52 protein-coding genes and 1 pseudogene (2 of these 53 cut by a window edge) are annotated in these 57671 nt (G+C 36.7%); 22 read left to right on the top strand and 31 right to left on the bottom strand.

Annotated features, from left to right (window positions below):
- Positions 1-908, bottom strand: a pseudogene (locus CPT03_RS22520) (APC family permease) (it extends 465 nt beyond the left edge of the window).
- A 526-nt stretch (positions 909-1434) separates the two neighbouring features.
- Here CPT03_RS22520 and CPT03_RS22515 point away from each other — a divergent pair.
- From CPT03_RS22515 to CPT03_RS22505, 3 genes are all read left to right on the top strand, one after another.
- The gene (locus CPT03_RS22515) at positions 1435-3813 is read left to right on the top strand and encodes a sodium-translocating pyrophosphatase (protein WP_172954210.1); all 2379 of its coding nucleotides are present in this window, start codon (positions 1435-1437) and stop codon (positions 3811-3813) included.
- 132 nt (positions 3814-3945) lie between these two features.
- On the top strand, positions 3946-5643 hold the full coding sequence (locus CPT03_RS22510) for an amino acid permease (RefSeq protein ID WP_099440915.1): 1698 nt from the start codon (positions 3946-3948) through the stop codon (positions 5641-5643).
- An 88-nt stretch (positions 5644-5731) separates the two neighbouring features.
- The gene (locus tag CPT03_RS22505; protein WP_099440914.1) at positions 5732-6301 is read left to right on the top strand and encodes a MarC family protein; all 570 of its coding nucleotides are present in this window, start codon (positions 5732-5734) and stop codon (positions 6299-6301) included.
- A 159-nt stretch (positions 6302-6460) separates the two neighbouring features.
- Here the strand turns inward: CPT03_RS22505 and CPT03_RS22500 are convergent, their stop codons facing one another.
- The 5 genes from CPT03_RS22500 to CPT03_RS22480 form a co-directional block, all read right to left on the bottom strand.
- Complete coding sequence (locus tag CPT03_RS22500; protein ID WP_099440913.1) at positions 6461-7624, bottom strand: RNA methyltransferase; 1164 nt, start codon at positions 7622-7624, stop codon at positions 6461-6463.
- Positions 7621-8853 (bottom strand): ABC transporter substrate-binding protein, encoded by a 1233-nt coding sequence (locus CPT03_RS22495; protein WP_099440912.1) that lies wholly within the window; start codon positions 8851-8853, stop codon positions 7621-7623. The genes CPT03_RS22500 and CPT03_RS22495 overlap by 4 nt, the downstream gene beginning before the upstream one ends.
- Positions 8810-10339, bottom strand: coding sequence for a glutamine-hydrolyzing GMP synthase (guaA, locus tag CPT03_RS22490; RefSeq protein WP_099440911.1), 1530 nt, complete (start codon positions 10337-10339; stop codon positions 8810-8812). The genes CPT03_RS22495 and guaA overlap by 44 nt, the downstream gene beginning before the upstream one ends.
- An 8-nt stretch (positions 10340-10347) precedes the next feature.
- Positions 10348-10797: a deoxycytidylate deaminase gene (locus tag CPT03_RS22485; protein WP_245869923.1), complete on the bottom strand. Its 450-nt coding sequence runs from the start codon at positions 10795-10797 to the stop codon at positions 10348-10350.
- A 98-nt stretch (positions 10798-10895) separates the two neighbouring features.
- Entirely contained in the window at positions 10896-12329 is a 1434-nt protein-coding gene (locus tag CPT03_RS22480; protein ID WP_099440910.1) for an MFS transporter, read from the bottom strand.
- A gap of 169 nt (positions 12330-12498) precedes the next feature.
- On the opposite strand from CPT03_RS22480, the gene CPT03_RS22475 reads away from it, so the two are divergent.
- The gene (locus CPT03_RS22475) at positions 12499-13125 is read left to right on the top strand and encodes a LysE family translocator (RefSeq protein WP_099440909.1); all 627 of its coding nucleotides are present in this window, start codon (positions 12499-12501) and stop codon (positions 13123-13125) included.
- A gap of 73 nt (positions 13126-13198) precedes the next feature.
- On the opposite strand, the gene CPT03_RS22470 is transcribed toward CPT03_RS22475, so the two are convergent.
- The 14 genes from CPT03_RS22470 to ubiE all read right to left on the bottom strand — a co-directional run bounded on the left by CPT03_RS22470 (position 13199) and on the right by ubiE (position 26647).
- Positions 13199-15100, bottom strand: a complete 1902-nt coding sequence (locus CPT03_RS22470) for a class II glutamine amidotransferase (protein ID WP_099440908.1) — start codon at positions 15098-15100, stop codon at positions 13199-13201.
- An 84-nt stretch (positions 15101-15184) separates the two neighbouring features.
- Positions 15185-16015, bottom strand: coding sequence for a glutamate racemase (murI, locus tag CPT03_RS22465; protein WP_099440907.1), 831 nt, complete (start codon positions 16013-16015; stop codon positions 15185-15187).
- Between the two features lie 106 nt (positions 16016-16121).
- Entirely contained in the window at positions 16122-16685 is a 564-nt protein-coding gene (locus CPT03_RS22460) for an OmpH family outer membrane protein (RefSeq protein WP_099440906.1), read from the bottom strand.
- Positions 16686-16730: 45 nt separating this feature from the next.
- Entirely contained in the window at positions 16731-17261 is a 531-nt protein-coding gene (locus CPT03_RS22455) for an OmpH family outer membrane protein (protein WP_099441225.1), read from the bottom strand.
- Between the two features lie 15 nt (positions 17262-17276).
- Complete coding sequence (gene bamA / locus CPT03_RS22450) at positions 17277-19817, bottom strand: outer membrane protein assembly factor BamA (RefSeq protein WP_410522618.1); 2541 nt, start codon at positions 19815-19817, stop codon at positions 17277-17279.
- 62 nt (positions 19818-19879) lie between these two features.
- Positions 19880-20620, bottom strand: a complete 741-nt coding sequence (locus CPT03_RS22445; protein ID WP_099440904.1) for an isoprenyl transferase — start codon at positions 20618-20620, stop codon at positions 19880-19882.
- Positions 20621-20639: 19 nt separating this feature from the next.
- Positions 20640-21455: a DUF6089 family protein gene (locus tag CPT03_RS22440; RefSeq protein ID WP_099440903.1), complete on the bottom strand. Its 816-nt coding sequence runs from the start codon at positions 21453-21455 to the stop codon at positions 20640-20642.
- Position 21456: 1 nt separating this feature from the next.
- Positions 21457-22338 (bottom strand): NAD kinase, encoded by an 882-nt coding sequence (locus CPT03_RS22435; RefSeq protein ID WP_099440902.1) that lies wholly within the window; start codon positions 22336-22338, stop codon positions 21457-21459.
- Positions 22339-22382: 44 nt separating this feature from the next.
- Positions 22383-23045: a CBS domain-containing protein gene (locus CPT03_RS22430; protein WP_099440901.1), complete on the bottom strand. Its 663-nt coding sequence runs from the start codon at positions 23043-23045 to the stop codon at positions 22383-22385.
- The gene (locus CPT03_RS22425; RefSeq protein WP_099440900.1) at positions 23045-23809 is read right to left on the bottom strand and encodes an alpha/beta fold hydrolase; all 765 of its coding nucleotides are present in this window, start codon (positions 23807-23809) and stop codon (positions 23045-23047) included. Before CPT03_RS22425 ends, CPT03_RS22430 begins: the two co-directional genes overlap by 1 nt.
- Positions 23810-23918: 109 nt before the next feature.
- Positions 23919-24365: a GatB/YqeY domain-containing protein gene (locus CPT03_RS22420; protein ID WP_099440899.1), complete on the bottom strand. Its 447-nt coding sequence runs from the start codon at positions 24363-24365 to the stop codon at positions 23919-23921.
- A gap of 18 nt (positions 24366-24383) precedes the next feature.
- Complete coding sequence (locus CPT03_RS22415) at positions 24384-25142, bottom strand: SDR family NAD(P)-dependent oxidoreductase (protein WP_099440898.1); 759 nt, start codon at positions 25140-25142, stop codon at positions 24384-24386.
- A 51-nt stretch (positions 25143-25193) separates the two neighbouring features.
- Positions 25194-25919 carry an outer membrane beta-barrel protein gene (locus CPT03_RS22410; protein ID WP_245869922.1) on the bottom strand — a complete coding sequence of 242 codons (726 nt, stop codon included), beginning with the start codon at positions 25917-25919 and terminating at the stop codon, positions 25194-25196.
- A complete protein-coding gene (gene ubiE, locus CPT03_RS22405) occupies positions 25916-26647 on the bottom strand; it encodes a bifunctional demethylmenaquinone methyltransferase/2-methoxy-6-polyprenyl-1,4-benzoquinol methylase UbiE (RefSeq protein ID WP_099440897.1) in 732 nt (243 codons plus the stop codon). The genes CPT03_RS22410 and ubiE overlap by 4 nt, the downstream gene beginning before the upstream one ends.
- Before the next feature lie 52 nt (positions 26648-26699).
- On the opposite strand from ubiE, the gene yihA reads away from it, so the two are divergent.
- The 4 genes from yihA to CPT03_RS22385 are packed head-to-tail and all read left to right on the top strand — an operon-like array spanning position 26700 to position 31934.
- Positions 26700-27329, top strand: coding sequence for a ribosome biogenesis GTP-binding protein YihA/YsxC (yihA, locus tag CPT03_RS22400; RefSeq protein WP_099440896.1), 630 nt, complete (start codon positions 26700-26702; stop codon positions 27327-27329).
- 9 nt (positions 27330-27338) lie between these two features.
- Complete coding sequence (locus tag CPT03_RS22395) at positions 27339-28205, top strand: UbiA-like polyprenyltransferase (RefSeq protein ID WP_099440895.1); 867 nt, start codon at positions 27339-27341, stop codon at positions 28203-28205.
- Between the two features lie 2 nt (positions 28206-28207).
- Positions 28208-29923, top strand: coding sequence for a M3 family oligoendopeptidase (locus CPT03_RS22390; RefSeq protein WP_099440894.1), 1716 nt, complete (start codon positions 28208-28210; stop codon positions 29921-29923).
- 55 nt (positions 29924-29978) lie between these two features.
- Positions 29979-31934, top strand: a complete 1956-nt coding sequence (locus tag CPT03_RS22385; RefSeq protein ID WP_099440893.1) for an amino acid permease — start codon at positions 29979-29981, stop codon at positions 31932-31934.
- 274 nt (positions 31935-32208) lie between these two features.
- On the opposite strand, the gene CPT03_RS22380 is transcribed toward CPT03_RS22385, so the two are convergent.
- Positions 32209-34161: a KUP/HAK/KT family potassium transporter gene (locus tag CPT03_RS22380; RefSeq protein ID WP_099440892.1), complete on the bottom strand. Its 1953-nt coding sequence runs from the start codon at positions 34159-34161 to the stop codon at positions 32209-32211.
- A gap of 201 nt (positions 34162-34362) precedes the next feature.
- Between CPT03_RS22380 and CPT03_RS22375 the strand changes: the two genes are divergently transcribed.
- The 6 genes from CPT03_RS22375 to bcp all read left to right on the top strand — a co-directional run bounded on the left by CPT03_RS22375 (position 34363) and on the right by bcp (position 37771).
- On the top strand, positions 34363-34884 hold the full coding sequence (locus tag CPT03_RS22375; RefSeq protein ID WP_245869921.1) for a T9SS type A sorting domain-containing protein: 522 nt from the start codon (positions 34363-34365) through the stop codon (positions 34882-34884).
- Between the two features lie 87 nt (positions 34885-34971).
- A complete protein-coding gene (locus CPT03_RS22370; protein ID WP_099440890.1) occupies positions 34972-35583 on the top strand; it encodes a fumarylacetoacetate hydrolase family protein in 612 nt (203 codons plus the stop codon).
- A gap of 5 nt (positions 35584-35588) precedes the next feature.
- Entirely contained in the window at positions 35589-35744 is a 156-nt protein-coding gene (locus tag CPT03_RS23205; RefSeq protein ID WP_245869920.1) for a hypothetical protein, read from the top strand.
- A 23-nt stretch (positions 35745-35767) separates the two neighbouring features.
- Entirely contained in the window at positions 35768-36985 is a 1218-nt protein-coding gene (locus CPT03_RS22365; RefSeq protein ID WP_245869919.1) for a M23 family metallopeptidase, read from the top strand.
- A gap of 92 nt (positions 36986-37077) precedes the next feature.
- Positions 37078-37308, top strand: coding sequence for a hypothetical protein (locus tag CPT03_RS23200; RefSeq protein ID WP_245869918.1), 231 nt, complete (start codon positions 37078-37080; stop codon positions 37306-37308).
- 4 nt (positions 37309-37312) lie between these two features.
- The gene (gene bcp / locus CPT03_RS22360) at positions 37313-37771 is read left to right on the top strand and encodes a thioredoxin-dependent thiol peroxidase (protein ID WP_099440889.1); all 459 of its coding nucleotides are present in this window, start codon (positions 37313-37315) and stop codon (positions 37769-37771) included.
- Here bcp and CPT03_RS22355 read toward each other — a convergent pair.
- The 6 genes from CPT03_RS22355 to CPT03_RS22330 all read right to left on the bottom strand — a co-directional run bounded on the left by CPT03_RS22355 (position 37768) and on the right by CPT03_RS22330 (position 46078).
- A complete protein-coding gene (locus tag CPT03_RS22355; protein WP_099440888.1) occupies positions 37768-39837 on the bottom strand; it encodes a response regulator in 2070 nt (689 codons plus the stop codon). The two genes, bcp and CPT03_RS22355, sit on opposite strands and share 4 nt — an antisense overlap.
- A 193-nt stretch (positions 39838-40030) precedes the next feature.
- Positions 40031-41308, bottom strand: a complete 1278-nt coding sequence (locus CPT03_RS22350) for a sugar MFS transporter (protein ID WP_099440887.1) — start codon at positions 41306-41308, stop codon at positions 40031-40033.
- A gap of 226 nt (positions 41309-41534) precedes the next feature.
- A complete protein-coding gene (locus tag CPT03_RS22345) occupies positions 41535-42293 on the bottom strand; it encodes a DUF4974 domain-containing protein (protein WP_099440886.1) in 759 nt (252 codons plus the stop codon).
- 61 nt (positions 42294-42354) lie between these two features.
- Positions 42355-44196, bottom strand: coding sequence for an ABC transporter ATP-binding protein (locus CPT03_RS22340; RefSeq protein ID WP_099440885.1), 1842 nt, complete (start codon positions 44194-44196; stop codon positions 42355-42357).
- A 12-nt stretch (positions 44197-44208) separates the two neighbouring features.
- Positions 44209-44916: a LytR/AlgR family response regulator transcription factor gene (locus tag CPT03_RS22335; protein ID WP_099440884.1), complete on the bottom strand. Its 708-nt coding sequence runs from the start codon at positions 44914-44916 to the stop codon at positions 44209-44211.
- A gap of 34 nt (positions 44917-44950) precedes the next feature.
- Positions 44951-46078, bottom strand: coding sequence for a sensor histidine kinase (locus CPT03_RS22330; protein WP_099440883.1), 1128 nt, complete (start codon positions 46076-46078; stop codon positions 44951-44953).
- 151 nt (positions 46079-46229) lie between these two features.
- Between CPT03_RS22330 and CPT03_RS22325 the strand changes: the two genes are divergently transcribed.
- Both CPT03_RS22325 and CPT03_RS22320 read left to right on the top strand, forming a co-directional pair.
- Positions 46230-46955 carry an intradiol ring-cleavage dioxygenase gene (locus CPT03_RS22325; RefSeq protein WP_099440882.1) on the top strand — a complete coding sequence of 242 codons (726 nt, stop codon included), beginning with the start codon at positions 46230-46232 and terminating at the stop codon, positions 46953-46955.
- Positions 46956-46957: 2 nt separating this feature from the next.
- A complete protein-coding gene (locus CPT03_RS22320; protein WP_099440881.1) occupies positions 46958-47662 on the top strand; it encodes a hypothetical protein in 705 nt (234 codons plus the stop codon).
- 13 nt (positions 47663-47675) lie between these two features.
- On the opposite strand, the gene CPT03_RS22315 is transcribed toward CPT03_RS22320, so the two are convergent.
- Positions 47676-48221, bottom strand: a complete 546-nt coding sequence (locus CPT03_RS22315; protein WP_099440880.1) for an RNA polymerase sigma factor — start codon at positions 48219-48221, stop codon at positions 47676-47678.
- A gap of 285 nt (positions 48222-48506) precedes the next feature.
- On the opposite strand from CPT03_RS22315, the gene CPT03_RS22310 reads away from it, so the two are divergent.
- The 6 genes from CPT03_RS22310 to CPT03_RS22285 all read left to right on the top strand — a co-directional run bounded on the left by CPT03_RS22310 (position 48507) and on the right by CPT03_RS22285 (position 53178).
- Positions 48507-49352, top strand: coding sequence for a transketolase (locus CPT03_RS22310; RefSeq protein ID WP_099440879.1), 846 nt, complete (start codon positions 48507-48509; stop codon positions 49350-49352).
- A gap of 106 nt (positions 49353-49458) precedes the next feature.
- Positions 49459-50418 carry a transketolase family protein gene (locus tag CPT03_RS22305; protein WP_099440878.1) on the top strand — a complete coding sequence of 320 codons (960 nt, stop codon included), beginning with the start codon at positions 49459-49461 and terminating at the stop codon, positions 50416-50418.
- 24 nt (positions 50419-50442) lie between these two features.
- Positions 50443-51003, top strand: coding sequence for an RNA polymerase sigma factor (locus CPT03_RS22300; RefSeq protein ID WP_099440877.1), 561 nt, complete (start codon positions 50443-50445; stop codon positions 51001-51003).
- Between the two features lie 34 nt (positions 51004-51037).
- Entirely contained in the window at positions 51038-51565 is a 528-nt protein-coding gene (locus CPT03_RS22295; RefSeq protein ID WP_099440876.1) for a hypothetical protein, read from the top strand.
- Between the two features lie 9 nt (positions 51566-51574).
- Positions 51575-52018: a hypothetical protein gene (locus tag CPT03_RS22290; protein ID WP_099440875.1), complete on the top strand. Its 444-nt coding sequence runs from the start codon at positions 51575-51577 to the stop codon at positions 52016-52018.
- Positions 52019-52053: 35 nt separating this feature from the next.
- A complete protein-coding gene (locus CPT03_RS22285) occupies positions 52054-53178 on the top strand; it encodes an aspartate aminotransferase family protein (RefSeq protein ID WP_317044321.1) in 1125 nt (374 codons plus the stop codon).
- A gap of 64 nt (positions 53179-53242) precedes the next feature.
- Here CPT03_RS22285 and CPT03_RS22280 read toward each other — a convergent pair whose 3' ends face one another.
- From CPT03_RS22280 to dnaE, 3 genes are all read right to left on the bottom strand, one after another.
- Positions 53243-54163: a DUF58 domain-containing protein gene (locus CPT03_RS22280; RefSeq protein WP_099440874.1), complete on the bottom strand. Its 921-nt coding sequence runs from the start codon at positions 54161-54163 to the stop codon at positions 53243-53245.
- 65 nt (positions 54164-54228) lie between these two features.
- Positions 54229-54546 (bottom strand): thioredoxin, encoded by a 318-nt coding sequence (gene trxA, locus CPT03_RS22275; protein WP_099440873.1) that lies wholly within the window; start codon positions 54544-54546, stop codon positions 54229-54231.
- Between the two features lie 149 nt (positions 54547-54695).
- On the bottom strand, positions 54696-57671 hold the 3' portion of the coding sequence (dnaE, locus tag CPT03_RS22270; RefSeq protein WP_099440872.1) for a DNA polymerase III subunit alpha. 1452 nt of this gene lie beyond the right edge of the window; the window shows 2976 of its 4428 coding nt (coding positions 1453-4428); its start codon lies beyond the right edge, outside the window; its stop codon occupies positions 54696-54698.

Raw genomic sequence — 57671 nt, 5'->3', positions numbered from 1 at the left:
TACAGCAATAATTATAGTACCTGCCTGCCCAAAAATATACTGTGCCGCAACTACTGCTACCCTGTCTGATTTTGCAGTGGTAATCTGATCAAGCGGCAACACTGCCACATACATCACATTGGCCAGGATATAAATAATACTTACAATTAAAGTCCCTAAAAACAAACTCAGGCCAACATTTCGCTGTGGATTTTTGATCTCACCGGCAATGAAAGTAACACCCGCCCAGGCATCACTTGAAAACAACGATCCTACCATTGCCGCCGCGATCCCGGAAAGTAACAGGCTTCCACTGATAGGGCTCCATGCCATGGCCTCTAAACTAAAAGAGCGTGTTTCCCAGGCATTTGCCCAGTTTGCATTCCAAACTTCAGCTTTTGCAGCCAGCGTAAATCCGAAAACGATTAATCCAAAAAGCGACAGGATCTTTATAATTGTTAATACTGTTTGCAAAATTTTGCTATCCTTAACACCGCGGCTATTTACAAATGTTAGCAGCACAATGGTTACTATAGAAACCAATTGAGCAGCGCTAATGGTATAATGTTCCGGAATTCCCTTATCACTAATTCCGGTTTGAATTTGCCATAGGATGTTATTTTCGCTAAAGGGTTCATACAAGTACGCGGCAAACTTAGAAAAAGCAACCCCAACGGCTGCTATTGTACCAGTTTGTATTACAGCAAACAAGCTCCACCCATATAAAAATGCAATCAGTTTATTATAAGCTTCTTTTAAATAAACGTATTGCCCCCTGCTTTTGGGAACATTGCGCTAAGCTCTCCGTAACTAACCGCTGCTATAATGGTAATTATTGCAGTAACAACCCATATAAGGATAAGCCAACCGGCTGAACCAACTTGTCGGGCTATATCAGCACTTACTATAAATATTCCTGACCCTATCATAGAGCCTACTACAAGCATAGTACCATCTAATAGCCCTAGCTCCCGCTTAAAAGAACCGTCTTGATTTTCTTTATCCATATGGTTTGGTTTGGTTGTTTTTAGCACAAATGCAATACAACATCACTATAGGTTGTATTATACTGTACTGCTAATATATTAAAGTTCTTCACAAGATTAATGTTTCTTCACACATTCTACACACCTCCTTCACACCAAATACACAAACAGGTACCTTTTTGTCAAGGAGGTGTGTAGAATTTGTGAACCATGTGAGGACTTGGTATTATTTAAAAGCTTCTGAGACTGTAATTTTAACCATTGTAAAAAAGGTTAGTAATCAATTCATTAAAAATTTGGTAATTTCAGAAACACGCTTATTTTTGTAAAGCCCGGTCTTGCTTATTAAATGGCTTAAGTGCTCTAAAGTAACGATGCTGCCAGCTACAAACAAATGGCTCTAGCTCTTTTTGCAGGTAAAAAGCCGATAACTAACAACCAAAAATAAACTAAACAAGAGATCAAAAGTATGGAGTTTTTACAGAACAATTTAATCTATTTTATTCCCGCCCTGGGTTTAATTGGCATCATTGTGATGGCTATTAAAAGCGCATGGGTAAACACACAGGATGCAGGGGATAAAAACATGCAGGAACTGGCTGGCTATATTGCCGATGGGGCAATGGCCTTTTTAAAAGCTGAGTGGAAAGTACTAAGCATTTTTGTTGTATTCACGGCAGCTTTGCTTGCTTACTCAGGAACAGTACATGAAGTTAATGGCGTAGAATTACACTCTAGCTGGATCATATCTATTGCTTTTATTATTGGCGCAGTATTTTCGGCAACTGCCGGATACATTGGTATGAAAGCTGCAACTAAAGCTAACGTACGTACAACCCAGGCTGCAAGAACAAGCTTAAAACAAGCTTTAAAGGTTTCTTTTAGCGGTGGTACTGTTATGGGCTTAGGTGTTGCTGGTTTAGCAATTTTAGGTTTAGGGGGTTTATTTATTGTTTTCCTGAATATTTTTAACGTAGTTGAGCCAAACAGTGTTGAGATGAAAACGGCCATAGAAGTATTAACCGGATTTTCATTAGGAGCAGAATCAATAGCTCTTTTTGCACGCGTTGGAGGTGGTATTTATACCAAAGCTGCAGATGTTGGGGCCGACTTAGTTGGTAAAGTTGAAGCAGGGATACCTGAAGATGACGTACGTAATCCTGCAACTATTGCAGATAATGTTGGCGACAATGTTGGTGACGTAGCTGGTATGGGTGCAGACTTATTTGGTTCGTATGTGGCAACAATTCTTGCTACAATGGTATTGGGACAAGAAATCGTTGTTGAAAAGATAAACGGTATTGCGGCCGATAATCTGAATGGATTTTCTCCTGTTTTGTTACCGATGGTAATATGTGGCCTTGGTATTATATTTTCTATTATCGGAACCTGGTTTGTGCGTATTAAAGGCGAAGACTCGAACGTACAAACTGCTTTGAACCTTGGCAACTGGGGCTCTATTGTGATAACAGCAGTAGCCTCTTATTTTGTGGTAATGGGCATGCTACCAGAGCACTTGCATTTACGTGGAGTAAATTTCACTAGTTTAGATGTATTTTATTCAATTATAGTTGGTTTGGTAGTTGGCACCTTAATGAGTATCATCACTGAATATTATACTGCAATGGGCAAAGGCCCGGTTAATTCAATTATCCAGCAATCTGGTACCGGCCATGCTACAAATATTATAGGTGGGTTGTCAGTAGGTATGAAATCTACAGTTGTTCCTATCCTGGTTTTAGCAGGAGGTATCATTTTCTCTTATGCGTTTGCAGGTTTATATGGAGTGGCAATTGCAGCAGCTGGTATGATGGCGACTACGGCAATGCAATTAGCAATTGATGCTTTTGGCCCAATTGCCGATAATGCAGGCGGTATTGCAGAAATGAGTCAACTACCTCCTGAAGTACGGGAGCGTACTGATAATCTGGATGCTGTTGGTAACACTACTGCAGCTACAGGTAAAGGATTTGCAATTGCTTCGGCAGCTTTAACTTCTCTGGCTTTGTTTGCTGCCTTTGTTGGTGTAGCAGGCATCTCTGCTATAGACATTTATAAAGCACCGGTTCTGGCTGGTTTATTTGTAGGCGCTATGATTCCGTTTATCTTTTCTGCTTTATGTATTGCAGCTGTTGGTAAAGCAGCAATGGATATGGTGCAGGAAGTTCGTCGTCAGTTCCGCGAAATTCCGGGAATTATGGAATATAAAGCAAAGCCTGAATACGAAAAATGCGTTGCTATTTCTACCAAAGCCTCTATTCGCGAAATGCTGCTTCCGGGAGCCATTGCTCTATTGGTGCCTATTCTTGTTGGTTTTGGTTTTAAAGGCGTTTTCCCATCAGTAAGTTCTGCAGAAATATTAGGAGGTTTATTGGCAGGTGTTACTGTATCAGGAGTGTTGATGGGAATTTTCCAGAGCAATGCAGGTGGTGCGTGGGATAATGCTAAAAAATCTTTTGAAAAGGGGGTTGAGATTAATGGCGAGATGCATTTCAAAAAATCTGAACCACATAAAGCATCTGTTACTGGTGATACCGTTGGTGATCCTTTTAAAGATACTTCGGGCCCGTCTATGAACATTCTCATTAAACTGATGTCTATTGTTTCGTTGGTTATTGCGCCATACATTGCTGTAGCACCAAACGATAATACGGCTTCAAAAACAGAAAACATGAATTCAATTCATGTTTCTTCTAAATTATCTGCAATAAAAGTAGAAACGGCAAAATCTTTAGCTGAACAAACACCTAAAAATATTGAATTAGCTAAAATCGAAACAGACAACACGCTAAAAACAGAGAAAAAAGAGCTTAGAAGTTCAACGAATGCTTCCAAAGCTCAACCTTAAACATGATTAGTATTAAAATAAAAGGGATTTCGAAAAAGAATCCCTTTTATTTTTAGATATATTTTATTTAGGTTTGACGCTTATAATATAAACTAGACGAGTTATAGATACACTTTAACTAAACCTTAAACTATGAATTTTAGAAAGTCAATTGACTTACTTACAAGAGAAGCTGCCGAAAGTGGTGAAGGAACGCTGAAACGGACCCTCGGCCCTGTCAATTTAGTGGCTTTGGGTATTGGTGCAATTATCGGGGCGGGACTATTCTCGATAACCGGATCTGCCGCAGCCAATAATGCAGGCCCTGCAATTACGATATCTTTTGTTATTGCAGCACTGGGTTGCGCTTTTGCTGGCTTATGTTATGCTGAATTTGCTTCAATGATTCCTGTAGCAGGTAGTGCATACACCTACTCTTATGCTACAATGGGTGAATTTATTGCCTGGATTATAGGTTGGGATTTGGTGCTTGAATATGCTTTGGGTGCTGCAACCGTGTCTATTAGCTGGAGCAGATACCTGGTCAAGTTTTTGGCTTATTACGACGTCCACCTGCCCGCACATTTAACCATGTCGCCTTTTGAAACTGCGACCTTGTTAGATGGCACAGTAGTTTCTGGGATGGTTAATTTACCGGCTGTATTTATTATCGTCTTAATGTCTTTTGTATTAATCAGAGGTACTAGTGAATCGGCATTTGTTAACGGACTTATTGTTGCTATTAAGGTTGTAATTGTATTCATTTTTATCCTTTTAGGATGGAAATATATCAATACAGACAACTACTCTCCTTATTTTATTCCGGGTGATAAACCAGGTCATGAAAGTTTATTTACACATGGATGGGGAGGCGTAATACGAGCCGCGGGAATTGTTTTCTTTGCCTATATCGGCTTTGATGCGGTTTCCACTGCAGCTCAGGAGGCAAAAAATCCTAAGAAGGATATGCCAATTGGTATCCTTGTTTCTTTATTTATCTGTACAATTCTATATATCCTTTTTGCGCATGTAATGACTGGTGTAGCTAATTTTGACATGTTTAAAGGTCAGGATGGAATAGCACCGGTTGCAGTTGCAATTGACAATATGGGTGTTAAAAATGCTGCGGGTGTTGTTACTCCGGCTTATCCATGGTTAAACAAATTAATTATTCTGGCAATTTTAGGCGGTTATGCTTCTGTTATCCTGGTGATGTTATTGGGTCAATCGAGGGTATTCTTCTCAATGAGTAAAGACGGATTGTTACCTAAAGTTTTTTCAAAGGTGCATTCTAAATACAGCACTCCGGCTAAAAGCAATTTGTTGTTCATGGTGTTTGTAAGTTTATTTGCTGCATTTGTACCTGCAACGGTTGTTGGTGAAATGACCAGTATTGGTACACTGCTAGCCTTTATTCTGGTATGTATTGGTATTGTTATTTTAAGGAACCGCATGCCTGATTTACCACGTGCATTTAAAGTGCCTTTGGTACCACTTATCCCTATTTTAGGGGTTGCTGTGTGCCTTGGCATGATGGTATTTTTACCTCTTGATACCTGGGTGCGTTTATTGGTGTGGATGATTATTGGTATTAACGTATACCTGTTCTACGGCATGAAAAACAGCTTGTTATCTGACAATTTACAGGCTACATTAGCTAAGAGCACTAAAACTGTTTCGTATGTAGGTGCTGGTCTTGCTGTATTATTGATTGTAGTAGCACTAATTCACCACAATATTACTGACGGTAAAGATACTGGCTTGTACTACTTCTCATTGATATTTGCTGTTGCACATATCTGTTTATACTTATATCGTGCTTCAACATCAAATCAGGTTCAACCAAAATAACTAATCATAATTAGCAATAAAAAAGCCACTCATTCGGGTGGCTTTTTTATTGCTAATTAATTTACCTTTGTACCGTAAATTAACTGCTATGGAATTCAATTTTCGACAAATTCTATCGACCTCAATGGTGCTATTTGCCATCATTGATATACTTGGTTCAATACCTGTAGTTATTGAACTTAGAAAAAAGGCCGGCCATATTCAATCGGAAAAAGCTGCAATTGTTGCAACAGCACTTATGATTATCTTTTTGTTTGCCGGAGAAAGCTTATTAAAGGTTATTGGACTTGATGTTGAATCATTTGCCATAGCAGGTTCATTTGTGATCTTTTTTATCGCAATGGAGATGGTACTGGGCTTAACCATATTTAAAGAAGGCGAAGCTCCTGAAACCATATCAATTGTGCCTTTGGCATTCCCGCTAATTGCAGGTGCGGGCACCATGACTACTTTACTTTCGTTGAAAACTGAATATGCTACCCAAAATATTATTGTGGGTATTATTATGAATATGCTGTTTGTTTATTTCGTGCTAAAAAACACTGAGCGGTTGGAGAAACTTTTTGGCAAATCTGGCTTAAATGTTCTGCGAAAAGCCTTCGGAATTATTCTTCTCGCTATTGCAATTAAACTGTTCAGGAACAATACAGGCTTGTAACAAAAGCCTTTTCTGGTAGTCTAAAATAAAAAATGGTTATGAACAGCTTCGAGCAATTCACGTTGATTATTGGTGTGCTGGCCATATTGTTTGAGACCATAAGTCACATTAAGAGCAAGATTAAGCAATGGTTTGGTACCCATGGGCACTAACCATTGGCTACTTCTTTATGAACCTGGCAATGAACATGGTATCTGCCTTATCTTTATAACCGCTGATTAGTTCCATTTTTTCAAGTTGTACAGGCAGGTTTTCTTCTATCCATGTTACTACATCTTCGTTTTCCTGTTTAAATACCGAACAGGTAATGTATATCAATGGCTTCCCGGTTTTCAGATATTTTACAACGTTTCCGGCTATTGAAGTTTGAAGTTTCGAAAAATAGCTGATCTTATGGCTATCAAAGTAATACAGCATTTCTGGTGTACGGCCCCAGGTACCCGACCCGGAGCATGGTGCATCGAGGATAATCCCATCAAATTCATAATGATGAAGATCCTGATCATTGTTCTGAAGCAGATCTAATACTTTTTTCTGGTACTTTTTTATTCCGGCTTCACCAAAACGCTCTTCGAGGTTGTTTAAGCTATTTTCTCTTACATCACTAACCAACAACTGTACCGTAGGCTCAAGATTGTGTAGAAGCAGCGATTTACCGCCTGATGCCGCACAGCAATCCCACCAATAGTCCCATTTTTTTGGTTGAAAGAAATTTCCGGTTTTTTGTGAGGATAAATCTTGCACCTGATAATATTTCTGAGATGGTAAAATCTTCTCCAGCTTGATTCCGTTTGGCAAAGCTAATGTTGTATCGCTAACTTCTTCAACAACAATTTCAGCTTCTTTTAAAGTTTGAACGAGCTGAGCAACATAACTCGGTTTGACCCGCAAAAAAAGATCGGGTTGTATAAAAAATGACTCATAAAAATCTTGCTTTTCAATATCCTTACTCAGATTCTCATTAAATATAAATACATCTGAAAGTTTAAACAAAGGATATTGTTCTGCTATTAAGGCTATTTTTTCCTGTACAGAAAGGCTTACCTGTTCTTTAAGCTGAGGCAGTTTAGCTTCAATTACAAGACTTACTGTTTGATTGCAAAGAAAATCAGCAATTGCCAGTCTGGCTATAAGATCTTCTTTAAAAAGAGCCTTACCTAATCTGAAAAAGCTATAAATGTATCGGGTAGCCCAACGCCTGTCGGACGACCCCATCTGTTTATGCTGTTTAAAGTAAGTAAACAGGAACCGATGTAATGGCTGCGTACCATCGTAACTATTAAAGACCTGTTCAAATGCCCTGATCTGGTGTTCTACCCTCATTCAATAAGATTTAAAGAAAAGTTCTGGTAACGTAGCAACATTAAGCTGGCATTAATATAACCTAATTTTTCGTCATGGTAGAAAGAAAAACTATTATGAAGCCCTTTGTACTTTTCCTCGGTAATATATTTCAGGTAATCTTTTCCGTGCTTTGAAATTAAATGACCGAAGTAAAAACCGATATCGAATCCTTTAAATGAATATTCACCAGGCTCAAAGTTAAATGCAGTCCTATATTTTTTTATAAATGAGATCACATGATTGTTCTTGTAATCAACTTTATAAGATGATGTTACAGCAGTATTTAACAATTGAAGCTTATCTGTATTATAATTTTGTTTTATCCAGTCGGGATGACCATACAAATCAATATCCAGACCGCTGTTTTTTAATTTCACTAATTTATCAAGTGTTGGAATTACAAATTTCCTGTCTGGAGAAGTTACAATAATGATGTATTTTTTATCCTTCATCAGTTTTAACTCCATGGTAAACACAGAAGCAAATTCCTGAAAAGTGAACTTCTTCTTATTGTTTTCAAAATAAGCTTTTAAAGGCGCAGACAGTAGTTTACTACCAGGGTCCTGTGGATCTATAAGTACTAAAACCGTGTTTTCCGGATTGTAATGTTTAGTGATATAAAATCCTAACTTTTCGGCGTGCAGGTCTATATTATTTACAATAGAGATCAAATTAGGATTATTAAATTCCTGCGGGTGTGTAGCTGCAAGAGGATTAACAACTGGAATACCCTTTGCTATAGAATAATCTTTAATGTATTTTAGTCCATCAGGATAGACAGGCCCCACAATTAGATTACTGTTAATTAGTCCTTGATTCTTAATGAGTCCCTCTATTTGACTATTATTGTCGCGGGTATCATATACATTAAGTTTAAAATTCAGGCCTTGTTCTGCTGCCGAATCTATTCCAAGCTTAAAACCCTGATAAAAATCGATGGCCATTGCAGATTTTTCGATATCTGCCTTGGTAGCGGTTTTAAGTCTTAAATCATTTAATTTAAACGGAATAAGCAGAGCAATATCAGCCTGCGTAAATTTAGCCGCAGGCTTTTCTTTTTTCTCTTCTACCTTTTTAGGAACATCGGGCTTTTTAACAGGGGCTTTTTGAATTTTAGGTGAACATGCAGCTAAAAAAAGACCTATAAAAGCTATTACCCAATATTTACTCCCACTCAATTGTAGCTGGTGGTTTTGAGCTGATATCATACACGACGCGATTAATTCCTTTTACTTTGTTAATTATTTCATTAGAAATTTTTGCGAGTACGTTATATGGCAGATGGCACCAATCGGCAGTCATACCGTCAACTGATTCAACTGCGCGAAGGCAAATTACGTTTTCATATGTACGCTCATCACCCATTACACCAACAGATTGAACTGGAAGGAATATGGCTCCTGCCTGCCAAACTTTATCGTAAAGGCCGGCTTCCTTTAAGTTATCGATATAGATGGCATCTGCTTCCTGAAGAATAGCAACTTTCTCGGCGGTTACTTCACCAAGAATTCTGATTGCTAATCCAGGACCCGGGAAAGGATGACGGCCAATAATAAAGTGTTCAAGACCTAATGATTTGCCCACTCTTCTTACTTCATCCTTAAATAGGGTATTAAGAGGCTCTACCACCTTTAACTTCATGAAATCAGGCAAGCCACCTACGTTATGGTGCGATTTGATTGTAGCAGAAGGGCCTTTAACAGATACCGATTCAATAACATCAGGATAAATAGTTCCTTGTGCTAACCATTTTACATCCTGAACCTCATGGGCCTCATCATCAAATACCTCGATAAATACACGTCCGATTGCTTTACGCTTTAATTCAGGATCTTTAACTTTTGCAAGCTGGCTAAGGAAACGCTCTTTGGCATCAACTCCTTTTATATTTAAACCAAGGTGTTTGTACTGTTCTAATACAGATTCGTACTCTCCTTTACGCAACAAACCATTATCTACAAAAATACAATGCAGGTTTTTTCCGATTGCTTTATGCAATAAGATTGCGGCAACGCTTGAATCAACACCTCCTGAAAGGGCCAGAACAACTTTATCGTTACCTAATTTAGCTTGTAACTCAGCAATGGTCGTTTCAACAAATGCATCTGGAGTCCACTCTTGTTTACATCCGCAGATATCTACAAGGAAGTTTTCCAACAATTGTTTACCATCAGTACTATGTGTCACCTCAGGGTGAAACTGGATTGCATAGGTTTCCGAATCGTTAACCTGGTAAGCGGCAACTTTTACGCTATCTGTACTGGCTATAAGTTCAGCATTTGCAGGCATTGCGGTAATTGTATCACCATGTGACATCCAAACTTGCGACCCTGTATTTATATTTTTGAATAACTTATTATTTTCTGCTACAAAGCTTAGGTTGGCTCTGCCGTATTCGCGTATTGTAGAAGCTTTAACCTCTCCACCGGTATGTTGGGCAATATACTGAGCTCCATAACAAACTGCTAAAACAGGGTAATGTTTATGGAATTTTTCAAGATCAATCTGAGGTGCGTCTTCCTGACGAACTGAGTATGGACTACCTGAAAATATGATGCCTTTAACGTCAGATGAGATTTCAGGGATATTATTGAAGGGATGAATTTCGCAATAAACATTTAATTCGCGTACCCTACGGGCAATTAATTGTGTGTATTGAGAACCAAAATCGAGAATTATGATTTTTTCTAGCATGGCCAAAGTTAAGAATATTTAATTACCTCCACACCAAATCTTCGCAGAAAATCAACACCTTCATCGCTTGACAAGCCCTTATACTCTGCATAGGAATCTTTATAGTAAACTAATTTAATACCTGACGATAATATTAACCTGGCACAAGCAATGCATGGCGACAAGGTGGTATACAAAGTTGACCCCGATATTTTAGACCCATTTTTTACTGCATACAATATAGCATTCTCTTCTGCATGTAATGCAAGAGAACAACTGCCACGAGAATCTCTGTCGCATCCAGTTTCCGGCCATTCTTCATCACAGTTATGGGTACCTGAAGGCGGACCATTATAACCAATGGAGATAATCCTTGTATCTTTTGTTAATACAGCACCTACATGGGCACGCACACAGTGTGAGCGATGCGACAAATCGGTAGCCAAATTCATAAATATATCTTTAAATCCTTTCTTCATCTGATGCATTTTAATTCAAAAAAACGGCTGGCAAATATAGGGTAAAAAAAAAACTTCCCTCCTTTACACAAAGAGGGAAGTTTTTATCCGCGGGCACCTTAATGTCCTCCGGCTATCTTTTTATCAAAATCAATTCCTTGTTTTCTAAGAATACCACTTACTTTCCATGCATAATATGCAAGGTATGCAAAGCAAAGTACACCTATTATATAACTGTATTGAATACCTGTAAACTCAGATACATATCCTTGTATCCAGCTAACAATTCCTCCACCCATGATCATCATGATCAAAAAGCTACTTCCCTGGCTTGTGTTTTTACCTAACCCGCTAACTGCAAGGGTAAAAATACAAGGCCACAGTGTGCTGCAAAATAAACCTACACTTGTTAGAGCATATACACTAACCATGCCTTTTGTAAACATACCTATTAAGATGGCAGCGATACCAATGAAAGAGAATATCAGCAACATTCTGGCTGGGTTTCCTTTACTGGCCATATCAGCAATAATCAATACTAAGATTATTAGGCCATATACATAAAACGGAGCTAAATCATGATGAAATATAGCATTCACACCCAGGAATATTCCAAAAGCCAGGTATGGCGCAATAAATCTTAATATTTTCTGTGTACCTACATTGTCTGTAAAAGCCTCAACAGCTCCTGTCCATCTTCCGATCATCATACTGGCCCAGTATAAAGATACGTAAGGGGCAATATCTTTAATTGCAAAGCCCAGGTCTTTTTCCATATAAGCAGGTAAGTTACTAGCGGTAGACACCTCAACTCCAACATATACAAATATGGCAATCATACCCAATACCAGCTGAGGGTATTTTAAAGCTGAACCTTTATGGCTTGCATCATCATCAACTGATTCAACTAAATTTGGTCTGTCTGGTAAAGGAGATAACTTTAAAAATATTGCAACCGCAATAAAAGCTGCTCCTAAAATTAAATATGGAATTTTAACACTTTCAATACTTACATCTTCACTTGCTGTTGATAATGAGCCAAAAATGGCAAAACTTACAATTAATGGTCCTATTGTAGTACCAAAGTTATTAATACCACCAGCTAAGGTTAAGCGCTGGGATCCCGTTTTAATTGGCCCCAATGCAATAGCTAACGGATTTGCCACCGTTTGCTGCAATGAAAACCCTAATGCCACAATGAATAACCCTGATAACATTAGTGGAAATGAGCCAATGTTTGCGGCTGGATAAAATAATAAGGTTCCCACTGCAGAAATAACTAAACCCAAGGCTAAAGAATTTTTATAACCTAGCTTATTTACAACATCCTGCTTCATTAACACTGAAATTGCGTTATAAATTAATGCGCCAACGGTATATGCAATATAGAATGCAAGTGATACCCATTGGCTTTGGCTTTGAGTTAAGTCAAACGCTTTTTTAAATACTGGTATTAATATGTCGTTACTGGCGGCTACGAAGCCCCAAAAAAAGAATACTGTGACTAAGGGTATAAACTGCCCCCATTTGGTTTGAGAATTTTCTGAACTCATTTTTAAACTTGGTTTTTTAGAATGCTAAACATAAATAAAAAAAACTATAAGCTAAAGTGTAATGTTTACACAATACAGAGTGTTATATATCTGTATGAAAACTAGTAAAAAAATAAGGTCACTTTATGTTTAAAAATCGCATATTAGCGTATTATATATGTTAAGCTGAATGTTTGAAGCAATATTACAAGGGATAGGTGCGGGGATTTTATTTTCGTTTTTAACGGGTCCCGTATTTTTTTCCATGATAAAAACCAGCATTGAAAAAGGCTTTAAAGCTGGTTTCTCTTTAGCTATAGGAGTAGTTTTCAGCGACATAATTTTTATATCGCTTACTATATTCAGTTCACAATTTGTTGACTATAAATCTGAGTACAATCAATATATTGGTATTATTGGCGGGCTGTTTCTTTTTGGAATTGGCCTTTACTATCTTTTCAGTAAAGTAAAAGTAAGTTACGATATCTCAGAAACGGTAAAAATCAAAAAAAGAGGCTATATCCTAAAAGGATTTTTAATGTGCCTGTTATCCCCTTCCACTTTAATGTTCTGGATTATGGTTGGAGGTATTATTTCTGTTCAGCTCCATTATGACATGGCAGAAAAGGTTGTATTCTTTGTAATAGCAATGGCAACCCAGCTTTCGGTTGACTGTATTAAAACCTATTACGCAGCGAAATTAAGGTACAGAATAAAAGAAAAAAGCATCCAGAACCTCAATAAAATTGCAGGGGCTGTGATATTAATCTTTGCGATCAGATTATTTATTCAGGTATTTATTAAATATAATATGTAAATAAATATAATAAAAAAGGCCCCGGTATATTTGACATACAAACCGGGGCCTTTTTTATTTGATGATTAACTTACTAGTAAGCTCTTTGGTTATTTCCTTCTTTCCAGTTTACAAAGGCTTTGTTAACAACCTTATTTCCTCCAGGAGTTGGGTAATTGCCTGAGAAGTACCAATCACCTGTGTGATTTGGGCAAGCAATATGTAAGTTATCTAAAGTCTGATAAATCACTTCTACCTCAGCACTGATATTAGTCGGAGTTATGATCTTAGTAATTTGTGCAGAGATTTCTTCTTGTGTAAACGGCCTGTAAATATCCTTTACATGATTTACAATCTCCTCTTTTGGAAGCAATAATGAAGCTTTACATTTTTGATATACTTCCTCTATCACATGTTCCATACCACGAGATTTTAAAAGCTGAATTGCGGCTTCAAAAGCAACAAACTGCCCCATCTTAGACATATCAATACCATAGCAATCCGGATAACGGATCTGAGGTGCCGATGAAACAATAATGATCTTTTTAGGGTGCAGTCTATCAATAATTTTGATAATACTCTGTTTAAGAGTTGTACCTCGAACAATTGAATCGTCTACCGCCACTAAAGTATCTGTATGATTTTTTATTACACCGTATGTGGTATCATAAACATGGGCAACCATATCACCTCTATCTGCGTCCTGTGTAATAAATGTTCTTAACTTAACATCTTTAATCGCTAATTTCTCTACCCTTGGCGACATGGACAATAGCTCATCCAATTGTTCGTCATTCAAGGAATCTTTACGATGCAATAAAGTATCTTTTTGTACATTTCTGATGTAACTATGTAACCCTTCAACCATTCCATAAAACGAAACTTCGGCAGTATTAGGGATAAAAGAGAATACTGTGTTTTTTAAATCCGATTTTACTGCACTAAGTATTTGCTTACAAAGTAACGCCCCTAAATGCTTTCTTTCTCTATAGATTTCAGCATCGCTACCTCTTGAAAAATAGATACGCTCAAAAGAACATGCTCGTTTTGTTTCAGGTTCTCTAAATATCTCTTGCGTTACTTTACCGTTTTTCTTAACGATTAGAGCATGACCAGGTTCAATTTCTTTAACATCTTTAAATGGAATATTAAATGCCGTCTGAATTGCCGGTCTCTCTGAAGCTGCAACAACAATCTCATCATCCTGATAATAGTAAGCAGGACGAATACCAGAAGGATCACGAAGAATAAATGCATCGCCGTTTCCAACAATACCGGAAATTGCATATCCTCCATCCCAATTTTTTGCAGAACGTTTTAAGATTTTTGCGATGTCTAAATTCTCAGAGATTTTATGAGTGATCTGAACATTATCAAGACCTTCTTTTTTATACTCATCAAAAAGCTCCTGATTTTCATCATCAAGGAAATGGCCTATTTTTTCTAAAACTGTAACCGTATCAGCCTGTTCTTTTGGATGCTGACCAAGTTCATAAAGCTGTTCAAGTAACTCATCAACATTTGTCATGTTAAAATTACCAGCAATAACAAGATTACGGGTCATCCAATTGTTTTGACGTAAAAATGGGTGACAGTTCTCAATACTATTTTTTCCGTGTGTTCCATAACGTAAATGACCAAGTAAAACTTCGCCAATAAAACTCACATTGTTTTTTAACCACTCTGCATCCTGCATTAACTCAGGAGTTTCGTTTTGAATATCAACAAATTTGTGCTGAACGTAACCAAAAATATCTGCAACAGCATTTTGTGCCATTGAGCGGTATCTGCTTATATAGCGATGACCTGGTTTTACGTCTAGTTTAATTGTTGCAATCCCTGCTCCATCCTGCCCACGGTTGTGCTGCTTTTCCATTAACAGGTAAAGCTTGTTAAGTCCATAAAGTGCAGTCCCGTATTTTTGCTGGTAGTATGAGAGAGGTTTTAAAAGGCGGATAAAGGCAATTCCGCATTCATGTTTTATTGAGTCACTCATTATGTGTTATTTGAGCCGCAAATTTACCTTTAATAATAATCAGAACCTAGAAAGAAATTCAATCTTTACGTCAGATTACAATCATCAGATTTTCAGGGAAATATGATGCGAAACAACCTCAGATCCAAAAAATATTGTTGCATGCCGGTTAAAGACTTCCTCATCGCCGGAAGTATAAAATGATTTCTTTCCCTCTGTTGCTACCATTGATTCAATTTCGGGATGATTTTTCAGATACAATACAAGGCTATCAGCAACAATATCACCCTGCCCTAAGATACTTACATTCTCTGGAAGTTTCTCCATTATTTTAGGGATAAGCAAGGGGTAATGTGTACAAGCTAAAAGGATACAATCAATATTACTATCCTTCTCCAACAATTCCTTAATATATTTCTCTACAAAATAGTCTGCACCAGGATCAAGGTGTTCGTTATTTTCCACAAGAGGCACCCACATCGGACAACTTTGCTGCAGAACCTTCACTTCAGGAAAAAATTTATTAATTTCTATCAGATAAGACTCAGAATTAATCGTCCCCCGGGTTCCCATTACTCCAATAGTATTTGATGAAGTAAACGAGCCCACTATTTCTGCTGTTGGCCTGATCACGCCAAGAACTCTGTTATCTGGATATTTAAAAGGCAATACATTTTGCTGTATTGAACGGAGAGCTTTTGCCGAAGCTGTATTACACGCCAGAATAACCAATTGACATCCTTGAGCAAATAACCACTCTACACATTCTAAAGTATATTGGTAAACAGTTTCAAACGAATGATCTCCATAAGGTGAGCGCGCATTATCACCAAAATAAATGTAGTTGTACTTCGGAAGTTTTTCAGCTATTGATTTAAACACAGTTAAACCACCATAACCTGAGTCGAAAACACCAATGGAATGCTTAATATTCATTATAAAAAAACGGGATTGAGTTTTATCACTCAATCCCGCAATTTAGATATTTTTTGCTCTGTTAACTGTTTTCTTTTAAATGTTCTGACAGAGATTTGATTTTCAATTATTTTTTAGGTGCAGGAGTTGCAGCAGTAGCAGCAATACCTAATTTAGTTTTTACAAGAGGTGTGATGTCTTCGCCACCATCCCAGTAAACTAATCCCTGGTTTGCAGTATCAAACACATAAGTAAATCCTTTTTCTTTTGAAACTGCTTTAATAGCAGCATCGGCTTTTACTTGAATTGGGTTAAATAATTCTGCATTTTTTTGCTCTAATTCTTGTTGAGCTTTAGTTCTTGCATCTGTAATGCGTTTCTCTAAATCTTGCAATTCAGCACCAGCTGTTTGTAATTCCTTACCAACAGTTTCCTTATTTGCTTCGCTCAAAGTTTTTTCTTTGTCCTGAGCAGCTTTAAGTTTAGTCTGATATTCAGAAATCATTTTATCAATATCAGCAGTTTTCGTTTTTTGAAAGGCCTCTAATGTGGTTCTGGCGGTTTTAACTTCAGGCATTGCTTCAATAATAGCTGCTGAATTTAAGTGCGCCAATTTTTGTTGTGCATTTGCTATGTTAACAGTGAACAATAACCCAGCTGTTACAAAAAATGCGTTCATTAACTTTCTCATCTCTATTTTTCTTAATAATTGTTTTTAATTTATCTGTTTGTGTGTTTATTTCAACATTGTTCCTGGTTTGAAACCCAATCTAACTATAACGTCGTTACTTACGTCATAAGTACTGCTCGCATATATCATCATTGTAGCTTCACTACTTTTATCAAATATAAAATCCAGAAGCTTAACTTTGGCTATTTCAGCAATAGCCTTTGTAACCTTATCCTGAATTGGACTTAACAATTTTGAGCGAGTTTGAAAAAGATCCCCATCAGGACCAAATATTTTACGCTGAAATTCTTTTGCTGCTTTTTCTTTTTCAATGATCTCATTTTCTCTTCTCTTGCGCATGTCTTCCGTTAACAATACCTGATCTGCCTGATAAGCTTTATACATCTTATCAATCTCAGTAAAGTTTGCATCAACTTTTTCTTGCCATTGCTGAGATAACACATTCATTTGATCCAATGCAGATTTATACTCAGGCAAATGTTTAAGTATATATTCAGTATCTACGTAAGCAAACTTTTGTGCAAATGCCCCAAACCCTGTAAAAAGTAAAAAGCATATTAAAAAATATTTTTTCATATTTAAAAGCATTAATTAAAGTCCTCCCAATTGTTGTGCAATACTGAAGGTAAAGTTTTGTCTTCCGCCATCAGTAATGCCTGGAATTTTATCAAAGGCATGACCATAATCAATTCCCAACATTCCAAATATCGGTAAAAATATTCTAGCACCAATACCTGCTGTTCTTCTAACATTAAACGGATTAAAATCACCAAACTTGTTCCAGGTATTACCACCCTCAGCAAATGCCAAGATAAAAGCTGTTGCTTGCTGGCTAGCAATAACCGGATACCTCAATTCCATAACATACTTGGTAAAGATAGGACTTCCAGAATTCTGTGCAATAGTTGCATTCGATCCTTGTGGAATAACTGCATTATTTGCATATCCACGCATTTTAATTACTTCTGAACCTTGTAAGAAATCAAATCCCTGCATACCATCACCCCCTAATTTGAAACGCTCGAAAGCTGATTCACCAACAGCCGAATTATATGTTCCAAGGAAACCAAACTGAGCCTGTGCCATTACAACGAATTTTCCAGCCAGTCTTTGGAACCATTGAGATTCGAACTTCCATTTATGATATTCAGTAAACTTATAACGTTGTTTATCAGACGCCGTTGCGTAGTTTATATTGTTCAAAAGAGAATAAGGAGGAGTTGCCTGAACAGTGAATCTAAAGAATGAACCCTCAGTTGGGAAAATCTGATGATTTCTCGAATCTCTGGAAAGCTCCTGAGTTAAGTTTAGGTTGTAAGAAGTACCTGTGCTAAATAAATAACCCGGATAATTATTCAAAATATATTGCTGAACGTTAATAGCATGGGTTAACTGGAAATAGTTGTCAGGAAAATTCAATCTTCTTCCTAAACTAACAGTAACACCATTTAATCGAATCTTTTGGAACCTGCTATCAGCAGCTTTCAAACCATTTGATTGTAATGATGTAAAAGCACTTACACCAAAACTGATTGGTTTCTTACCACCAAGCCAAGGCTCAGAGAAAGAGAAACTGTAAGATTGATAATACTTACCATTTGTTTGCCCACGAAGACTTAATTTCTGTCCATCCCCTTTAGGCAAAGGTTTGTAAGAATCCAGATTAAATATATTTTTTAATGAGAAGTTATTAAATGTAAGCCCTAGTGTTCCGATGATATTACCACCACCAAAACCACCTGATAATTCAATCTGATCTGAAGGCTTTTCTTCTACTGCATACTCGATATCTACTGTACCATCTGCCGGATTCGGTTTTGGGGTAGGAACCGTTTTAGATTCATCAAAGTTACCCAATTGTCCGATCTCGCGAACAGTACGGATCAATAGATCTTTAGAGAACTTTTCTCCCGGTTTTGTGCGGATCTCTCTTAGTACTACCCTATCATTTGTAATGGTATTTCCTTTTAAAGTAATACGGTTATTGGTATACTGTGGTCCTTCATAAATACGCATTTCAACGTCTACAGTATCGCCATGAATTTTAGTCTGTACCGGATCCACGTTGAAAGTTAAATAACCGTCATTAAGATAAATACTTGAAACGTCATCCCCGTTGGCACTGCCTCTTAATTTCTTTTCCAGCTTTTCTTCACTAAATACTTCGCCTTTTTCAATACCAAGTGTTTTTTCTAATATATCAGTTGTATACTTAGCATTACCAGCCCAGCTAATATCACCAAAATAATATTTAGGACCTTCGTATACTTCGATATTAATGCCAATGGCCTTATCGCTATACTGATAAATGCTATCCTTAAGGATAACGGCATCACGATAACCCTTATCCTGCATTTTTGCAATAAGTGTTACTTTATCTTCATCATATTTCTCCTTATTGAATTTTCCGGAGCCAAATACTTTATAAAACGCCTGCTGTTTTGTTTTCTTCAAGAACTTACGCAGCTTAGCTGATGAAAAATCCTTATTTCCTGAAAAGTTTATCTCATGAACTTTTACTTTCCTACCCTTATCAACAAATACTTGCAAAACCATTCCGTTCTCCAAACTCGGATCAGGTTTGGTTTTATACTCAACAGTAGTAAAGAAGTAACCTTTACCCAAAAGAAATTTCTTTATTGTTGCAGTTGTTGAATTGTATAGATTGTCGTTGATAATAGATTTACCACTTTTCTCATTTAATTTTTCAAGAATATCAGTTTTTTGCGACTTACTTACACCATTAATTTCAAATGAACTTAAACGAGGTCGTTCAACTACTTCAATATCAAAATAAACAGTATCCTCAACTATTTTAGCTATGTCTAACTGCACATCATCAAATAAGCCCTGAGCCCATAAAGTTTTTATTGCATTGGCTGTAGCCTCTCCGGGCAAAACAATACTTTCGCCCTTAATTAACTTAGATAAAGTAATAATTACCTCCTTGTCAATGAAATGAGTTCCAGTAAGTGTAACCCCTCCAATAATGTACTCTTTTGGATTAAAATAATCCAAATCCAGCCCCTTAACTTTAAGGGTAGGCGGTGCAGTATTGGACGGTCGGGTAATCTGTGCCATTGTTGGTAAACCAATCAATAACAATAATATGAGTTGATATATTCTTTTCATTTACAATCTAAAATCGATGCTAAGTTAATTTAAACACATGTTAAAAAGTGTTAAAAGTAAAATTAGTTCAGTTGTTCACTAATTTTACCAAAGCGGCGTTCACGTTTTTGATAGTCTACAATAGCCTCAAAAAGGTCTTCTCGCCTAAAGTCGGGCCATAGCGTTTCAGTAAAATAAAGTTCTGTATAGGCAATTTGCCATAACAAGAAATTACTAACCCTATGCTCGCCGCTTGTTCTGATCATCAGTTCAGGATCAGGAATGTTTACTGTAGTTAACTCAGCTGCAAAATTTTCTTCATTAATGTCTTCAATATTTAATTCCTGATCTTTCACCTTCTGCGCCAGTTTCTTAGCAGCATTAACTATCTCCCACTTAGCACTATAACTCAATGCTAAAGTCAAAGTACAGCGGGTATTTTTTGCTGTATTTTCCATAGCGCTATGTAAGTCGTCAATACATTTTTGAGGTAACGAAGCAATATCGCCTATTGCATTTAAACGGATGTTATTTTTATTAAGGGTTGCAGTTTCCTGGTTGATTGTTGATATCAGCAACTCCATCAAAGCATTAACCTCTTCAATAGGTCTGTTCCAGTTTTCTGTTGAAAAAGCATAAACAGTTAAATATTTTATTCCTATATCAGCGCAACCTTCTACAATATCTTTTACAGACAATACGCCACTTTCATGACCAAAGTGCCTGAATTTACCCTGATTTTTTGCCCATCGCCCATTTCCATCCATTATGATGGCAATGTGCTCTGGCAAGCGTGTTATATCGATTTGTTCTTTAAATCCCATTAATTTCCTGCAAATATGCCTAAAATGTATAACATTTTTGGGACACAAAGGTATAAGATATGCCAATACCTACAAACATATATGTATCTCTTTTTCTAAAATCTCCTCTTTGAGTGTACTGAAAATCAGTGGAAGTAGGATTTGACGGGTTTGAAAGCAGTTTATTTATCATTGGATTTGGCTCATTATCCCAATGTGTGGCCCCAGGATATAAACCACTAACATCATCCAGATAATCAGTGTGGGCAGTCCTATAACCAATTTGACTAAACAAGCCCCAGTTTTCTTTCAATTTTACCTTTACCCCTACCCCATAAGGGATAGTAATTGCATAATTTCTATAGGGCACATTTTGTCCTTCTGTATAATAATCTCTTAAATAATATTTCCTATCCTCTAACCCTGCAACATTATGGTATCTGGCTGTAGGATTATATAAAACCCCTCCTATTCCTGTAAAAATATATGGAGAAAAGTTCTTGGTGCCTCCTCCCGCAAAGTATTCAAAAAAATTAAAGTCTACCTGTAAGCTAACTTCATTTAATGCTGTGTTAAAATTAAGCCCCCTACTCCTAAAATGTTCATTAGTAGATTTGGTATCATCTGCTTTTATCTTTCCATAATTATAGTGGAGCCCAACTGCCCAATATGGATCTATATTCACTTTTACAAATGCTCCGGCCGACATCCCACTTATTTTTAATGGTCTATTTTGATTCAGATCACCTAAATAACCTGCTCCACCGGCAATAGCTCCAACCTCAAAAACCTGGGCTTTTGCACTGATTCCACAAAGAAACACTGCAAGAAAATAAACAAGTTGCTTCTTATACATTCTAATAATTCCGGGTATCTATCCCCCAAAGTAATTTATTCCTTAAGGTAGTTAAATAGGTCTCATTATTGAGCCTGATTAAATTTACATGAAAACTGGCTTTATTTAATATTATTTTAACCGACTTATCAACTGTCTCTGTTCTTGAATCGCACGAAACTAAAAATTTAGCACTCCTTGCCTCAATTTCAAAAGTTAACGATACATCGTCAGGAATTATAACCGGCCTTACATTTAAATTGTGAGGGGCAATTGGCGTAATAACAAAGTTTTGTGAACTTGGATAAATAATTGGCCCTCCGCAACTTAATGAGTAAGCCGTGGAACCTGTTGGAGTTGCAATAATTAACCCATCAGCCCAGTACGAATTAACAAACTCATTATTCATATAAGCATGGATAATCATCATGGCTGAATTATCTCTTCTATGAATAGTAATATCATTCAGTGCAAAGTTTTCGTCGCCAAATAACCCGTGTTTAGAAGTTAAACTCAATAGGCTCCTTTTATCGAGGGTAAACTCTCTGTTATGCAATGCCTCAAAGGCTTTCTTTATTTCATCTTTGTTAATACTGGCCAAGAATCCCAAACGACCAAAGTTAATTCCAATAACAGGGATCCCAGAGTCACGGATTAACGATAAAGTGTCAAGCAGGGTTCCATCACCACCTAAGCTTAACAACACATCTGTTTCTCCTAAAAGATCATCATGACAGGTAAAAATCTGGATATTTGCAGGCAATTTGATTTTATCTTTTATAAAATCGAGGTATTTATCATAAACCAGAATCGGGTTATTATAACTTTCGAGAACATTAAATACTTCCTGCACATAAGGCAATACACTATTATTGAACTCTCTACCGTAAATTGCAATCTTCATTAATGTATTTTCATTTTGCGGTTATGAAATCTGTATAAGCCCAGCTATACATTTAAATAATTCATAAAAGAATTAAATCTGTCTTCAGTACCATTATCAGATATAGTACTGTTAAATACAGCCTTAACCTGATAGTTGTAACGCTCAAAAGAAGCTATAATTCCGGAAAGCTCAGTTTTATTAATTTTCAAAGTGACTTCCAATCGGGTAGAATCTGGAAAAGATTGCACATATGACGAAAGAATCTGAGCATTATCTGCTTCAACAATCTGAGCCATGTGTGACAATGAATTATTTCTATTACTTATCTCCAAAACGATTATGCCACCATATTCCTTTACTGCGTAAATATTTGAGGTATATTCCAAAATGCTGTTTACAGATATAAGACCCAGATAATTTTTTTTATAATCCAAAACTGGCACCACCGATAAATGTAGCTGATTAAACAGCCTAATTATGTCATAGACATGAACATCCTCAGATACAAATGGATTTAAAATAGAAAGTGATAAACTACCTATTGATTGTTCAACGTCCCTGATTTCAATTAACTCTTCCTCTGCAACCAGGCCTAAAAATTGCGTTTCGTTAACAATTGGTAAATGGGATAATTTGAACTCAGCCATTCTATCCAAAGATTTCTGAACCGTATCAGAAGTCTTTAGCGGTGGTATTGAATTAGATATGAGTTCAGATGCAAACATTATTTGAGTAAAATTCTATTTAAAAACTTATCCAGGTACTCATTAAAAACCTGTGGTCGCTCCATCATTGGTGCATGACCACATAAATCTACCCAATTCAATTCTGAATTCGGCAAAAGTTCATGAAATTCTTCTGCAACTTCAGGTGGTGTTACTTTATCTTGTTTACCCCAGATCAAAGAAACCGGTATAGTTATACGGGAAAGATCTTTTGACATATTATGACGGATAGCAGACTTTGCCAGTGCAAGTATTCTGATTACCCTTGAGCGGTCATTAACACTTTTATAAACTTCTTCAACCAACTCTGGTGTTGCCGTAGCAGGGTCATAAAAAGTAAACTCTACTTTTTCCTTAATATATTCATAACTCTCTCTTCTCGGAAAGGATCCTCCAAATGCATTTTCATACAATCCGGAACTGCCTGTCAGTACCAAGGCCTTTACATGTTCTTGATGAGAAACCGTAAATACCAGGCCAACATGGCCCCCAAGTGAGTTGCCTATTAAGACTACCTGTCCAAGCTTTTTGAACTTAATAAATTTATATATGTGTTTAGATAAACTCTTTACACCGAGTGTTAATATTGGCAGATCATAAATAGGTAAAATTGGAACTATTACATGATAATTTTCTTTAAAATGATCAATTGCATCTTCCCAGTTGCTTAGCTCTCCCATCAAACCATGAAGTAATACCAGGGTCTCACCTTTTCCAGCTTCTATGTATTTAAACCCATCTTCTTCTATTACTTCGTATCTCATATTGAATATTTTGTAAGGTATGCTACTAAGTTAGTAGACTAAAATTAAATTAATGTAATTTTAAAACATTATTTTAAGAAAAAGGCCTAATCTGTTTAAGCAACACAATTTATGCCAATTGTGTTTTCACAATTTCGGCAATTAATTTACCGTCAGCTTTACCTGCTAACTCCTTGTTTGCCAACCCCATTACCTTTCCCATTTCTTTTACAGAATTAGCTCCTGAATCTTTAATGATTTGTGATATCACAGCTTCAATTTCAGCCCTATCTAATTGTTTAGGCATGAAATTGCTAATTACATCAATTTCCTCTTCTTCAACAATACTCAAATCATCTCTGCCTTGCTGTTTATAAATATCTGCCGATTCCTTACGTTGCTTAATTAGCTTTTGTAAAATCTTCAGCTCAGTTTCTTCTGTAATTTCGTCAGATGATCCCTTTTCAGTTTTCGCCAATAACAAAGCTGCCTTTATTGCTCTTAAACCCCTAAGCCTTGCTTGGTCTTTTGCAAGCATTGCTTGTTTTATTTCCTGATCTATTGTATTAGCTATCATATATTTTCTATTAGTACTCTATTTTCTGTTAATTATAGTGCCTGTTGCCTGAGCGGTTGGCATTATTAGCATATCATTTATATTTACATGAGCAGGTCTGCTTACAGCGAACCATATTGCTTCGGCAATATCATTTGCAACAAGGGGTTCCAATCCATCATAAACCTTTTTTGCTCTTCCTTCATCTCCTTTAAACCTAACTTTGGAAAATTCTGTTTCAACCATCCCCGGATTTATTGCAGTCACTTTTATGCCATGGGGCAATAAGTCAATCCTCATACCTTTGTTTAGCGCATCTACTGCATGTTTAGTCGCACAATACACATTTCCGTTAGGATAAACCTCCTTGCCTGCAATAGAGCCTATATTTATAATATGGCCTGATTTCTGAGCAATCATCCAATTAGAAACAATTCTGGTAGTATACAATAACCCCTTAACATTAGTATCAATCATTGTGTCCCAATCATCAATACTGCCTTTGTCAATAGGATCAAGCCCCTGGCTCAGGCCTGCATTATTAATTAAAACATCTACCTTCTTCCATTGCTGAGTTAAAGTATCTAAACGATAAGACAAATCTTCATTATCTCTTACATCCACTACTATTTTTTTAACTTCAATAGCATATTTATCTTCCAAATGTTTTGATACATCAGTTAAGAGTTGCTCTCTTCTGCCAAGCAAAATTAGGTTATAACCCTGAGCAGCAAATAAATGTGCACAAGCTGCCCCAATACCTGAAGTTGCTCCTGTAATTAATGCAATTTTTGACATTCCTGATTTTATTGATTATTAAGCAAAGCTATAATTTTTTTAGCAGTAGCATCACTCGAAAAATAAACTGAATGTCACATGACGCAACATTAATTTATCTATTGGATAGGAATAACGATTAGGTTCACCCTTTAAAACACTATTAAAAGAATAGGATAACTTAATCTCTGGCGACATTTTGAAATATTCAAAATAAAGGTCAAAACCTAATCCGGCTTCATATGAAAGATAATTGCGCACATTATTCACCATTTTTTCTCCCGGGTCGGTAATATTCGCGTTATTGGTCTTCTTCTTTGATGAGATATCCATTGAATACTTAGCCCCACCTAATATATAAGCTCTAAAATTATTCCTTCTATCAGATTTGAGCTTTAGTCCTAATGGGAATTCTACCAGTGTAGATGATATTTTTCGTTCAACATTATCCTTAGATTCATCATGATGAAAGGTTAGTACCCTATCATTGAATACCAATGTTGGAGTAAACCTTAAATCGGCATTTTCTATCAGCCTTTTATTTACAACAAAGCCAATTCCAAAACCAGGAGAAGAATCTGATGATATTCCTGTTAACCTGGGCGGGTTTGGGTCGTCTGGTAAAGGACCGATGTCTCTCCAATTTCCTTTCTTTAAAATCTTATATTCTGATGAAAGATATTGAAAAGTAAATCCGAAATGGAGATTAGAATCATCTACTCCTCCACCCCAATTTTGAGCTCTGGCCGACATACATGCAAGTAAGCATAAAAGAAGTAAGCCTGATTTTATTTTCATTTGGTCCCTGTATAAATTGCACTTATTCCAAATGTAAGGCGTCTGTCTTTGGTATTTTTAAAACCAACCTTATTCATTAACCTGGTAAACTCCTCCCCATCCGGAAATGCCGCAACAGATTCCGGCAAATAACAATACGCCCTGTTATCTTTAGAAAACATTTTACCAAGCATTGGTGTAATGTGTTTAAAGTAAAAATTATAGCCCTGTTTAATTGGAAATTTTCTCGGCTTAGAAAACTCCAGAATCACAATTTTACCACCAGGCTTTAAAACTCTGTACATATCTGCCAGTCCCTTTTCCAGATTTTCGTAATTTCTTACACCAAAAGCTACCGTAATCGCATCAAAATGATCATCATTAAAATGCAATCCCTCTGAATCTCCGGTCTGAACAGAAAAAACATGCTGTAAATTTCTATCCTGAATCTTTTTGCGGGCAACATCTAGCATACCGTCCGAAATATCTACGCCAATAATTTTCTCAGGCGCCAAAATTTTTATGGCTTCAAAAGCAAAGTCCCCTGTACCTGTTGCTACATCAAGCATAATTCGTGGCTTGATCGATTTAAGCTCTCTTATTGCCTTCTTACGCCATATAATGTCAATACCTAAGGACATAAAATGATTTAAAAAATCATAAGTTCCTGATATATTATTAAACATGTTGGCAACTTGCTCCTTCTTTGTTGCCGTTTCAGATTGGTATGGTGTTATGTTTTCGTTCATGGTACGCAGCAAAGATAAGTATTGTTGAAAACTAATTTTCTACCTTTGTCAAATGATTATAAAATCAGCAACATTTATTTGTAGTAATACAAAGGTTTCAGCACTGCCGGTCGCCAATATGCCGGAGTATGCATTTATCGGTCGTTCAAACGTAGGAAAGTCCTCGTTAATTAATATGCTGGTAAACCAGCATGGATTAGCAAAGACATCTCAAAGACCCGGTAAAACCCAATTAATTAATCATTTTTTGATAAATGAGAAATGGTATATCGTCGATTTACCTGGTTATGGTTACGCTAAAGTATCCAAAAGCAGTCGCGAAAAATGGGAAAAATTTATCCGAAACTACATCACAAAACGTGAAAGTTTACAATGTATTTTTGTATTAATAGACAGCAGACTCGAACCTCAGAAAATAGACCTTGAGTTTTGCTGCTGGCTGGGAGAAATTCAAATTCCTTTTGCACTTGTGTTTACCAAAGCCGACAAACAGAGTGCAGTAAAGACAGATCAAAATGTTTCAGCATTTAAAAAAGCCCTAAAGGGTTGGTTCGAAGAAATTCCTCCATACTTTGTAACCTCATCAGAGAAAAGCATTGGTAGAGACCCGGTTTTGGATTTTATAGAACAGGTAAATCTTGATTTTGTAATGCCTATTTTAACCCCAAAGGAAGATTTTTAATAAAAATTAATGAAAAAGTACTTCTCACTGGTATTATTTGCCCACTCTATTTTCGCTCTCCCTTTCGCATTGATAGGCTTTTTTCTTGGGGTAACCACTACCTCAAATCCATTTAACTGGTTACTTCTGGCACTTGTGTTATTGTGTATGGTTTTTGCACGGAATGCTGCCATGGCTTTTAACAGATATCTTGATAGAAATATAGATGCAAAAAATCCGCGCACTAAAATGCGCGATATCCCAGCTGGTAAAGTATCTGCTAATGAAGCATTAATATTCGTTATTATTAACTGTATTCTTTTCATTACTACTACTGCATTTATCAACAGTCTTTGTTTTTATCTTTCGCCTATAGCCCTCTTTGTTGTATTATTTTACAGCTACACAAAAAGATTTACAGCATTGTGCCATATGGTATTGGGTCTTGGTCTTTCTCTTGCCCCTATTGGCGCATACATTGCCGTAACGGGCACCTTCAATATTGTACCTGTGCTTTATTCATTTGCGGTATTGTTTTGGGTTAGCGGATTTGATATCATATATGCATTACAGGATGAAGATTTTGACCGAAATGAAAAACTTCATTCTATTCCCGCAGCAATGGGAATTAAAAATGCCTTAAATCTTTCTATCGTTTTGCACATTTTTTCTGCACTTTGTGTAATCCTGCCAGCAATGTTCACTACATTCAGCTGGGTCTATTATATTGGTGTGGCATTCTTTTGCTTTATGTTAACCTACCAGCACTTACTTGTAAAACCCAATGACATTAGCAAGGTAAATAAAGCATTCGCCACAACAAATGGCTTTGCATCAGTAATATTTGCTATCTGTTTTTTAATTGATGCTTTCTTAAGAACCCATTTTAATTTATAACTATGATTAACCTTACCATACCTAAAAAGAAAAGAATCTATATCCCTCAAAATCTCGAAATGAAATGGGATAACTTAGAACCTATACTTAACGAGTTACTAGCTCGTACTATAGAGAATGTTAACGATTTAGAACAATGGTTAAAGGATAAAAGTGAACTGGAAGCATCCCTGGAAGAAGATTTCGCATGGCGATATATTAAAATGAGCTGCGATACTGCAAATGAAGCACTGGTAAAAGATTTTCAGTATTTCGCTACAGAAATTGAACCTAAAATTTCACCAATAGCCAACCAGCTTAATCAAAAATTCAATGATAGTCCATTTATTGATGAGTTGAATCAGGATAAATATTTTGTTTACATCAGAGCAATCAGAAAAGCACTGGAAATTTATCGTGAGGAAAACGTTGAGCTTTTAACTAAACTTCAGGTAACCCAGCAAAAGTATCAGGCTATTACCGGTGCCATGAGCGTAATGATCAATGATCAGGAATACACTTTAGAACAGGCTGCCAACTTTATTAAAGATACAGACAGAAATGTAAGGCAGCAGGCCTGGGAAACAATACAACAGCGTAGACTTGTAAATAAAGACGAGCTAAATATTTTATTTGATGAGTTGATAGTTATGCGTCATCAGGTAGCGCTAAATGCAGGCTTCGAAAACTACCGCGATTATATGTTTCAGGCGCTTGGCCGCTTTGACTACACTCCGCAAGATTGCTATCATTTTCATGAAGCTATAGAAAAACAAATTGTTCCTATTTTAAAAGAACAGGCAGAAAAAAGAGCTGAACTACTTGGATTAGATGAATTAAAGCCATGGGACATGGAAGTAAGTACCACGGGAAAACCGGCTTTAAAACCTTTTAAAAATGGAAAAGAGCTAATTGACAAAAGTATTGATTGTTTTAATGCAATTAATCCTCAATTAGGCCAGATGCTTTCTATTATGAAGGCAAATAATCTTTTTGACGTAGAAAGTAGAAAAGGGAAAGCACCAGGAGGTTACAATTATCCTCTTGCAGAAACCGGGGCGCCTTTTATTTTCATGAACTCCGCCAATTCGCTAAGAGACTTAACTACAATGGTCCATGAAGGTGGACATGCTGTACATACCTTCCTAACAGCAGGTTTGGAGTTAAATGATTTTAAACATTGTCCTTCCGAAGTAGCTGAACTTGCTTCTATGAGCATGGAGCTGATCTCTATGGACAACTGGAACATCTATTTTGATAATGAAGAGGATCTGATAAGGGCAAAAAAAGAACAGCTTGCTGACGTGCTGAAAACCTTGCCATGGGTTGCTGTTATTGATCAGTTCCAGCATTGGATTTATACTAACCCAGATCATAATGCAGCTGATAGAGAGGAAGCCTTTAAACAAATATATACACGTTTTGGAAGCGGATTTGCTAATTGGGATGGTCTAGAGCAAGAATTTGGTAATATTTGGCAAAAACAGCTACATCTTTTTGAAGTACCTTTCTATTATATTGAGTATGCGATTGCACAATTAGGAGCAATTGCCATCTGGAAAAATTATAAAGAAAATCCTGTAAAAGCATTAGAGCAATATCTTTCAGCACTATCATTAGGATATACTAAACCTATTAATGAAATTTATGAAACTGCAGGGATTAAATTTGATTTTAGCTTAAAGTATATTGAAGAGCTTGCCTCATTTGTAAAAGATGAATTGCACAAATTAGGTTAAGTTTACAACATTATCTTTAAGTTTGAATCTCAAAACCGGACCTAACTACTAATGTATGTTTGAAAAACTTTTCAGGAAAAAGTCAATAGCCAAAATATTGGAGGATGCAGAAAAAGGTTATGGCGACCATGGAACATCACTTCATAAAACTTTAGGCGTAAGAGACTTAACAGCTTTTGGTATCGCTGCTATTATAGGTGCCGGCATTTTTAGTACAATAGGTAAAGCCAGTGCTGATGGCGGTCCGGCAGTAATTTTCCTGTTTATATTTACTGCCGTTGCGTGTAGTTTTGCTGCTTTTGCTTATGCTGAATTTGCCTCAATGGTTCCTGTATCCGGAAGCGCATATACCTATTCCTATGTTGCTTTTGGCGAGTTGGTTGCATGGATTATTGGCTGGTCCCTTATTATGGAATATGCCATTGGCAATATTACTGTCGCTATATCCTGGTCAGATTATTTTACAGGACTCCTCTCCTCCATACGAATACCTTCACTTGGCATAGACGGCATCCATTTACCTGACTGGATGACTATGGATTATCTGACTGCTTATAATGGGCATAAGCATGCTGAAACACTTATTAACGCAGGAAAAAGTTATGCAAATCTGGACGATGTAACAAGAATAGCAAACAATGCATGGATAACTGCTCCCCAGATTGGAGGCTTTCATATTGTAGCAGATCTCCCTGCACTTGGCATTATAATTTTCATTACCTGGCTAGTATACAGAGGGATGAAAGAATCCAGAAATGCGAGCAATGCAATGGTTATTGTTAAACTTGCTGTTATTTTACTGGTGCTTGCAGTAGGTGTCTTTTATGTTGACACGGCGAACTGGAATCCATTTGCACCCAATGGGGTATCTGGAGTATTAAAGGGTGTATCGGCTGTTTTCTTTGCATACATAGGGTTTGATGCTATTTCTACTACTGCCGAAGAATGTAGAAACCCTCAAAGAGATTTACCAAGAGGAATGATGTGGGCAATTATTATTTGTACCATATTATATGTAGCTATTGCTCTTGTGCTTACTGGCATAGTCAATTTCAAATTACTGGCAGTGGGAGATCCGCTGGCATTTGTATTTGATCAAATCGACTTGAAACTTATGAGTGGAATAATTGCTGTTAGTGCAGTATTTGCAATGGCAAGTGTACTTTTAGTATTTCAAATGGGTCAACCAAGAATATGGATGAGCATGAGCCGGGACGGGTTACTTCCAAAATCCTTTTCCAAAATCCACCCAAAATACCAGACACCTTCTTTTGCGACTATTGTGGTTGGATTTGTGGTGGCTATTCCTTCTCTTTTCATGAATCTTACCATTGTAACAGACCTTTGCTCAATAGGTACATTATTCGCTTTTGTGTTGGTTTGCGCAGGAGTTCTTGTTCTGCAAAACAAGCCGGATATTCAAAGAGGAAAATTTAGAATCCCTTATGTAAACTCTAAATTTATTATTCCTCTCTTGTTTATTGGGACAATATTTTTTGGCTTTAGCTTTTACAAAAAAGAGACTACCGCTTTCATTTTAAATACCCCAAAAATATATGAGCCTGTAAGTTTTATTACTGCTTTAAATGACACTGAATTAAGCATAATTAAAAAAGAAATAGAAATTGCCCAAACCAAAGCTAATCTTATTGAGAAGAATACAGATTCAGAAGCATATTTAAACCAGTTGTCTACTGAGCAGTATGAACAGTTTATAAACAACTCAGAATTAGCACAGGAAAAGAAATATGAAAGTGGTTGGAAACTATTTAAACATAAAATTCCAATGTGGATTTTCTTCTTTATCTGCTTGGTAATTATTTATTACTGTATCACTAAAAACCTTTCTCTTATTCCTGTTTTAGGTTTAATAAGTTGCCTTTATATGATGTGCGAATTAGGCATATCTAATTGGATAGGATTTGGTATATGGTTAATAGTTGGCTTGTTTGTATATTTCTTATATGGCTTTAAGCATAGCAAGCTCAAACTTAAAGAAAACAATATTTAAGTAAAAAAAGCTCTTGATTAGAGCTTTTTTTACTTCCATTCCCGTCTTATCTGTAGAAAATATTGCCCAATTATACAATATTTTCAAAATAAAAAAATTTTTATTAAAAATAATTCCACAATTTGAGAATATATCTCTACATTTATAATAGTAAAAAACAAATGGTACTCAAGGACTTGAGCACGATTTAAATTGCCCTCCTAATTATCCCTATAATTGTCTGGTTGGAAGGCCGACAATAGAGGCTCCTCCCCGGAGCCTTTTTTATGCCCAATTAAACCGGAAGCCTGTTAAGCTCTATGTCATCTGGAGTTACAAAGATCAATGGAACTTTCTCAACATCTACGTAGCTGGAATCCAAACCAAAACTTCGCTCTTCGGATAGGCTCAAACGCTTCAAAATAAAATAATAATCCATTATTGAGCGCTCATAGAAGCTCAGCTTAGAAAATTTCGACAAATGTTTTTCTAATAGTACAAATCTAAAATCGCCTGCAATCTTATGTTTATTTAAAGAAGTGTACTGACTGGTAATATCAACTTCACCATTTTTAACAAGCTCTTCAATCACTTTCCTATATAAAAGATTAACCCTCTGTTCTACCCTAAAACCAAGTTTAAAATCAATACGGATCAGCTTTCCAGGAATCAGAAACTCTACTTTATAATCACGGGTAAACGGTTCATCAACAACATCAACATGTACCAGCCAATATACATCAGCACGCTTGGGTTCCTTTTGAATAATTGAATAGATAATCTTTGATTCAATTTCAGTCTTAAAATTAGCGCTGGTAAGGTATACCAATTGGGATGAATATTTTGGTACAGAAACATCACTGCTTAGCTCACTAATTATCTCAAAATAATCTTCAATCTCAACATATTTAACAAATCTGTTTTTAATTTTTCGGGCAACATACCAACTCCACATTACTGTAAATAAAGCAGACCCAATCATTACCGTTACCCAACCACCATGAAAAAACTTAGCCATATTTCCTATAAGGAAGGTAAGCTCAAGCAAAATATAGATTACTAAGAAAATCCCAATTACATATACAGGCACCTTTTTACGTTTCATATAGGCGGCAATCAATATTGTAGTTGCCAAAAAAGTTAGGTTAATAGCCAAACCATACGCACCCTCCATCGCCCCCGAACTCCTGAATATCAATACAATTCCAATACATCCTGCCCAAAGAATCCAATTTATAGATGGTACATATATCTGTCCTTTTTGATTACTTGGATAGTTGATTCTGACTTTTGGCCAAAGGTTTAATCTTACCGCTTCAGATATTAAAGTAAAAGAACCGGTAATCATTGCCTGACTGGCAATTACAGCAGCACAAGTTGCCAACGCAACCATAAACAACAAATATTCTGAGGGTACTATTTCAAAGAAAGGATTCAATGTGGTGTTATAATTACCATGTTGTAAGACCCAAACACCCTGACCAAGGTAGTTAAGAATCAACATCGTTTTCACGAAAACCCAACTAACCCTGATATTTTTTCTTCCACAATGCCCCATATCAGAGTACAAGGCTTCAGCACCTGTAGTACACAGAAATACACCTCCCAGTATTAACAATGCCATGGGATTTTCTACCAATAACTCATAAGCATAATATGGATTCAAAGCCCTTAAAATACTTAGATCCTGTATTACAAACAATAAGCCTAATAATCCAAGAGTACTAAACCACAAGAACATAACCGGTCCAAATAGCTTCCCTACCAAATCAGTTCCAAATTGCTGGATAATGAATAATGCAGTAATAATTGCCAGAACAATTGGAATTACTGATACTGTGGGGAATTTCAGTTGTAAACCCTCAACAGCTGAGGTAACGGTTATACTTGGCGTAATGATACCATCAGCTAGCAAAGCACAACCTCCTATTATTGCCGGAAGAACAAGCCACTTTGCATTTTTACGAACAAGGGAGTAGAGAGAAAAAATGCCCCCCTCACCTTTATTATCTGCTTTTAAAGTAACCACAACATATTTAACCGTAGTCTGTAGAGTTAATGTCCAGATTATGCAAGACAAGGCTCCGAGAACAAGATTTACATCAACAGATTGCCCTCCATTAACAACCGAATTAAAAATGGCTTTTAAGGTATAAAGAGGCGAAGTTCCAATATCACCATATACGATCCCTAAACTTACAAGTAAACCTCCGGCGGTGAGCGCGCTTAAATTTTTTTGACTCGACACTTATCTAATTTTGATTTGGTGGATAAAATTACAGTTATTACTCATAGTCATCAAGCTTTTTATAATCCCAATATGTGGTCTTAATTCCACACATAAGCTGCTCCAAACGTTAAATCTTGTTAAATATTGTTAAATATTTTTTTATTGAACAAAATGATTGATTTTTTTGTTTTATTATTTATATTTTTGGCAGTACCAAACATGAGCACGAAACACAGAATAGCGCTTCTCTTTAATATCTCTTGCATAATTTGCATGGGTGTTTTTGCCAGCGTTAATGTTTTTGCTCAAAAATCTGACAGCACAACAAACGGCATCAGGGCAAAAAGAATTAACAAAACACCTCAAATTAAGGTCAACATACCAACGTACAAGCCTAAATACAACTTAGGTTTTATACAATACAATGATGTGATCTCTAATACAAAAGTTGTTCCAACCACACAATCTAAACAAGATAAAATCCTAACAGTTTTAAAAGTTTATCCTAATCCGGTTGATGATCAGGTAAATTTAATGCTGAAACTTGATCGTGAATCAAATCTTTCTGTTAAAATTATGGACTTGTTAGGTAATGAAGTTGTAACACTTTCAAATGAGCGTATTTCTTCTGGCGAGCAAACAAAAAGTTATACCATCCCAAACAGACTAAACCCGGGCATCTATTTTCTGAAAATAGTAGCTAGCTCTGAAACAGTTGTAAAACGTATTTCTGTTTTATAGTCTACATTTCTGTCTTCCTAATTGCTTCCTCTTTGCAGAATGTATAATTTAGCAGCAGGTTAGTGTTATTCATAAAACATAATACAAATGAAGATAATTGCTATTGGTCGTAACTACGCCGCACATATTAAAGAACTTAACAATCCAACGCCAGAAAATCCGGTAATATTCCTAAAACCAGATACTGCTGTACTAAAAGACAACAAGCCTTTCTATATCCCGGATTTCTCTTCAGATATTCATTATGAACTTGAAGTTGTATTAAAAATCTCTAAAGAAGGCAAACATATTTCTGAAAAGTTTGCCGCCAATTATTATGAAGAAGTAGGCCTTGGTATCGATTTTACAGCCCGGGACTTACAAACTCTACATAAAGAAAAAGGCTTACCATGGGAATTAGCTAAGGCTTTTGACAATTCAGCTGCCATTAGTACTTTTGTTTCCAAAACCCAATTTAGCGACATACATAACCTCGATTTTGAATTAAAGATTAACAATCAAAACAGGCAAACTGGAAATACAAAAAACATGCTCTTTCCGTTTGAAAGAATAATCGCCTTTGTCTCTAAATATATTACCCTAAAAAAGGGCGACATTATTTTTACCGGCACCCCCGAAGGTGTTGACAAAGTGCTACCCGGAGATAAATTAGAGGCCTGGTTGGCCGGTCAGCAACTACTTAATTTCGACATAAAATAGCTTTAATGATTAGACTGAATTTAACACTAATACTTGTTGCGCTCTCTGTAATATACTCAAAAGGCCAACAGATATTTAGTGGCAATAAGTATCCTCTTGTGGATTTCAGAGCACCTCTTGACATTATGCCCCTGCCCTGGCAGGATCATTTGGAGAACTAAGGGCTAACCACTTTCATTCAGGAATGGACTATCGAACCAATCAGCGTGAGGGATATCCTGTATATGCCATTGCCGATGGCTACGTTTCAAGACTACGGGTACAAAACTCCGGATTTGGCCTTGCCCTTTACATCAATCATCCAAATGGCTATACCTCGGTTTATGGTCATTTGCAGCGCTTCAGCCCAAAAATAGCACAGCAAGTAAAGACGATTCAATACCAAAAGAAAAGTTATGAAATAGACTCATTCCCAAACTCCATGCTTATCCCCGTACGCAAAGGCGATGTTATTGCTTATTCTGGCAATACGGGAAGTTCAGGTGGCCCTCACCTTCACTTCGAGATCAGGGATTCAAAAACAGAGGCAACAATTAACCCTCAGCTATTCGGTCTCGAAATACCAGACAATATCCCTCCTGTACTTTACTCTATGTATGTTTATCGCTTAAATAAAAAACCATTTAACGAATTTACACCTAAGCAGTATTTTCAGATTACTGGTGGACCAGGCAATTATCATCTTAATAAGGTAAATACAATTAATTTAAGTGGTGAAGTTGGTTTTGGTATTGTTGCCACCGACAAACACAATGGCGCTTCGGGAACAAACGGTGTTTATTCTATTCAGCTTGAATTAGACGGAAAGCCTGTTTATACATCAGCTCTCGAAAAATTTCAATTCGAAAATAGCAGAGCCATCAATTCTCACATTGATTATCCAACTTTTCTTAACACCAAAAGAAACATTCAGAAAAGCTTTGTTGATCCAGGCAACCCTTTAAACATTTATAGCAATCTGGTAAACAATGGCCGCATAGAATTTAATGACGGCAAATTACATCAGTTAAAATATATCATTTCAGATGCAACTGGAAATAAAAGTATTTTGTCGTTCAATGTACAAGCCGATGATAAAGCTATAATAAACACACCAGAACCGACTGCAGGCAATTATTACTCATATGACACTCTTAATGAGTTCAACAATGAAGAGGTAAAAGTAATCATTCCAAAAGGCACGCTATATAATGATCTTAACTTCACATATAAGGCCTTACCTAAACCATCAACAAATGCATTTTCTAATATACACCAGATCCATAATCCGCTAACCCCATTACATATAGGTTTTGAAATATGGATTAAGGCAGACAGTTCAATTAATAAATACAAAGAAAAAGCCCTTATTGTCAATACCGGACGTTCGTCTCAGGGGGATACTATGAAAACGGCTATGTAAAAGCCAAACCAAGAACCTTTGGAAGCTATTTTATAGCCATAGATACTATTGCGCCAAGTATAATTCCTATAAATATATCCGATAGGAAAAGTATGGTTGGAATAAGTAAAATTTCATTTAAAATCCGGGATAACCTATCCGGAATCAAGAGTTTTAATGGGTATATTGATGGCAAATGGGTACTAATGGAATTTGACACCAAAACAGCCTCACTTTGGCATACATTTGATGATAGTACAAATCAAGGCAAACATACATTAGAGGTAATTGTTTCAGATATGAAAAACAACATCAAGAATTATTCAATTTCTTTTTATAAATAGCATTATGAGTGAATTAAAAGAAGGCCAAAAGGCCCCTGATTTTACTGCCAGAGACCAGGATGGCAATACAGTATCATTATCGCAATTTCTCGGAAAAAAAGTAGTATTATATTTCTACCCGAAAGACGATACCCCTGGTTGTACAGCAGAAGCATGCGATTTCAGAGACAATTATCAGGGATTAACATCTAAAGGAATTGTTGTATTGGGAGTAAGTATTGATGATGAAAAATCACATCAAAAATTCGTCACCAAGCACAGTCTTCCATTTACGCTTCTTGCCGATACAGACAAACAGATTGTTGAAGCTTATGGAGTTTGGGGAGAGAAAAATATGTACGGAAAGAAATACATGGGAACTAATAGAACCACTTTTCTTATTGATGAAACCGGTTCCATTTTGCATATCATAAAAAAGGTAGACACTAAAAACTCAACGGCACAGGTTTTGGAGTTACTTTAACATTTAACCTGCTTATTCCCAACCAGAAGTTGAATTTTAACATTAAGTTCATCTGGACTAAAAGGCTTTGAAACATAGTCATTCATTCCAATTGCCAGGCACTTCTCCAGCTCCCCTTGTATTGTGTGGGCGGTCATGGCCACAATTGGAATGCTTGCCTTTTCAGGATCCATACGGCGTATGTATTTAGCAGCTTCATAACCATCCATTTCAGGCATTTGCAAGTCCATTAATACAATATCGAAATCCTCATTTTTATATTTTTCTATAGCTATTTTCCCGTTTTGAGCAATTGTTGTTTCATACCCTCTCTTTTGTAACACCTTAATAACCAACAGCTGATTAATTGGGTTATCTTCAACAATAAGTACATTTATTCCCTTTCCTGATTCATTTTCAGGATCAGGTTCTTCACTAATTCCATTCCGCTTTTCAGCATCGCTTATTTTCAGAAAAGGCATTCTGAAATAAAACTCAGATCCCTTATCAGGCGTACTTTCCAGGAATATTTTTCCATTCTGCAGTTCAACCAGTCTTTTCACCATGCTCAACCCTAAACCTACACCTCCGAACTTACGGGAAGTGCTACTTGCCCCCTGTTCAAATAGTTCAAATATTTTTTGTTGTTTTTCTGCGGGAATTCCAATGCCTGTATCCTTTACCCTGAATTCAATCACCACGTTTTCCTTATCCTCGTCTATAATATCTGCTGAAATAACAACCGTTCCATTTTCAGTGAATTTTATTGCATTCGACACCAGGTTTACAAAAATTTGAGAGAGCCTGATAGAATCTCCAATAAAAATATCTGGCACCCTTGCACCAATAGAATAGCTTAAAGCAATTTTTTTTAATTTCGCATTAGATTCCACATAAAGGCAGGCATCCTTAATCACATCCCTAACTTTAAGTGGCTGTTTAATAAAATCAACCTCTCCATTTCCAAGGCCAGAAAAATCAAGGATATCATTTAATATCCTCATTAAATGATCTGCAGATTTTATGATCATCTCAATTGCCTCCAGATGTTCTTTGTCTGTTAAAGATCCTCTGATATAATTCGCAAAGCCTTGAATACCATTCATTGGAGTCCGTATTTCATGGCTCATGTTTATCAGAAAAACATGTTTGGCCCTTTCAGAGGACTGGGCACGCTGACGCTCAGTTACGAGCTTTGCTTCAGTAACTTTTGACTCGACTACTTTATGCTCAAGCGTTGCTATCATTTCATTAAAAGCAGTAGCTACCCTTCCAATTTCATCATTAGCAAAGACTTCAACCCTTGTCTCCAATTCTCCTTTCTTAACCAAGTCTGCTCCATCAACTATAACATCCAAACCTTTCTTAATACTTCTGTTTATAGATATAGCAATTAAAATACTGGTTGTCCCAATTGTTATAGATAATGCCAATACCAGCCTTAACACCATCCCTTCCAACCACCTGGCCCCCTCCCCCAAGGTATACGAAAAATCATCTTCCAGAGTAGTTAGTTCAGTGTTAAGTCTTTCAATTTCGTATAGTAAAACCGTTATCTTTTCCTTATCTATATTTGGAGATTCAATCAGCACATGAAGTCGTTCTCCAATCTCCAGTAGCTCATCTAAAACGGGTTCAGCTTTTTGCCATGCAACAAACGCTTTGTTTAGATAGTAAACCTTACTAAACCTTCTGGTTAGTCCAATCATATTATCTATGTCATCCGGATGATTCCTGCCCTGCAAAAAGCCTTCCCTTACCTTAACCAAATCAGGATTTGACTTTGACATTTCAATTCTGGCGATTTTATCACCAAAAGGAACTTTCAAAAACTCCTTAAACGCCTCATAATTCTTTTCATCATAAGTATAGCCATACTCTCTTAAATTCAAAATTGCATTCTTTTGCGATTTGGACCATAATCCTTCTCCACCCACGTAAGACCTAACTGCCGACAGCGTAGTAATTGAGAACCATAAAGTGCACAACTCTACTATGACCAAAAAAGTTATTATACCAATTGTAAAATATAACTTTCTGGATATAGATATATCATTGAGCTTCTTTCGTAACGAAGAAATAAGCATAACTAGAATTTTTATCAAATGTAAAACCCTATTTTTTTTACATTTTTTCTAAAACTAAACCTTTTAGCGTGAACGGAAACCCTATTTTGCCTGTTCATTTCGTTCAAAAATCTATTCATCTTAAGTATCCAACAAATAAGAAGGGGGCTATCGTTTAACAGCCCCCCTCTTATTTGTTAATAAAATACTAGCATTAAGATCTTATCTTGTGCCCATACGCCGCAAAGAACCATATATACAAATAACAAGGCAACACGCTTACAAAAAAAGCAAGTTGAAAATGCATATGTGCGTAATCTTTAAGATAACCATAAATAAGAGGCCAAATTGCACCCCCGGCTATACCCATAATCATAATTGCAGAACCAGTTTTAGTAAACTTACCTAAATCTTTAATCCCTAAAGGAAAAATAGCCGGCCACATCAATGAGTTTGCAAGACCCAAAAGGCCAACAAAAACTACTGAAACATAACCCGTAGTTGCATAAGCTGCACAAATAAATATGACGCCTAAAATTGCACAAATTTTTAATGCTGCCTGTTGGCTGATATACTTTGGAATAGTAATAATTCCTATCACATAACCTACCAGCATACTTGTTAAAGTAAGTGTTGTAAAGTACTTACTAATGTCTGCACTGATGCCTAAAGCCTTACCATATACACCTATAATATCTCCCGCCATAACCTCTGCAGCTACGTAAACAAAAATACAGAAGGCTCCCAGAAATAAATGAGGGAACTGAAAAATAGAAGTCTTTGTAGACTTAACATCACCTCCTTCAATCACCTCTTCCTTATCAACATCAACCTCAGGTAAATGAGAAAATTTAATAAATAATGCAAAAGCAGTAAATACAATTGCTAAAACAATATAAGGTGTATAAACACGACCTAAAACTTCTGCTAAAAGTGCCTCTTTCTCTGCAACTGTAGTTGCTGCATCATTAATTTTAGCCTCAATACCGGAAGCATTCTTAAGAAACAAAGTACCCATAATAATAGGCACAATAATACCTGCAAATTTATTACATAAACCCATTATACTAATGCGTTTTGCAGCACTTTCTATTGGGCCAATTATACTTATATACGGATTTGAAGCTGTTTGCAGTAACGACAATGCAGCCCCCTGGATAAATATACCGGTAAGGAACAAACCAAAACTTCTTGAACTTGCAGCCGGAATAAAAATTAAAGAACCAAAAGCCAAAATAAGCAAGCCAATAATAATACCATTTCTAAAACCCAGCTTTTTAAGGATCCATGATGATGGTAAGGCCAAAAAGAAATAAGCAATATAAGAAGCGAATGTAACCAGAAAAGCCTCAAAATCAGTCTTTAAACCACAAGCCAGTTTCAGAAAGGGTATTAGTGTACTGTTGGCCCAGGTTACAAAGCCAAAAATGAAAAACAGAGCTCCAATAGTTACAATGGGCGAAATTACAGTCGATTTTGTTTGGTTGGTCATAATTACGTTTAGGTTTTATTATTGCTTTTGCTTTTTTATTTAAAATAATTTGATTTTACTTTCTAAAAATATAAAAATATACCGCAAGTTACTAGGCGGGGGCTATTTTTTAATCCAAAGTATGCTATTTACACTTAATATTTACGCATTTTTTTTGCGCAAACGTTTGTGTATCCTATCAATTACTATATTATTAAGAAATTTTGAAACTGATTTGGTAAACAAATCAATCATGAAGCTGAACAAGCACCTTCCTGCCTTCCACTTTAAACTTAGCAGGTCCGGTTTTTTCTAACTTATTCAGCAAGGAAGTAATGCTGTTAAACCTCAAAGCTGTTCCCGTATATAAGGTCTTGCCAATATTGCCATCTGAATATATTACATCTACATCATACCAATGTGCAATCCTTTGCATAAGGGACTCCAGGGTTTCCTTATTAAAAGTAAATAAGCCTTGCTTCCAGGTTATATATTCTTTTAAACGTACATCATAATTATCGGTAGTCTTTTCATCAGTATTTAAACCCAAAAAATAATTGTGGTCTGTCATCATTTCAGACTTAGCCAAGGCGCTGGTATGAGAATCAGTATTTTCTAATAAATCTTTATTGTTAAGATAAATAAAAAAACCAATGGATAATGCCAGGAAAATAACTGCAGTGGTCCCATATTTTAAGAATTCGTAGTCCACTTTCCTCTCCACCTCAATTTTTGGAGGCACATATACATCACCTTCAGCAGGTATACGTTCACCGTACTTCTCCATAAAATTTGCAAATGCCGCAGGCGCACTTGTAAAACTTCTCATCTCTGCTAACTCAGCTTGTCTATAAGCTGAGTCTGTCAGCCGATCAAATAAAATCTTGTTCGAGTCACTTTCAGAAACCCACATCCTAAGTGTCAATTCATCAATTGCACTAAGCTCGCCTCTAATCTGTTTTCCAATTAGAGCTATTATTATTTTGGTCTGTACTTCTGAGCGCATCCTTTTCGATTGATACTATTATTACGATGCCAATCCCAAATCGTACCAACCTAATAGATTTTTATCTGTACCCCATAGCTTGAAGGTCGAACAGTTCAGCGTACCTTCCCCTTTTCAGAATCAATTCGTCGTGGCTGCCAATCTCTATTAACTGGCCCTTTTCCAGCACAAGTATTCTATCCGCCATACGCACAGTTGAAAAACGATGAGAAATCAATACAGCCGATTTTCCTTTTGTTAATTCAGCAAAACGCTGAAAAACTTCATACTCAGCTCTGGCATCAAGAGCGGCTGTTGGCTCATCAAGAATCAATAGCTGTGCATCCTTCATATAAGCTCTTGCCAAAGCAACTTTTTGCCATTCTCCACCCGATAATTCTACTCCCTGAGAAAAACGTTTACCAAGCATCTGATCATAATGAAAAGGCAGTTTCTCTGCAAGCGTGTCAGCTAAGCTTTGTCTTGCTGAACTTTCTATCAATGCGCGGTTATCCTGCTCCTGAATATTTCCAACTGCAATATTTTGTGCAAAGGTCATTTGATAGCGTAGATAATCTTGAAAAATAATGCCAACATTCAATCGCAATTCATCAAGGTCATATTCTTTCAAATCAATCCCATCAAGCAATATTCTACCCTCTGTAGGGTCGTAAAGTCTTGCAAGCAGCTTAACCAAAGTTGTCTTCCCTGAGCCGTTTTCTCCTACCAAAGCCAGCTTCTCGCCAGGGTGGAGTGTAAAACTCAAATGCCGATTAGCCCAACGCTCTGAATGTGCATATTGAAACCCCACATCCTCAAAAGTAAAACCCTGTTTAATGGGATTTGGAAAAGGTTTTGCATTTGACATTTTTCGAATTTTAGGCTCAATTTCAAAGAACTCAAAAAAATCACTAAGATAAATTGCACCTTGCGAAACGGCAGTGAAACGCAAAAGCACCCCCTCTATTAAGCCCCGCATCTGCCGGAATGAGCCCGCCAGAAATGTAAGTTCACCAATAGTAATGCTACCCTTAATTGTTCTGTAAATAATATACACATAAGCTAAGTAATAACCCGCACTACCTAAAAAGGCAAAGAAAGTACCCCAAACCGAACGCTGCAATGACAACCGCTTATTCTCAGTATAAAATCTTTTTGAAAGTTCTTTAAAACGGTTAATGATAAAAGTTGAAAGATTAAATACCTTAACTTCTTTTGCTGTTTCATCACTTGCTCCAAGATAACGAACATAGTCTAGCTCTCTCCGTTCCGGAGTTCTCCTTCTAGAAAGTGCATAACTCTGATCATTAAAATAAGATTCACCCAAAAATGCAGGAAGAATAGTTACCAACAGTACCACAATGAGCCATGGGTTAAAGGCTAACAGGCCAACTGCAAGAAACCCCATCGTAATTAAGTCTTGGATCTGGCTCATTACCTGCGATAATAATACAGTCCGTCCAACCGTTTGCTGTCTGGCTCGTTCTAGCTTATCATAAAATACAGAATCTTCGAACTGATCCAAATCTAAAGTCGCCGCATGTTTCATAATCCTTACCGAAGTATAGTTAGAAAACAAGTCGCCCAGCAAGCCATCCATTAAATTAATAGCCCTACTTAAAATATCTGTTAATATGGCTAATCCAAATTCAAGAGCCACCAGTTTCCATAGGTAATCCTGAGAATGAGTTGTTCCATTATTGCTTAAAAGCACTACCTCATCAATAATATGTTTGCCTACCCATAAAATAGCAAGTGGCATAACTGATCTGGCAATCCTCAATGCAAAATTCCCAACTGTCATCCATTTACTGGTTTGCCATACAAGTTTAAAAAACTCGGGCAAATTCCTGAACGCTGCAATTCGTTCTTTAAATGTTAAAGATTTTATACTTAAATCTGCAGTTGCTTTTTTATGCTCCAAACCAACAGTCTCTTATAATGTTTTAATTCCAAGCCATTGCTTAACCTGTTCTGCATAGCTTTCTCCAATTGGCAGTACAACAGTACTCAACTGTATTTTTTTATTCTGAACTGATCTGACCTTAAATACTGGGACAATGTAACTTCTGTGAATTCTTTTGAACTGCTGTTCTGGAAGTACCTCGAGTATCTTTTTTAATGACATTAATGTTAGAACAGGCTTATCGTTCGTTAAATGAATTTTTATGTAATCCTCCATACTCTCAATGTATTCAACTTCTTTAAGTACAATCTTAATCATTCTATATTCAGAATGTACATAAATAAAAGATTCTTCCTGGGTCGAATAAACATTCTCTCTATACCTCTTAAGGTCAATAGCCTTATAAACTGCCTTCGAGAACCGATCAAAATCAATTGGCTTTAATAAATAATCAACCGCCTCCAGTTCAAAACCATCATAAGCAAATTGTTTATGCGCTGTAGTAAATATTATCATCGGTCTTTCTTTCAATGCCTTGGCTAAATCCAAACCCGAAATGTCAGGCATATTAATATCCAGAAAAATCAAATCCGGGTGCTTACGACTAAGGAATTCAATGCCAGAAATTGCATCTTCAAAAGTTCCAACTAATTTCACTTCAGGCATACGTGTAACATAAGAACGCACCAGTTCTAAAGCCAAAGGCTCATCGTCAATTGCTACACATGTTAAAGACATACTTAATATTTAGCACTAAATATATAGATATCGATTAAGAAAAAAGAACCAGATTTACACTAAAAACTTCCCTCTTATCATCAATATTTAGTTGGTACCTACCCGCGTATAAATGATCCAAACGCTGTCTGGTATTCTTAATTCCAACTCCCGATCTATCATTATTCTGTTTACTATCAAAAATTCTATTTTCTGATCTGAATGCAATCTTATCCTCAAATATTTCTATACTAATAGAAATTGGAGCCTCAACATGGTTACTTAATCCATACTTAAAAACATTTTCAATGAAAGTCATTAAAACAAGTGGAGAAATAAGATGTCCAGAAGAATTGCCGGTAACATTATAATTCAAGCTCACTTTTTTCCCTAACCTCAACCTTTGAAGATCAATAAAATCACGGATACAATCCAGCTCACCCTGTAGGGGAACATAGTTCTCCTGAGCCTCATCCGTAACATATCGCATAATATTTGATAACTTCATTATGCTATCGGCAGCATTTTCACTTCCAGTTACACACAGGGTATAAATGTTATTAAGTGTATTATACAAAAAATGAGGATTGATCTGAGCTTTTAAAAAAGAAAGCTCTGCGTTAGCCCTGTCAGCTTCGGCAAGGATGGCTCTTTTCTCAGTAAGTTGCAGCTCTTTGATAGAGCTTAAAGCTGTTCCCATCCCCATTACCATAGCAAAGATAAAAAAACTAAGTATATCAAACTTAAAAGGCTTATCTCTGGGCGGATGAGTCCGCTCATCCATCTTAAACTCTCCTCTTGGAAACTCAGTCATTGGTCGTGGTGGTCTTGGCCTTTCGTTTTGCTTACCCTCTTGCATCATTCTGTCAAATGGCTTAATAAACATCACAACAACAAGTAATAGAATTACAAGAAACGAATAGATTGTATATTTTCTTTTCACATAAAACCTTGGAAACAAATAATAAGCATTGATGTAAAAAATAAACATATACACCAAAGGATATTGAAGATATGGCCATGATAACTCTCCCATCCAATTACCATGAAAATTCCCCCCCTGGCTAAAAAACAACAGAGGGAAACTAATGAACAGCAACCAGGCTACCGCATGTATAATGATGGTTGATATCTGAAAACGAATCATATACAAATCAACATCTTTTATCTTTAATAATATCATTGTATCCGCAAACCTTTCAATTTTATCGATGGATATAATAAATCTTCTTATTCATCGACAGAAAACCCCTGTTTATCGTTACTTCATTAATTGACCAAAATATCCTATGCAGATTTGTCTTAACTAAAATTAATTAATAAACATAAATGCTATGGAAAGAAAACAATTTTTAAGGAGCCTGATGGTAGGAATTATCTCTACACCGATTCTGTGGGAGGCTTGTAAAAAAGATAGTCTGGATGCTGCAAGCAGCGAAGCGGTAACAGATTCAGGTTCCGGAACCAGTAGTAGTACCTGTACTGCTGCCCCAACAGAAACCGAAGGGCCCTTTCCTACAAAAACCCCATCGGGGTATGTTAGAAGCGACATTACTGATGGCCGCAGCGGATATAAATTAACAGCTAAAATTACCATCGCAAATTCAAATAAAGATTGCATCCCAATTGAAGGCGCTATGGTTGATATCTGGCATTGCGATGCAGAGGGTAATTATTCTGAGTATGGTGGTTCAGGCATGCAGTCTACCAATTATCAGTCTGTCCATTTCTTAAGAGGTCGACAAATCACAGATGCAAATGGCCTGGTTACCTTTACAAGCATTTTCCCTGGTTGGTACAATGGCCGTGCAACGCACATACATGTTCATGTTTACAATGCGGCCGGCAATTCTTTAAAAGTAACACAAATTGCTTTCCCTGAAGGTGCAGGTACAGCAGTGGCCATAGTTAACGGGTACAAAAAGGGAATGTCTGGTTATACTTATAATGCAAAAGATAATGTCTTTAGCGATGACACAACCAATTCAGAGGTTGCAACAGTTACAGGTAGCATAGCCGATGGATTTAACCTTACTATGAAAATTAACGTACCGGCTTAGTTATGGAGCAAGGAAAAATCTTTTTAAGCGAACAGCGTGGAATTGAGGAATCAGAAATATCTAAAACCACAATGACATTTAATAGCAATGCCTATTTTGATGAACACAAGGAGCCATTTAGAAATCTAACCGCTCTGAATGATCAATTATTGGTGCCTAGGGGCAAACTTGAAGTCTCCGTTAAGGAGGCTTCACATTTACTGTTAATACCCATTACTGGTGATCTTTTCTATCAGGGAGAAAACAAAGACACCAAAGAAGTAAACATTGGTGAAGTCAAAATAAATAGTTTTGTTGCCGGGAGCAAATTTAATATCCATAATCCTTACGGATGGGATTTCATTAATTTTCTTCAAATCTGGATCAAGGATGAATCTATAGTCCAAAATCAATCATTAAAACCCGCTGCGTTTAATATGAATGAAAATTTTAATCATCTTATCCCCATATTGCCAACTATAACAGCTTCGCAAAAAGCCCTTCCATTTGCATTAAGCATCGGTCAGTTTGGTGGCCGATCAGAAACAATCTACAACCTAAAAGATAAAAAGAACGCTTTCTTCACATTCATTATAGCCGGAGCATTCGAAATTAATGGCCGATTAATGCATCCTAGAGATGGGTTGGCCTTATGGGATATAAATTCAATTGAAATAGAAGCATTGAGCCCCGAGGCTACCTTACTTTGCCTGGAGCTATTTGCCTAGTAAAAACATTAAGCTAACCTGCCCTAAGTATGGAAACACCTCTGGTTTTCTGATTTTTAACTGTCTGAACAGAAAGGCCAAGTTTTTCTGCTATCTCTTCATTACGAAGCCCATCAATATAGCTCATCGAAACTATTCTGCTACATTGCTCCGGAAGGCTTTTAATTTCAAGATAAATTTCTCTAAGAACTTCGGCCCTGATCATTTCATAAATAAAGTCGGGTTCCTGATCTCCAACCTTCATTGCAAAGTTCAATTGCCTTTCTTTTGCATGAATATTTTTACTCAAGTGGTCCATGCAGGTACGCTTGGTTACCATATATAAATACGACCTTAAATGTTCTGAACAACTAATTTGATGATTACAATTCCAAAGCTTTTCAAAAACCTCTTCAACAATATCTTCAGCTTCCTGTGCATCAAACACATATTTGTTAGCGAAATAGCATAATGAAGAAAAATACTGCTTAAATACATGCCCAAAAGCCCGCTCATCACCCTCTCCGAGTTTTACGAAAAGATCTGATTCACTCCAATATTTTAATTGGTTGGTTTGCATCTATTTCTTTGTTTGGTAAAGAACCACCATAAATATAAACAAATATCTTCTAAATGTTAAATAATTATTTTTCAATTGTCGGCATAGTTGAATATTCTCACCTTTCAGTTTAGACCAATCAAATTTATCCTACCATTACACTATGTCTTTTAATACTCCTTTTTATTATAAAGTGACCACTTTTTAAAATATAAGCGGTATTATTGGGATATTTATTTTAAATACGCGCATAAATGCATGCGCAGTTTTAGCTAAGTTTGTCATATTAATCAACAACCCCAATTAATGAAACATACAATAAATGAATTAGAAGATATTGCTTCTCAAGTAAGAAGGGATATTGTTAGAATGGTACATGCCTGCCAGTCTGGTCACCCAGGTGGATCATTAGGCTGTGCAGATTTCTTTACTGCACTGTATTTTGAGGTAATGAACTACTCTACTGATTTTACAATGGATGGAAAAGGTGAAGATTTATTTTTCCTTTCCAACGGTCACATCTCACCGGTTTTTTATAGTGTTCTGGCTAGAGCAGGATACTTTGACGTTAAAGAACTGGCTACTTTCAGAAAATTAAATTCAAGGCTACAAGGTCACCCAACAACACATGAAGGACTTCCAGGCGTTAGAATTGCCTCTGGATCTTTAGGTCAGGGAATGTCTGTTGCCATTGGTGCTGCCCTTGCTAAGAAATTAAATAAAGACCACTCGGTGGTATTTTCATTACATGGTGATGGTGAACTGCAGGAAGGTCAAAATTGGGAAGCCATCATGTATGCTCCTTTTAACAAAGTAGATAACCTGATTGCTTCAGTTGATTATAACGGACAACAAATTGATGGCCCAACTGAAAAAGTATTATCATTAGAAAATCTACAAGCCAAATTTGAGGCTTTTGGATGGCATGTAATCAACTCAGATGGCAACGATATGGATTCAATTGTTAAAGCTTTGCATTATGCTAAATCACTTTTAGGAAAAGGTAGGCCAATTTTGAACTTAATGAGTACTCAAATGGGTGCTGGTGTTGATTTCATGATGGGATCGCACAAATGGCACGGAGTTGCGCCAAATGATGAGCAACTTGCTACCGCTCTTGCTCAATTGCCAAGTACCTTAAAAGATTATTAAGAATGAAAACCTGCGTAGCAAGCTTGAACACTATTAATTAAAAATAGAAAACTCGTGAAAACCTGCGCAGCAAGCTTGAACACAGTTAAACAAAAATAGAAAACTCGTGAAAAAATATACATACACTGAAAAAAAAGATACCCGCTCTGGTTTTGGAGCTGGATTACTTGAAGCAGGTAAAAAAAACCCTGAAGTAGTTGCACTATGTGCAGACTTAGTGGGTTCTTTAAAAATGGATGCCTTTATTAAAGAATTCCCTGAACGCTTTTTCCAGATCGGTATTGCTGAAGCAAACATGATTGGTATTGCAGCTGGTTTAACTATTGGGGGCAAAATTCCTTTTACAGGAACTTTTGCTAACTTCTCAACAGGTAGAGTTTATGATCAGATCCGCCAGTCAGTGGCCTATTCTGATAAAAACGTAAAAATCTGCGCCTCACATGCTGGCTTAACGCTTGGAGAAGACGGTGCAACTCACCAAATCCTTGAAGATATAGGTTTAATGAAAATGCTTCCGGGCATGACCGTAATTAATCCTTGCGATTATAACCAAACTAAAGCTGCTACTATTGCAATAGCTGAGCATCATGGCCCGGTTTATCTTCGCTTTGGCCGTCCTGTAATCCCTGTTTTTACTGATCCGGATCAGAAATTCGAAATCGGTAAAGCATGGATGGTAAATGAAGGAACTGATGTTACCATTATTGCAACAGGCCACATGGTTTGGAAAGCAATAGAAGCTGGCGAGAAATTAGCAGAATTGGGAATTGATGCCGAAATCATTAATATCCATACAATTAAACCTTTGGATGAAGAAGCAGTTCTAAAATCTGTAAAGAAAACAGGATGTGTGGTTACCTGCGAAGAGCATAATAAATTTGGTGGATTAGGCGAAAGCATTGCCAGATTACTATCAACTGAACTTCCAACTCCTCAGGAATTTGTTGCAGTAAACGACAGCTTCGGAGAAAGCGGTACCCCTGATCAGTTAATGACTAAATACGGATTAGATGCAGTAAATATTGTTGAGGCGGCTCAAAAAGTAATTAAAAGAGCAAAAAAATAATATCAACATCCAACCACAAAATAAATGAAGCAGGTTGAAGATTCAGAGATTTTAGAGAAATTCTCAGATGTAAAAACTCGTAACGAAGCCTTTAACCTGCTTCTAAATAAATATCAACAAAAAATATACTGGCACATCCGACGTCTGGTTATCGATCATGACGATGCTGATGATCTGGTACAGGATGTTTTTATTAAGATTTGGAAAAATCTAGATTCCTTTCGTAGCGACTCACAGCTTTATACCTGGATCTACAGGATTGCCACTAATGAGTCCATCACCTTTCTAAATAAAAAGAAACAAAGAAATAATACACCTTTGGATGAGGTATCTGATGAACTAACGGAGACATTGGTAGCTTCTTCTTATTTTAATGGAGATAAAGTACAGCTAAAACTACAGCAGGCATTGCTAACTTTACCTGAGAAACAAAGACTTATATTTAATATGAAATATTTTGACGAACTTAAATATGAGGAAATTGCAGAGATCACCGGAACCAGTGTAGGCGCTTTAAAGGCCTCTTTTCACATAGCTGTGAAAAAAATTGAAGTTTTTATGCTAAATGATGACATTACCTTTTAAACCTTTTGGCAATTAAAGTATCAATACATTTGTAATGAAACAAGATTTTGAAAATGATGAATGGATGAAAGGAGCTCGGGAAACCGGATTCACAACCCCTATGCATTATTTTGATGAATTGACCGAAAGTATCAACGCCAAAATTACTGTAGAAAAATTTAAAGCTGTTGTTCAAAATGATGGATACACTGTCCCTGATAATTACTTTGAAAAACTACAGGCCAACATTTTAGCTAAAACCACTGCAGAAATACAACCTGAAACAAAACCTAAGGTTGTGCGCTTATGGAATTCCAGTATAGTTAAGTATGCATCTGCAGCTTGCTTTTTATTAGTAACAGGCTTAGGCTTGTATTTCAATAATCAGCAAAGCCCGGCCCAAAAAACTACTTCTGCAGATTTAGCAACAGAGCAAATGTTATATGACATTGATGAGCAGGTTATTATAGATCATATTAGTAGTACAGATATTACTCAACCTAAGCCTGCAGTAACAGATACCGACTTAGAAAATTATATCCTAACTAATTATTCGCAGAACGAGCTTGCAACAAGTTTATAATTTATACAAATGAAAAATTTAATCGTAGCGCTCCTTATGGCATTTCCAGTTCTCGCCTTAGCACAAAGGCCAGATGACAAGAAACGTGAGGAAATTGAGTCTTATAAAATTGCTTACTTAACGCAAAAGTTGGAATTATCGGCCGAAGAAGCCAAAATCTTTTGGCCAATCTACAATGATTATCAAAAAGAACAATCAGAACTACGTAAGGAAAGAGCACAAAAGATGATCAGTTTTAGAAAAATGCCAGAAATTGATGAACTTGCAGACAGCGAAGTGCAAACCCTCATCGTTAATGATTTTAGCTTTAAACAAAGAGAGCTAAACCTTGATAAAAAATATTACGCAAAATTAAAGTCGAATTTACCTATCAAGGTGATTGGAAAATATTACAGAGCTCAGGAAACCTTTAAAAGGGAATTACTATCAAGATACCGTAATAAAAGGCCTTAAACGGATGTACAGCGAAATAATTGTTACCTTTGTGCATGCTTACACAACGTCAGTTATTTCTACAACACAACGCCCAAACAACACTTGAACCGCTTCTTTTAGAATTTAATAAAGCCAGTGGAATGTATCTTTATGATACTGATGGCAAAAAATACCTCGACTTAATTGCAGGAATTGGCGTAAGTAATGTTGGCCACTGTCATCCTGCCGTTGTTGAAGCTGTAAAAACGCAGGCAGAAAATTATATGCACATTATGGTCTATGGTGAGTTTGTTCAAAACCCACAGGTCAATTTTGCCAAAGCCCTTGCTGATGTTCTTCCTCCCAATTTAAACTGCACTTATTTTGTAAATTCCGGAGCCGAAGCAGTTGAAGGCGCAATGAAGCTTGCAAAACGTTATACCCATCGTACAGAAATCATATCCTGCGACAACTCTTATCATGGCAGTACCCAGGGAGCTTTAAGTTTAATGGGTAATGAGGAATTTAAGCAAGCTTATCGCCCATTATTACCACATATTAAATTTATTGAATACAACTCACTGCCTGATCTTGATCTTATCACTACAAAAACCGCAGCGGTATTTATTGAAACCATACAAGGTGAAGCCGGAATTAGAATTGCTGACAAAGCTTATTTTAAAGCCCTCAGAGATAAATGCACCAGCACGGGTACCTTATTAGTGCTTGATGAAATACAATGCGGTTTTGGACGTACAGGAAAACTATTTGGATTTGAGCATTTCAACATTGTACCTGATATTCTTTTACTGGCTAAAGGTATTGGTGGTGGTATGCCTATCGGTGCTTTTGTAAGCTCAAATGAAATCATGATGTCATTAGCAACCAATCCTATACTGGGTCATATCACAACTTTTGGTGGTCATCCCGTTAGTTGCGCTGCAGGCCTGGCAACATTACAAACAATTGTTCAGGAAAACATTGTTAACGGTGTAACCGAAAAAGGGGAACTCTTCAAAAAATTACTGGTACACCCTGCAATAAAGGAAGTACGCGGTAAAGGATTAATGATTGCCATTGAGTTTGAAAACTTTGAAACAAATAAAAAGATAATTGATGCATGCATTGCGGATGGCATAATAAGCGACTGGTTTTTACATTGCAGTAATTCTATGCGCATAGCCCCCCACTTATTATAACTAACGAGGAGATTGAATGGGCCTGTAAGGTGATTTTGAAAAATGTAGCACTGATAACAAAAGCTTAACTCATTTTCTGCCGCTTAATCAAATAAGCTTGTAAAACAGGATAAAATCCCGCAGAAATATCTGCATCAATCATATCGATCTTATATTGTGTGCATTTTAATTGAATAGACTGTCGGTAAGTATTCATTTTTGACAGGTACGCTTCTTTTACTTTAGATGTATGTGCCTTTAATGTTGCTCCGGTTTCCATATCTATAAACTCATACGGACGGTTTTCAAAGCCGAAATCAACCTCTTTTGATTTATCGGTAACATTAAAAATAATTACTTCGTGCTTGTTAAACTTTAAATGCTGCAATGCAGAGAACAAAGCATCTGTTTCATTTTCATCTTGCATGGTATTTAGCATATCGCTAAAAACAACTACCAATGACCTTTTATGAATCAGCTCAGCTATTTGATGTAATGCCTGCTCAACATTTGTTTTTACATCCATCTTTTGAGATTTCAATATCCTTTCCAGATGAGTAAATAAGTATTTCTGATGCGTTGTGGTAGATTTTGCCGGAGTATTTAACAACAAATGATCAGTAAAAAGACTAAGACCAAAGGCGTCACGCTGCCGCTTTAATAAATAAATTAGTGCTGCTGTTGCCTGTATGGAAAAATTTAGCTTGTTGTATTCATTTACCGGGAAATACATAGATGATGAAACATCTATGATAAACTGACAGCGGAGATTAGTTTCCTCTTCGTATCTTTTACTAAACAGTTTATCTGTTCTGGCAAACAGTTTCCAGTCTATATTTTTAACACTATCACCTACGTTATAAAGCCGATGCTCTGCGAATTCAACAGAAAAGCCATGAAAAGGGCTCTTATGAAGACCTGTAATAAAGCCTTCAACCACCTGCCTGGCCAGAAGTTCTAAATTACTGTTAAAATGTAAGATTTGTTCATCAAACGGCGACTGCATAGCGTAAATATAAAAAAAGCGTTCATAAGATATGAACGCTTTTTAAACTTATGTATATTAAATTACTACAATTGTTTATCTAATTTCTGTGCTAATACAGATTTTGGAACTGCACCAACTTGCTTATCAACAACCTGTCCGTCTTTAAAATACAACAATGCAGGAATGTTGCGGATTCCGAATTGAGTTGAAATTTGAGGGTTGTTGTCTACATTCACTTTACCCACTATTGCTTTTCCTTCGTACTCTTTTGAGATCTCATCTACAGATGGTCCCACCATACGACATGGACCACACCATTCTGCCCAAAAATCAACCAAAACGGGTTTATCTGATTTTAACACAACTTCCTCGAAGTTTGCATCTGTAATTTCCAAAGCCATAATTTTTATTTTTTTTATTTAATTTCTATTAAAATCAACTGTTTAAAGCCTCTGTTATAAACTCTGTGAAGATAACCATATTAGGCTTTTGTTGTTGCAAATATATAATCAATTGTAGTGCCATCTACTTTAGTAATGCCAAAATGACATTAGTTCAACTTAGGGTGAACATCCAAACTATATAATTGTTCTAAAAAATGATTACTAGGGTTAATTTTAACTGTTTTAGAGGGCATTTTTATATTTACATTCTGTTCCCTGTCGTAAATTTCAAAAAGTAGCTGGCAATTTTGCTGGTCAGTGTTTGCCTTATTGTCCTCTAATATTGCATTAATCTGAGTCATAAAATTATCGTCTATACGCTCAAGTGGCACCTGAATGGTAACAGACTTGGCCAGCTTATCCCTTAATTCCGAAAGCAGGTTAATTGAAGTGATCTTAAACTCCCAATCACCTTCTTTTCTGAACCTTTCTCCTACTCTCCCACGAATTTGCAGAAAATAACCATCAGTAAGAAACTGCTTAAATTTAATAAAATCATCTCCAAACAAAGCAAGCTCACAACTATCATCATAATCTTCAAAAACCATGGTTCCAAAAGGTTTTCCTGTTTTCGTCATCCTTTGCGATGCAACCACAACTAAACCACCAACAACCAATTCTCTGTTTTTTATTCCTTCAAACTCAGCAAGTACCTCTTCATTAGTATCGCCCGTTCTAATTTTATTAACTACCGAAAGGTGTTTAACCTTTTGTTGGCAAAACTCTTTTAATTCCAGCTTGTAATTATCAAGAGGGTGGCCACTCAGAAAAATCCCAATGGCATCCTTTTCAAATTTTAAACGATCAATCAACCCCCATTCCGGAGCAACCGGAAGTGATGGCTCCGAAATCATATCGGCAACTGAACCTCCAAATAATGATGACTGAGATGAGGATTCGTTGTTCTGAAAATCGTTGGCAAATTTAATAAGCTTCTCAATTCCATTCATCTTCTCGTTTAAACCAACAAAAAAGTATTGTGCCCTATGGTAGCTAAAACCATCAAATGCCCCACTATAAACAAAACTTTCATATGCTTTTTTATTTACAGTACGTGTATTAGATCTTTTAGCAAAATCCTGAACATCAGCATACATTCCGTTCTCATTACGTTCTTCAATGATACTTTCAACAGCCTTTTCGCCAACACCCTTAATACCCGATAAACCAAAACGAATTTCGCCATGAGGGTTTACAGAAAACTTGATGTCTGATTCGTTAACATCCGGACCAAGTACCTGAACCCCCATCTGTTTACACTCCTCCATAAAAAAGGCAACCTGTTTTATGTCACTCATGTTGTTTGATAGCACGGCCGCCATATATTCGGCCGGATAATGTGCCTTTAAATAAGCAGTCTGGTAAGCAATCCAGGCATAGCAGGTAGAGTGCGATTTATTGAAGGCATAAGATGCAAATGCCTCCCAGTCTTTCCAGATTTTTTCAAGAGTAGCAGCATCATGTCCTTTCTCTGCAGCCTGGGCTACAAATTTAGGCTTCATCTTATCCAATACATCCTTTTGCTTTTTACCCATTGCTTTACGCAATACGTCGGCCTCACCTTTGGTAAAGCCTGCAAGCTTTTGCGATAAAAGCATCACCTGTTCCTGATATACAGTAATCCCGTAGGTTTCCTTTAAATACTCCTCACATGCATCCAAATCATACTGAATCTCCTCTTCCCCATTTTTTCGACGCACAAAACTTGGAATATACTCTAGTGGACCGGGGCGATAAAGCGCGTTCATGGCAATTAAGTCACCAAAAACCGTTGGCTTTAGCTCCTTCATGTATTTTTGCATCCCGTTACTCTCGTACTGGAAAATACCGATAGTTTCACCTCTCTGGAAAAGCTCATAAGTCTTTTCATCATCAATTGGAAAATTATCCGGATCCAGATCTATCCCATGACCAAGTTTTACCAGCTTTACCGTATCCTTAATAAGGGTTAGTGTTTTTAACCCCAAAAAATCCATTTTTAACAAGCCCGCACTTTCTACAACAGAGTTATCGAACTGGGTAACATATAAATCAGAATCCTTGGCTGTAGATACCGGAACAAAATTCGTAATATCATCAGGCGTAATAATTACCCCACAAGCATGGATACCAGTGTTACGTAATGAACCTTCCAGAATCTGTGCCTGTAATATGGTATCAGCACTTAAATTCTTTGCCTCTGCTAATACTTTTAATTCTAAAACCTTCTCATACTCATCAGCCCTTAACGCCCCTTTTAAGGTTTTTTCATCAAGATTAAATATCTTGGCCAGCTTCATGTTAGGAATAAGCTTGGCTATTTTATCAGCTTCAAAAAGTGGTAAATCCAATACCCTGGCAGTATCTCTTATGGACGACTTTGCCGCCATTGTACCATAAGTGATGATCTGTGCCACCTGGTTTGAACCGTATTTTTTTATTACATAGTCCATTACCCTGCCGCGTCCCTCATCATCAAAGTCGATATCAATATCGGGCATGGATACACGATCTGGATTCAGGAAACGCTCAAAAAGCAGATCGTATTTAATTGGATCTATATTGGTAATCCATAAGCAATATGCAACAACCGACCCCGCAGCTGAACCACGGCCAGGCCCTACTGAAACATCAAGGTTCCTGGCTTCGGCAATAAAATCCTGTACAATAAGAAAATACCCCGGATAACCCGTTTTTTCAATAGTCTGCAACTCAAAATCAAGTCGCTCAGTAATTTCAGGCGTAAGCTCTCCGTAACGTTTTTTAGCCCCTTCGTAAGTAAGATGGCGCAGGAATTTATTTTCCCCACGTTTTCCACCATCCTCTTCATCCTCTGCCACTAAAAACTCTTCCGGGATATCGAACTTAGGTAAAAGCACCTCTCGCGCCAGTTTGTAGATTTCAATTTTATCTACAATAGATTGTATATTTAAAATTGCCTCCGGCAGATCAGCAAAAAGTGCCTTCATCTCATCCGAAGATTTAAAATAATACTCCTGGTTAGGCAAACCATAACGGAAGCCACGGCCACGGCCTATTTGTGTTGCTTGTTTCTCACCATCCTTTACACAAAGCAAAATATCATGCGCATTGGCATCCTTTTT

This window comes from Pedobacter ginsengisoli, from assembly GCF_002736205.1.
Taxonomy (GTDB): domain Bacteria; phylum Bacteroidota; class Bacteroidia; order Sphingobacteriales; family Sphingobacteriaceae; genus Pedobacter; species Pedobacter ginsengisoli_A.
This window is presented reverse-complemented; position numbering and strand designations above follow the sequence as displayed.

Bases quoted from the DNA above. Each gene is read 5' to 3' on its own strand.
- CPT03_RS22515 (WP_172954210.1), top strand. From the start codon at position 1,435: ATGGAGTTTTTACAGAACAATTTAATCTATTTTATTCCCGCCCTGGGT.
- CPT03_RS22510 (WP_099440915.1), top strand. From the start codon at position 3,946: ATGAATTTTAGAAAGTCAATTGACTTACTTACAAGAGAAGCTGCCGAA.
- CPT03_RS22505 (WP_099440914.1), top strand. From the start codon at position 5,732: ATGGAATTCAATTTTCGACAAATTCTATCGACCTCAATGGTGCTATTT.
- CPT03_RS22500 (WP_099440913.1), bottom strand. From the start codon at position 7,624: ATGAGGGTAGAACACCAGATCAGGGCATTTGAACAGGTCTTTAATAGT.
- CPT03_RS22495 (WP_099440912.1), bottom strand. From the start codon at position 8,853: ATGATATCAGCTCAAAACCACCAGCTACAATTGAGTGGGAGTAAATAT.
- guaA (WP_099440911.1), bottom strand. From the start codon at position 10,339: ATGCTAGAAAAAATCATAATTCTCGATTTTGGTTCTCAATACACACAA.
- CPT03_RS22485 (WP_245869923.1), bottom strand. From the start codon at position 10,797: ATGAAGAAAGGATTTAAAGATATATTTATGAATTTGGCTACCGATTTG.
- CPT03_RS22480 (WP_099440910.1), bottom strand. From the start codon at position 12,329: ATGAGTTCAGAAAATTCTCAAACCAAATGGGGGCAGTTTATACCCTTA.
- CPT03_RS22475 (WP_099440909.1), top strand. From the start codon at position 12,499: ATGTTTGAAGCAATATTACAAGGGATAGGTGCGGGGATTTTATTTTCG.
- CPT03_RS22470 (WP_099440908.1), bottom strand. From the start codon at position 15,100: ATGAGTGACTCAATAAAACATGAATGCGGAATTGCCTTTATCCGCCTT.
- murI (WP_099440907.1), bottom strand. From the start codon at position 16,015: ATGAATATTAAGCATTCCATTGGTGTTTTCGACTCAGGTTATGGTGGT.
- CPT03_RS22460 (WP_099440906.1), bottom strand. From the start codon at position 16,685: ATGAGAAAGTTAATGAACGCATTTTTTGTAACAGCTGGGTTATTGTTC.
- CPT03_RS22455 (WP_099441225.1), bottom strand. From the start codon at position 17,261: ATGAAAAAATATTTTTTAATATGCTTTTTACTTTTTACAGGGTTTGGG.
- bamA (WP_410522618.1), bottom strand. From the start codon at position 19,817: ATGAAAAGAATATATCAACTCATATTATTGTTATTGATTGGTTTACCA.
- CPT03_RS22445 (WP_099440904.1), bottom strand. From the start codon at position 20,620: ATGGGATTTAAAGAACAAATCGATATAACACGCTTGCCAGAGCACATT.
- CPT03_RS22440 (WP_099440903.1), bottom strand. From the start codon at position 21,455: ATGTATAAGAAGCAACTTGTTTATTTTCTTGCAGTGTTTCTTTGTGGA.
- CPT03_RS22435 (WP_099440902.1), bottom strand. From the start codon at position 22,338: ATGAAGATTGCAATTTACGGTAGAGAGTTCAATAATAGTGTATTGCCT.
- CPT03_RS22430 (WP_099440901.1), bottom strand. From the start codon at position 23,045: ATGTTTGCATCTGAACTCATATCTAATTCAATACCACCGCTAAAGACT.
- CPT03_RS22425 (WP_099440900.1), bottom strand. From the start codon at position 23,809: ATGAGATACGAAGTAATAGAAGAAGATGGGTTTAAATACATAGAAGCT.
- CPT03_RS22420 (WP_099440899.1), bottom strand. From the start codon at position 24,365: ATGATAGCTAATACAATAGATCAGGAAATAAAACAAGCAATGCTTGCA.
- CPT03_RS22415 (WP_099440898.1), bottom strand. From the start codon at position 25,142: ATGTCAAAAATTGCATTAATTACAGGAGCAACTTCAGGTATTGGGGCA.
- CPT03_RS22410 (WP_245869922.1), bottom strand. From the start codon at position 25,919: ATGAAAATAAAATCAGGCTTACTTCTTTTATGCTTACTTGCATGTATG.
- ubiE (WP_099440897.1), bottom strand. From the start codon at position 26,647: ATGAACGAAAACATAACACCATACCAATCTGAAACGGCAACAAAGAAG.
- yihA (WP_099440896.1), top strand. From the start codon at position 26,700: ATGATTATAAAATCAGCAACATTTATTTGTAGTAATACAAAGGTTTCA.
- CPT03_RS22395 (WP_099440895.1), top strand. From the start codon at position 27,339: ATGAAAAAGTACTTCTCACTGGTATTATTTGCCCACTCTATTTTCGCT.
- CPT03_RS22390 (WP_099440894.1), top strand. From the start codon at position 28,208: ATGATTAACCTTACCATACCTAAAAAGAAAAGAATCTATATCCCTCAA.
- CPT03_RS22385 (WP_099440893.1), top strand. From the start codon at position 29,979: ATGTTTGAAAAACTTTTCAGGAAAAAGTCAATAGCCAAAATATTGGAG.
- CPT03_RS22375 (WP_245869921.1), top strand. From the start codon at position 34,363: ATGAGCACGAAACACAGAATAGCGCTTCTCTTTAATATCTCTTGCATA.
- CPT03_RS22370 (WP_099440890.1), top strand. From the start codon at position 34,972: ATGAAGATAATTGCTATTGGTCGTAACTACGCCGCACATATTAAAGAA.
- CPT03_RS23205 (WP_245869920.1), top strand. From the start codon at position 35,589: ATGATTAGACTGAATTTAACACTAATACTTGTTGCGCTCTCTGTAATA.
- CPT03_RS22365 (WP_245869919.1), top strand. From the start codon at position 35,768: ATGGACTATCGAACCAATCAGCGTGAGGGATATCCTGTATATGCCATT.
- CPT03_RS23200 (WP_245869918.1), top strand. From the start codon at position 37,078: ATGGTTGGAATAAGTAAAATTTCATTTAAAATCCGGGATAACCTATCC.
- bcp (WP_099440889.1), top strand. From the start codon at position 37,313: ATGAGTGAATTAAAAGAAGGCCAAAAGGCCCCTGATTTTACTGCCAGA.
- CPT03_RS22355 (WP_099440888.1), bottom strand. From the start codon at position 39,837: ATGCTTATTTCTTCGTTACGAAAGAAGCTCAATGATATATCTATATCC.
- CPT03_RS22350 (WP_099440887.1), bottom strand. From the start codon at position 41,308: ATGACCAACCAAACAAAATCGACTGTAATTTCGCCCATTGTAACTATT.
- CPT03_RS22345 (WP_099440886.1), bottom strand. From the start codon at position 42,293: ATGCGCTCAGAAGTACAGACCAAAATAATAATAGCTCTAATTGGAAAA.
- CPT03_RS22335 (WP_099440884.1), bottom strand. From the start codon at position 44,916: ATGTCTTTAACATGTGTAGCAATTGACGATGAGCCTTTGGCTTTAGAA.
- CPT03_RS22330 (WP_099440883.1), bottom strand. From the start codon at position 46,078: ATGATATTATTAAAGATAAAAGATGTTGATTTGTATATGATTCGTTTT.
- CPT03_RS22325 (WP_099440882.1), top strand. From the start codon at position 46,230: ATGGAAAGAAAACAATTTTTAAGGAGCCTGATGGTAGGAATTATCTCT.
- CPT03_RS22320 (WP_099440881.1), top strand. From the start codon at position 46,958: ATGGAGCAAGGAAAAATCTTTTTAAGCGAACAGCGTGGAATTGAGGAA.
- CPT03_RS22315 (WP_099440880.1), bottom strand. From the start codon at position 48,221: ATGCAAACCAACCAATTAAAATATTGGAGTGAATCAGATCTTTTCGTA.
- CPT03_RS22310 (WP_099440879.1), top strand. From the start codon at position 48,507: ATGAAACATACAATAAATGAATTAGAAGATATTGCTTCTCAAGTAAGA.
- CPT03_RS22300 (WP_099440877.1), top strand. From the start codon at position 50,443: ATGAAGCAGGTTGAAGATTCAGAGATTTTAGAGAAATTCTCAGATGTA.
- CPT03_RS22295 (WP_099440876.1), top strand. From the start codon at position 51,038: ATGAAACAAGATTTTGAAAATGATGAATGGATGAAAGGAGCTCGGGAA.
- CPT03_RS22290 (WP_099440875.1), top strand. From the start codon at position 51,575: ATGAAAAATTTAATCGTAGCGCTCCTTATGGCATTTCCAGTTCTCGCC.
- CPT03_RS22285 (WP_317044321.1), top strand. From the start codon at position 52,054: ATGCTTACACAACGTCAGTTATTTCTACAACACAACGCCCAAACAACA.
- CPT03_RS22280 (WP_099440874.1), bottom strand. From the start codon at position 54,163: ATGCAGTCGCCGTTTGATGAACAAATCTTACATTTTAACAGTAATTTA.
- trxA (WP_099440873.1), bottom strand. From the start codon at position 54,546: ATGGCTTTGGAAATTACAGATGCAAACTTCGAGGAAGTTGTGTTAAAA.